This is a genomic window from Synechococcus sp. CS-603 (assembly GCF_977929215.1).
The window spans coordinates 1,491,211-1,546,754 of the sequence record NZ_OZ376778.1; the positions used below are offsets into that span (position 1 = coordinate 1,491,211).

At 66.4% G+C, this 55,544-nt stretch carries 55 protein-coding genes (2 of these 55 only partly in view); 33 read left to right on the plus strand and 22 right to left on the minus strand.

Features of this window, described 5'->3' with window-relative positions:
* The 3 genes in view from ACXMDM_RS07825 to mnmH are tightly spaced (at most 24 nt apart) and all read right to left on the minus strand, a layout consistent with a single transcriptional unit that may run on beyond the window.
* Positions 1-320: the 5' end (the start) of an AI-2E family transporter gene (locus ACXMDM_RS07825; protein WP_071801277.1), read on the minus strand. Its footprint begins 760 nt before the window's first position; the window shows 320 of its 1,080 coding nt (coding positions 1-320); it begins with the start codon at positions 318-320; the stop codon falls past the left edge of the window.
* Positions 317-715 carry a photosystem II reaction center protein Psb28 gene (psb28, locus tag ACXMDM_RS07830; RefSeq protein ID WP_071801278.1) on the minus strand — a complete coding sequence of 133 codons (399 nt, stop codon included), beginning with the start codon at positions 713-715 and terminating at the stop codon, positions 317-319. Before psb28 ends, ACXMDM_RS07825 begins: the two co-directional genes overlap by 4 nt.
* Positions 716-739: 24 nt before the next feature.
* Entirely contained in the window at positions 740-1,792 is a 1,053-nt protein-coding gene (mnmH, locus tag ACXMDM_RS07835) for a tRNA 2-selenouridine(34) synthase MnmH (protein ID WP_071802232.1), read from the minus strand.
* A gap of 71 nt (positions 1,793-1,863) precedes the next feature.
* Here mnmH and ACXMDM_RS07840 point away from each other — a divergent pair, with 71 nt between their 5' ends.
* Together ACXMDM_RS07840 and ACXMDM_RS07845 are read left to right on the plus strand one after the other, a co-directional pair.
* Positions 1,864-2,586, plus strand: coding sequence for a GUN4 domain-containing protein (locus ACXMDM_RS07840; protein ID WP_071802233.1), 723 nt, complete (start codon positions 1,864-1,866; stop codon positions 2,584-2,586).
* 42 nt (positions 2,587-2,628) lie between these two features.
* Positions 2,629-3,045 carry an ATP-binding protein gene (locus tag ACXMDM_RS07845; protein WP_071801279.1) on the plus strand — a complete coding sequence of 139 codons (417 nt, stop codon included), beginning with the start codon at positions 2,629-2,631 and terminating at the stop codon, positions 3,043-3,045.
* 25 nt (positions 3,046-3,070) lie between these two features.
* Here the strand turns inward: ACXMDM_RS07845 and ACXMDM_RS07850 are convergent, their stop codons facing one another.
* Positions 3,071-3,391: a DUF6439 family protein gene (locus ACXMDM_RS07850; protein ID WP_233830681.1), complete on the minus strand. Its 321-nt coding sequence runs from the start codon at positions 3,389-3,391 to the stop codon at positions 3,071-3,073.
* A gap of 36 nt (positions 3,392-3,427) precedes the next feature.
* On the opposite strand from ACXMDM_RS07850, the gene ACXMDM_RS07855 reads away from it, so the two are divergent.
* Entirely contained in the window at positions 3,428-3,712 is a 285-nt protein-coding gene (locus ACXMDM_RS07855; protein WP_120352785.1) for a hypothetical protein, read from the plus strand.
* A gap of 20 nt (positions 3,713-3,732) precedes the next feature.
* Here ACXMDM_RS07855 and ACXMDM_RS07860 read toward each other — a convergent pair whose 3' ends face one another.
* Entirely contained in the window at positions 3,733-4,794 is a 1,062-nt protein-coding gene (locus ACXMDM_RS07860; RefSeq protein ID WP_145536689.1) for a class I SAM-dependent methyltransferase, read from the minus strand.
* A gap of 105 nt (positions 4,795-4,899) precedes the next feature.
* Complete coding sequence (glnA, locus tag ACXMDM_RS07865) at positions 4,900-6,321, minus strand: type I glutamate--ammonia ligase (RefSeq protein ID WP_071801282.1); 1,422 nt, start codon at positions 6,319-6,321, stop codon at positions 4,900-4,902.
* Positions 6,322-6,518: 197 nt separating this feature from the next.
* On the opposite strand from glnA, the gene ACXMDM_RS07870 reads away from it, so the two are divergent.
* Positions 6,519-7,037 (plus strand): bilin-binding protein, encoded by a 519-nt coding sequence (locus ACXMDM_RS07870; RefSeq protein WP_071801283.1) that lies wholly within the window; start codon positions 6,519-6,521, stop codon positions 7,035-7,037.
* A gap of 82 nt (positions 7,038-7,119) precedes the next feature.
* Entirely contained in the window at positions 7,120-8,328 is a 1,209-nt protein-coding gene (locus tag ACXMDM_RS07875; protein WP_071801284.1) for a pyridoxal-phosphate-dependent aminotransferase family protein, read from the plus strand.
* Here ACXMDM_RS07875 and ACXMDM_RS07880 read toward each other — a convergent pair.
* Positions 8,246-8,743, minus strand: a complete 498-nt coding sequence (locus ACXMDM_RS07880) for a nucleoside deaminase (RefSeq protein ID WP_071802235.1) — start codon at positions 8,741-8,743, stop codon at positions 8,246-8,248. The genes ACXMDM_RS07875 and ACXMDM_RS07880 overlap by 83 nt on opposite strands.
* Positions 8,744-8,885: 142 nt before the next feature.
* Between ACXMDM_RS07880 and ACXMDM_RS07885 the strand changes: the two genes are divergently transcribed.
* Complete coding sequence (locus ACXMDM_RS07885; protein WP_071801285.1) at positions 8,886-10,421, plus strand: pyridoxal phosphate-dependent decarboxylase family protein; 1,536 nt, start codon at positions 8,886-8,888, stop codon at positions 10,419-10,421.
* Between the two features lie 80 nt (positions 10,422-10,501).
* Here the strand turns inward: ACXMDM_RS07885 and ACXMDM_RS07890 are convergent, their stop codons facing one another.
* Genes ACXMDM_RS07890 through ACXMDM_RS07905 form a run of 4 tightly spaced genes read right to left on the minus strand, consistent with a single transcriptional unit; the run spans position 10,502 to position 15,370 of the window.
* Positions 10,502-12,094, minus strand: a complete 1,593-nt coding sequence (locus tag ACXMDM_RS07890) for a YcjF family protein (RefSeq protein WP_120352786.1) — start codon at positions 12,092-12,094, stop codon at positions 10,502-10,504.
* Positions 12,094-14,355 (minus strand): transglycosylase domain-containing protein, encoded by a 2,262-nt coding sequence (locus tag ACXMDM_RS07895; protein ID WP_083544520.1) that lies wholly within the window; start codon positions 14,353-14,355, stop codon positions 12,094-12,096. The genes ACXMDM_RS07890 and ACXMDM_RS07895 overlap by 1 nt, the downstream gene beginning before the upstream one ends.
* A complete protein-coding gene (lspA, locus tag ACXMDM_RS07900; RefSeq protein WP_259723072.1) occupies positions 14,282-14,761 on the minus strand; it encodes a signal peptidase II in 480 nt (159 codons plus the stop codon). Before lspA ends, ACXMDM_RS07895 begins: the two co-directional genes overlap by 74 nt.
* Before the next feature lie 33 nt (positions 14,762-14,794).
* Entirely contained in the window at positions 14,795-15,370 is a 576-nt protein-coding gene (locus ACXMDM_RS07905; protein WP_259723073.1) for a biotin transporter BioY, read from the minus strand.
* 58 nt (positions 15,371-15,428) lie between these two features.
* Between ACXMDM_RS07905 and ACXMDM_RS07910 the strand changes: the two genes are divergently transcribed.
* Entirely contained in the window at positions 15,429-15,689 is a 261-nt protein-coding gene (locus tag ACXMDM_RS07910; RefSeq protein ID WP_499569334.1) for an NAD(P)H dehydrogenase assembly family protein, read from the plus strand.
* On the opposite strand, the gene ACXMDM_RS07915 is transcribed toward ACXMDM_RS07910, so the two are convergent.
* Both ACXMDM_RS07915 and ACXMDM_RS07920 read right to left on the minus strand, forming a co-directional pair.
* Positions 15,650-16,963, minus strand: a complete 1,314-nt coding sequence (locus tag ACXMDM_RS07915) for a M16 family metallopeptidase (RefSeq protein WP_259723070.1) — start codon at positions 16,961-16,963, stop codon at positions 15,650-15,652. The two genes, ACXMDM_RS07910 and ACXMDM_RS07915, sit on opposite strands and share 40 nt — an antisense overlap.
* Positions 16,960-18,273: a M16 family metallopeptidase gene (locus ACXMDM_RS07920; RefSeq protein ID WP_083544667.1), complete on the minus strand. Its 1,314-nt coding sequence runs from the start codon at positions 18,271-18,273 to the stop codon at positions 16,960-16,962. The genes ACXMDM_RS07915 and ACXMDM_RS07920 overlap by 4 nt, the downstream gene beginning before the upstream one ends.
* 36 nt (positions 18,274-18,309) lie before the next feature.
* On the opposite strand from ACXMDM_RS07920, the gene ACXMDM_RS07925 reads away from it, so the two are divergent.
* From ACXMDM_RS07925 to ACXMDM_RS07975, 11 genes are all read left to right on the plus strand, one after another.
* The gene (locus ACXMDM_RS07925; protein WP_233830689.1) at positions 18,310-19,080 is read left to right on the plus strand and encodes a phycocyanobilin:ferredoxin oxidoreductase; all 771 of its coding nucleotides are present in this window, start codon (positions 18,310-18,312) and stop codon (positions 19,078-19,080) included.
* 20 nt (positions 19,081-19,100) lie between these two features.
* On the plus strand, positions 19,101-19,964 hold the full coding sequence (locus ACXMDM_RS07930; RefSeq protein WP_259723069.1) for an HlyD family efflux transporter periplasmic adaptor subunit: 864 nt from the start codon (positions 19,101-19,103) through the stop codon (positions 19,962-19,964).
* A gap of 13 nt (positions 19,965-19,977) precedes the next feature.
* Positions 19,978-21,147 carry an ABC transporter permease DevC gene (gene devC, locus ACXMDM_RS07935; protein WP_499569338.1) on the plus strand — a complete coding sequence of 390 codons (1,170 nt, stop codon included), beginning with the start codon at positions 19,978-19,980 and terminating at the stop codon, positions 21,145-21,147.
* A gap of 164 nt (positions 21,148-21,311) precedes the next feature.
* Positions 21,312-21,965: an ATP-binding cassette domain-containing protein gene (locus ACXMDM_RS07940; RefSeq protein WP_233831342.1), complete on the plus strand. Its 654-nt coding sequence runs from the start codon at positions 21,312-21,314 to the stop codon at positions 21,963-21,965.
* A gap of 48 nt (positions 21,966-22,013) precedes the next feature.
* A complete protein-coding gene (locus ACXMDM_RS07945; protein WP_120352787.1) occupies positions 22,014-22,169 on the plus strand; it encodes an Asl3888 family RNA-binding protein in 156 nt (51 codons plus the stop codon).
* Between the two features lie 11 nt (positions 22,170-22,180).
* Positions 22,181-23,113 (plus strand): glycosyltransferase family 2 protein, encoded by a 933-nt coding sequence (locus tag ACXMDM_RS07950; RefSeq protein ID WP_259723068.1) that lies wholly within the window; start codon positions 22,181-22,183, stop codon positions 23,111-23,113.
* 184 nt (positions 23,114-23,297) lie between these two features.
* The gene (gene rpsB, locus ACXMDM_RS07955; protein WP_071801294.1) at positions 23,298-24,020 is read left to right on the plus strand and encodes a 30S ribosomal protein S2; all 723 of its coding nucleotides are present in this window, start codon (positions 23,298-23,300) and stop codon (positions 24,018-24,020) included.
* 87 nt (positions 24,021-24,107) lie between these two features.
* The gene (gene tsf / locus ACXMDM_RS07960) at positions 24,108-24,770 is read left to right on the plus strand and encodes a translation elongation factor Ts (protein WP_071801295.1); all 663 of its coding nucleotides are present in this window, start codon (positions 24,108-24,110) and stop codon (positions 24,768-24,770) included.
* Positions 24,771-24,867: 97 nt separating this feature from the next.
* Complete coding sequence (locus ACXMDM_RS07965; RefSeq protein ID WP_259734987.1) at positions 24,868-26,112, plus strand: hypothetical protein; 1,245 nt, start codon at positions 24,868-24,870, stop codon at positions 26,110-26,112.
* 44 nt (positions 26,113-26,156) lie between these two features.
* Positions 26,157-28,607 (plus strand): ATP-dependent DNA helicase RecG, encoded by a 2,451-nt coding sequence (gene recG / locus ACXMDM_RS07970; protein ID WP_071802240.1) that lies wholly within the window; start codon positions 26,157-26,159, stop codon positions 28,605-28,607.
* 36 nt (positions 28,608-28,643) lie between these two features.
* Entirely contained in the window at positions 28,644-29,351 is a 708-nt protein-coding gene (locus ACXMDM_RS07975; protein WP_071801297.1) for a M15 family metallopeptidase, read from the plus strand.
* Here ACXMDM_RS07975 and ACXMDM_RS07980 read toward each other — a convergent pair.
* Both ACXMDM_RS07980 and sir read right to left on the minus strand, forming a co-directional pair.
* Entirely contained in the window at positions 29,324-29,731 is a 408-nt protein-coding gene (locus tag ACXMDM_RS07980; protein ID WP_071801298.1) for a hypothetical protein, read from the minus strand. The genes ACXMDM_RS07975 and ACXMDM_RS07980 overlap by 28 nt on opposite strands.
* Positions 29,731-31,467 (minus strand): sulfite reductase, ferredoxin dependent, encoded by a 1,737-nt coding sequence (gene sir, locus ACXMDM_RS07985; RefSeq protein WP_233830693.1) that lies wholly within the window; start codon positions 31,465-31,467, stop codon positions 29,731-29,733. Before sir ends, ACXMDM_RS07980 begins: the two co-directional genes overlap by 1 nt.
* An 88-nt stretch (positions 31,468-31,555) precedes the next feature.
* On the opposite strand from sir, the gene glyS reads away from it, so the two are divergent.
* Positions 31,556-33,724 (plus strand): glycine--tRNA ligase subunit beta, encoded by a 2,169-nt coding sequence (glyS, locus tag ACXMDM_RS07990; RefSeq protein ID WP_071801300.1) that lies wholly within the window; start codon positions 31,556-31,558, stop codon positions 33,722-33,724.
* A gap of 23 nt (positions 33,725-33,747) precedes the next feature.
* Here the strand turns inward: glyS and chlP are convergent, their stop codons facing one another.
* The gene (chlP, locus tag ACXMDM_RS07995; RefSeq protein WP_071801301.1) at positions 33,748-35,184 is read right to left on the minus strand and encodes a geranylgeranyl reductase; all 1,437 of its coding nucleotides are present in this window, start codon (positions 35,182-35,184) and stop codon (positions 33,748-33,750) included.
* A 473-nt stretch (positions 35,185-35,657) separates the two neighbouring features.
* Here chlP and ACXMDM_RS08000 point away from each other — a divergent pair, with 473 nt between their 5' ends.
* From ACXMDM_RS08000 to ccsB, 7 genes are all read left to right on the plus strand, one after another.
* The gene (locus ACXMDM_RS08000; protein ID WP_399249281.1) at positions 35,658-36,065 is read left to right on the plus strand and encodes a M15 family metallopeptidase; all 408 of its coding nucleotides are present in this window, start codon (positions 35,658-35,660) and stop codon (positions 36,063-36,065) included.
* A gap of 20 nt (positions 36,066-36,085) precedes the next feature.
* A complete protein-coding gene (typA, locus tag ACXMDM_RS08005; RefSeq protein WP_071801303.1) occupies positions 36,086-37,894 on the plus strand; it encodes a translational GTPase TypA in 1,809 nt (602 codons plus the stop codon).
* Positions 37,891-38,268 (plus strand): DUF309 domain-containing protein, encoded by a 378-nt coding sequence (locus ACXMDM_RS08010; RefSeq protein WP_071801304.1) that lies wholly within the window; start codon positions 37,891-37,893, stop codon positions 38,266-38,268. The genes typA and ACXMDM_RS08010 overlap by 4 nt, the downstream gene beginning before the upstream one ends.
* A 133-nt stretch (positions 38,269-38,401) precedes the next feature.
* Positions 38,402-38,872, plus strand: coding sequence for an LptA/OstA family protein (locus ACXMDM_RS08015; RefSeq protein ID WP_071801305.1), 471 nt, complete (start codon positions 38,402-38,404; stop codon positions 38,870-38,872).
* A complete protein-coding gene (gene lptB / locus ACXMDM_RS08020) occupies positions 38,869-39,597 on the plus strand; it encodes an LPS export ABC transporter ATP-binding protein (protein ID WP_071801306.1) in 729 nt (242 codons plus the stop codon). Before ACXMDM_RS08015 ends, lptB begins: the two co-directional genes overlap by 4 nt.
* Positions 39,594-40,784 (plus strand): LptF/LptG family permease, encoded by a 1,191-nt coding sequence (locus ACXMDM_RS08025; protein ID WP_071801307.1) that lies wholly within the window; start codon positions 39,594-39,596, stop codon positions 40,782-40,784. The genes lptB and ACXMDM_RS08025 overlap by 4 nt, the downstream gene beginning before the upstream one ends.
* Before the next feature lie 59 nt (positions 40,785-40,843).
* A complete protein-coding gene (gene ccsB, locus ACXMDM_RS08030; protein WP_259723066.1) occupies positions 40,844-41,758 on the plus strand; it encodes a c-type cytochrome biogenesis protein CcsB in 915 nt (304 codons plus the stop codon).
* Between the two features lie 117 nt (positions 41,759-41,875).
* Here ccsB and rpe read toward each other — a convergent pair whose 3' ends face one another.
* Positions 41,876-42,556 carry a ribulose-phosphate 3-epimerase gene (rpe, locus tag ACXMDM_RS08035; RefSeq protein ID WP_071801308.1) on the minus strand — a complete coding sequence of 227 codons (681 nt, stop codon included), beginning with the start codon at positions 42,554-42,556 and terminating at the stop codon, positions 41,876-41,878.
* Positions 42,557-42,743: 187 nt separating this feature from the next.
* Between rpe and glpX the strand changes: the two genes are divergently transcribed.
* The 7 genes from glpX to ACXMDM_RS08070 all read left to right on the plus strand — a co-directional run bounded on the left by glpX (position 42,744) and on the right by ACXMDM_RS08070 (position 49,702).
* Positions 42,744-43,748 carry a class II fructose-bisphosphatase gene (glpX, locus tag ACXMDM_RS08040; RefSeq protein ID WP_259723065.1) on the plus strand — a complete coding sequence of 335 codons (1,005 nt, stop codon included), beginning with the start codon at positions 42,744-42,746 and terminating at the stop codon, positions 43,746-43,748.
* A gap of 11 nt (positions 43,749-43,759) precedes the next feature.
* Positions 43,760-45,070 (plus strand): glutamyl-tRNA reductase, encoded by a 1,311-nt coding sequence (locus ACXMDM_RS08045; protein WP_259723064.1) that lies wholly within the window; start codon positions 43,760-43,762, stop codon positions 45,068-45,070.
* 124 nt (positions 45,071-45,194) lie between these two features.
* Positions 45,195-46,490 (plus strand): glucose-1-phosphate adenylyltransferase, encoded by a 1,296-nt coding sequence (locus ACXMDM_RS08050; RefSeq protein WP_259723063.1) that lies wholly within the window; start codon positions 45,195-45,197, stop codon positions 46,488-46,490.
* Between the two features lie 99 nt (positions 46,491-46,589).
* Complete coding sequence (gene gnd, locus ACXMDM_RS08055) at positions 46,590-48,011, plus strand: NADP-dependent phosphogluconate dehydrogenase (protein ID WP_259723062.1); 1,422 nt, start codon at positions 46,590-46,592, stop codon at positions 48,009-48,011.
* Positions 48,008-48,754, plus strand: coding sequence for a 6-phosphogluconolactonase (pgl, locus tag ACXMDM_RS08060; RefSeq protein WP_259723061.1), 747 nt, complete (start codon positions 48,008-48,010; stop codon positions 48,752-48,754). The genes gnd and pgl overlap by 4 nt, the downstream gene beginning before the upstream one ends.
* Positions 48,754-49,305, plus strand: a complete 552-nt coding sequence (locus ACXMDM_RS08065) for a CIA30 family protein (RefSeq protein ID WP_071801314.1) — start codon at positions 48,754-48,756, stop codon at positions 49,303-49,305. The genes pgl and ACXMDM_RS08065 overlap by 1 nt, the downstream gene beginning before the upstream one ends.
* Positions 49,306-49,315: 10 nt before the next feature.
* On the plus strand, positions 49,316-49,702 hold the full coding sequence (locus ACXMDM_RS08070; protein ID WP_071801315.1) for a DUF8659 family protein: 387 nt from the start codon (positions 49,316-49,318) through the stop codon (positions 49,700-49,702).
* A gap of 18 nt (positions 49,703-49,720) precedes the next feature.
* Here ACXMDM_RS08070 and ilvD read toward each other — a convergent pair whose 3' ends face one another.
* The 5 genes from ilvD to ctaD form a co-directional block, all read right to left on the minus strand.
* Complete coding sequence (gene ilvD / locus ACXMDM_RS08075) at positions 49,721-51,391, minus strand: dihydroxy-acid dehydratase (RefSeq protein ID WP_071802242.1); 1,671 nt, start codon at positions 51,389-51,391, stop codon at positions 49,721-49,723.
* A 63-nt stretch (positions 51,392-51,454) separates the two neighbouring features.
* Positions 51,455-51,754 (minus strand): hypothetical protein, encoded by a 300-nt coding sequence (locus tag ACXMDM_RS08080; protein WP_071801316.1) that lies wholly within the window; start codon positions 51,752-51,754, stop codon positions 51,455-51,457.
* 75 nt (positions 51,755-51,829) lie between these two features.
* On the minus strand, positions 51,830-53,335 hold the full coding sequence (locus ACXMDM_RS08085) for a GMC oxidoreductase (RefSeq protein ID WP_259723060.1): 1,506 nt from the start codon (positions 53,333-53,335) through the stop codon (positions 51,830-51,832).
* Positions 53,332-53,967, minus strand: a complete 636-nt coding sequence (locus ACXMDM_RS08090) for a cytochrome c oxidase subunit 3 (protein WP_071801318.1) — start codon at positions 53,965-53,967, stop codon at positions 53,332-53,334. Before ACXMDM_RS08090 ends, ACXMDM_RS08085 begins: the two co-directional genes overlap by 4 nt.
* A 4-nt stretch (positions 53,968-53,971) precedes the next feature.
* A protein-coding gene (gene ctaD / locus ACXMDM_RS08095; protein WP_071801319.1) for a cytochrome c oxidase subunit I crosses the window boundary here: on the minus strand, positions 53,972-55,544 show its 3' portion. It continues 131 nt past the right edge of the window; 1,573 of the gene's 1,704 nt are visible here — the last part of the coding sequence; the start codon falls outside the window, past its right edge; it ends in the stop codon at positions 53,972-53,974.

Here is a 55,544-nt window from a genome sequence, read left to right on the forward strand (position 1 = left end):
CTGAGCGCCCCGCGGCCCATCTCAAGCAACAGCGCCGCCGCTGCCGGCACCTTGGTGATCAACTCACCGAACTGGGCGGCGAAGGGGGGGATCAATACGGTGACAGCCAGCACCAGCAGCACCAGCAGGCCACTCAGGCTGAGCAGCAGGGCGATCTGGCGGCTGCAGCGCAACTGCTGGCCCACGAAGCCCACCAGGGTGCAGATCGCCATCGCCAGGATGATGGCGGCGAACACCTGGACCACCACATCGCGCAGGCTCCAGAGCAAGGCGATGGCGGCAATCGTGCCGGCCAGTCCCAACCAGTTGCCGAATTTCAAGCCCCTTCTTGCTCCGCCTCCTCTGCGGGCGCCTCGGTGGCTGATTCGCCGGCTGATTCCTCTTGCCCGGCGAAGCCGAGGCCGTGGCCGGCCGCGTAGCGATCGGCGAAGCGCATGAACCGAGCGAAATCGTCTTCGGTTTTCCAGGTGAAGGTGGCTTCGATGGCGCTGGCTTTGCCGTTCACGAACCGTGCATTGACCTCGCGGGTCACCAGTTCGCCTTCCTCATCGAGCAGGAACATGCCGGTGATGTCACCCATCGCCTCCGGTGCCAGGGCCTCGGGTTCCTCGAAGACAAACAGGGCCTGGCCGGTCCGTCCATCGCGGGAGCGGGTCAGGCGGATATCGGGAACAACGGGCTCATCCACGCCACGAAAGAACTGAATCGCAGTCATCGGAGGTGGCAGCAAAGGCTGATCCTAAGCAGCGCCACTGATCTGGCCCTTCTGCAGCAACAGCTCGGCGGCCTCAGGTTCGCAAAGCGTCATCAGATCCAGCGACTCGCCAGCCATAGCCTGTTGTTTGGCGGCTTCGTGATCGTAACAACGGTCGTAATAGTCCAGCATCTGGCGGCAGGCGGCGGCCCAGTCCTCCGCCGCAATCGCCTCCAGGGCCAACCGGGTCCGCTCCGGTCCCAGCCGCCGGGCGATCCGGGTCGTGGCCTCGGCCAGGGCGGCGCCGTTCTGGCTGCCGTACACCGCCACGAGCCGCCGCACGCGCTCGTCGAGGGGGCGGCGCAGCTCCAGCCGCGGTGCTGCCTGCATCTGCCGCCAGAGGCCGGCGGGGATCCGGCAGCGACCCACCTGAACACTCTCGGCCTCAAGCCAGATTGGGCCGGCAGCCACGAGGCCAACGAGCCTGGCGGCCAGGCGATTTTCGAAGTGTTCGGTGCTCGGCTGGGGCGGCAGGCCGAGGCCGCCGAAGCTGCTGCCACGGTGATGGGCCAGGCCCTCGAGATCCACCACGCCGACGCCGCGGCGCTCCAACTCCAGCAGCAGGTCGGTCTTGCCGGTGCCGGTGCGTCCGCCCAGCAGCCGCAAGGGCCAGGCTTGCTCGAATTGGGCCAGCACCCAGTGGCGATACACCTTGTAGCCCCCTTCCAGGAGCAGAACCGGCAGGTCGATGGTCTCGGCCAGCCAGGCGAGGCTCGCTGAACGCAGGCCACCGCGCCAGCAATGGAGGCGCAACGCAGCGCCCGTTCCGGCCTCGCCCGCGGCACCGGCCTGGAGGGCCCTTAGGCTTTCGCCCAGGTCGGCCAGGCGCGGACCCACCCGGGCCAGTCCCAGCATCACGGCCTGCTGACGACCCCGTTGCTTGTAGAGCGTGCCGATCTCGGCCCGCTCATCGTCGCTGAACAGGGGCAGGTTGTGGGCGCCGGGGATGTGGCCACGGGCGTACTCGGCGGGGCTGCGGGCATCAACGATGGGGCCGGCCGCGGCCAGGAAGGGCTCGATCGCCAGCCGCTCCGCCACCACCCGACCCCGGACCGTCCTGCCCTGACATAGTGGGCCAGCGCCAGCCCCGATCCAGCCGGCTGAACGTCATGATCTCAGGACCCTCCGCCACCAGCACTGTCAGTGCCGAACAGTTGTTGGAGCGGTTTTTGGCCGGCTCCAACAGGCAGCGCCGCAGCCTTCTGCCCCAGCTCGAAGGGCGAGCTGGGGAGGTGCGACCGCTGCTGCTTGATGGCCTTGGTGGTCTCGATGCCACCGGCGACGACTGGGCCGCTGGCGCCCTGATCCAGCTGTTGCTGCGCGATAACGACAGCCTGGCAGCGGCATTCCTCTCCCGCTATCCCCAGGGCTGGCTGGAGGTGCCGAGTGCCGAGGGCATCGATTACGAGCCCCTGCAAAGCGCCCTGATCCAGCAACGCTTCGAGGAAGCCGATCGACTCACCAGTGCCCTGCTCCGCCGCCTCGCCGGCCCAGCTGCGGAGCAGCGGGGCTATGTCTATTTCAGCGAAGTGCCGGCGATCAGTGCGGTCGATCTGGTCAGCCTCGACCGGCTCTGGGTCTGTTATTCGCTGGGACGCTTCGGTTTTTCGGTGCAGGCACGCCTGTTGCGCAGCGTCGGCGGGCGCTGGCCCCTGCTCTGGCCGAAGCTGGGCTGGAAAACCGGCGGCACCTGGACCCGCTATCCCTCCGGGTTCACCTGGTCGCTGCAGGCCCCTGAAGGCCACATGCCGCTGATCAACCAGCTGCGCGGGGTGCGCCTGATCGATGCGTTGCTCTGCCATCCAGGTTTGCAACAGCGCCAACCCAGTTGAAGCCTGAGTTGTTAGGTTCAACTTCAGTGATCAAAGCAGTGAATGCCCCGGCGTTTGATCACCCCCCCACCAGTTCGCTGGACCGATTTCATCATTCCCTCCACCCTCCAGCTCGGCCCCCTGCTGGAGTTGCTGCTGGAGCCCATGGCCAAGTCAGCGAATCTGGCGGATCTGCATCTGGGCCTGCAGGAGGCCCTGGTGAATGCCGTGCGCCATGGCAATGGCAACGACCCCAACAAATGCCTGCGCATTCGCCGGATCCTCTCGCCCCGTTGGATCATCTGGCAGATCCAGGATGAAGGCCTCGGCGTTCCGCTTGATCGCCGCTGCGCCGACCTTCCAGCCAGCCCGGAAGCCTGTTGCGGCCGGGGTTTTTTCCTGATTCACCACTGTTTTGATGATGTGCGCTGGAGCGGCCGTGGCAACCGCTTGCAGCTCGCCTGCCAGCGCCGCCGTTAACAACAGCGGGTTTTAACGGCTGGTCTCAACGGCCGTGGCTGGGGCAGCCCGGGTCCTTGAGATCCCCCTTCAGCCAGGCCAGACCATGTTCAAGCAGGGCGATGCTCCGCGCCTGCCCGTCACCGGCCAGTCGGTTAGGGGAGCTGTCGGCGCTGAGCAGTTGCACCAAGGCCGCCGCGATCTGCTCGGCGCCACGGCGCGGTTTCTGAGCTTTGAGCGCATGCCAATCGCGCTCCTCGATCGCCAGCAGCCTGTGCAGCTCCTCGGCCAGCTCCCGGCTGCCCTCGGGCCAGGGCCGGTTGGCTGGGGCGACGGCTGGAGGGGAGGTTTCAGGGAGGAGCGTCACTGGACGCGGGGGGGCAAGGGGATCCATCCTGGCGCCATGCCCCATGGTTTGCGCACCCGAACCCGGCTCAACCGTCCCGATGGCTGGTTGCACAGCCTCGCGTCCCTGCTGGCGGTGGTGGCCCGTGGCGAAAGGCTCGGGCCTCGCGACACCAGCAGTGCGGCCCGCCGACTGCGTCAACGTCTGGAGCTGGGCCAGCGGTTGCTGGATCCCCTGCCTCAGCCGCTTCGCAGCGGTTTGCGCGAGGGGCAGGCCTTCTGGAAAGCCCTGCGTTGGGGCGGCGGCGGCATGCTGCTGGCCTGGTGGCTGCTCGGTCGCTGAAATCCTGGGCCGCTGGCCGATCAGGCGGCGGCTTTGCTCGCTCTCCAGACCCGGGTCATGAAGTGGGTTTCGGCGCGAATGGCCCCGAAGCCGGCCTGCTCGAGCCGCCCCTCGATCCGATCACCGATGTAATCGCGGTAGTAGGGCTCGTGGAACATCCGCCGGAAGTTCTCCATCGCCGGCATGAAGTCAGGGGAGTCGGCCATCTGCACCGAATCGGCCAGCACCAGGGTGCCGCCGGGTTCGAGCACGCGGAAACATTCGTCTATCACGTTCTGGCGGGCCTCGCCGGGCAGCTCGTGCAGCAGGAAAATGCAGCTCACCGCCTGGAAGCTGCCGTCGGCGAAGGGCATGGTCTCGGCATTGCCCTGCACCAGTTGGGGCAGTTCATCGGGCAGCTGGGACAGGCAGCGGTTCGCCTCGCGCAGGTAGGCGGTGGAGAGATCCAGGCCCACCAGCTGAACACCAGGCAGGGCGGCGCGCAGCTGGCGCAGGGTACGGCCGGTGCCGGTGGCCACATCCAGCACCCGCAACTGGCCGGGGCTGCGGCCGCTGAAGGCGCGCAGACCCCGCTGCAACGGCGCCAGCAGACGGCGGCGCATCGGATCGGCCGTGCCGTTGAACAGGATTTCCACCTGCAGGTCGTAGAGGGCGGCGGAGCGATCGCTCAGGTAGCCGTCGGTCTGATGGTGGAAGTTCTGGAGGTAGTAACTGGGGAAGTCAGCAGGATCGATCGTCTCGGGCAGGTCGCGCACATCGCGCTGGCTGCGGCGGTTCCAGATGTTGGGCAGATCCAGCCAGACCAGCGGGTAGCGGGTCGCCCAGTCAAGCCAGGGGGCATCAAAGAGCAGGGAGGAGGGGTAGATGCCGCGCTCGGCGTCCTGCCAGTCGACCTCCAGCAGCCGCTCCATCGAGCTGCGGAACTGGTCGAGCAGGCCCGGTGGCAGTGGAATTGTCTGGGGAACGCTCTGGGGCGCCATCAACTGCAGCAGCTGGCTGCTGGCTTCCTTATGGGCCAGGCCCACCAGGCTTTTGCCCTGCTGCAGCGCCTGGTAGGCGAATTTGCTGACCGGATCGGACATCGGCTGGATCGGAGGCCTGAACCTGAATGGGCGTCATCCATTCCAACGGATCGCAACCGGTGCCGCGAGGGTCAGACTTTCTAGAAGGCGAGACGTTGTAGGGGGCTAGGCGTCGTAGTAGAGCCTGAATTCGTGGGGGTGGGGCCGCTGGCGCAGCTCCTGGACCTCTTCTGATTTAAGTGCGATCCAGTGCTCCAGGAAGGAGGCCTCGAACACACCGCCATCGAGCAAGTAGGCGTTATCGGCCGAGAGAGCCTCCAGGGCCGCTTCAAGTGAAACCGGCACGGTGGGAATCCCGGCCCGCTGCTCGGCTGTGAGCTCAAACAGATCCTGGTCGATGGCCTCGCCCGGGTCGATCTGCTGGCGAATGCCGTCGAGGCCGGCCAGCAGCAGGGCGCTGAAGGCCAGGTAGGGATTGGCCAGGGCATCACCGCTGCGGAATTCGAGGCGTTTTGCCGCCGGTTGGCTGCCGCTCAGCGGGATGCGCACGGCGGCGGAGCGGTTGCCCTGGGAATACACCAGGTTCACCGGCGCTTCGAAGCCCGGCACCAGGCGCTTGTAGCTGTTGGTGGCGGGGTTGGTGAAGGCCAGAAAGGAGGGGGCATGCTTCAGCAGCCCGCCGATGTACCAGCGGGCTGTCTGGGAGAGGTTGGCGTAGGTCCCTTCGCCGAAGAACAGCGGTTGGCCGCCCTTCCAGAGGCTTTGGTGCACGTGCATGCCGCTGCCGTTGTCGCCGAACACCGGCTTGGGCATGAAGGTGGCGGTGCGGCCATATTTTCTGGCCACGTTGCGCACCACGTATTTGTAGGTCTGGACGTTGTCGGCCGCTGTGATCAGCTCGGCGAAGCGAAAACCCAGTTCCTGCTGGCCGGCGGCGCCCACCTCATGGTGGTGCTTTTCGATCGGCAGCCCCAGCTGGGCCATGGTCAGCAGCATTTCACTGCGGATGTCCTGGAAGGTGTCGTTGGGAGCGACCGGGAAATAACCCTCCTTGCTGAGGATTTTGTTGGCCAGGTTGCCGCCTTCCTCGAGTCGGCCTGAGTTCCAGCCCGCTTCGATTGAATCCACGCTGTAGAAGCAGCCACTGGCGCTGGAGTCGTAACGGACGTCGTCGAACAAAAAGAATTCCGGCTCCGGGCCGAAGAAGGCCGTATCAGCCAGGCCGGTTGCATCCAGGCAGGCCAGGGCCTTGCGGGCGATCGAACGGGGGCAGCGCCCATAGGGCTCGCCGGTGCGCGGGTCCTGGATGGAGCAGATCAGGCTGAGGGTGCGGTGCCGGCAGAAGGGATCGATCCAGGCCGTCGCTGGATCCGGCACCATCGCCATATCAGATTCGTGGATCGACTTCCAGCCCCGGATCGAAGAGCCATCGAAGGCGATGCCGGCCGTGAAGCTGGCGGCATCCAGCAGGTCAGGGGCAATGGTGAGGTGCTGCCACTTGCCGTGCAGATCGCTGAATTTGAGATCGATCAGCTCGATCCCTCCCTCCCGCACCTGGGCAAGAACGTCGCTGCTGGAGCTGGGCATGGCAGGGGAAGGGGCGAGCGGGGGTGTTGGCCTGCGGTCATTGTGAAGACCACCGGACGGGGGGCGTCAATCCGGGGAAATCAGGCCGAAGGGGCTGCGTAACCCTTTCTGTCAGGTTCTTGAAATCCCATGGCTGGACAGGGTTCTGGGCAATCCCAGATGCTAGTTTCCGTGCAAGGTCTATCGATCTCCCTGTCATGCGCGACGCCATTACCGGCCTGATTGGTCGGTATGACCAGCTGGGGCGCTACTTCGATCGCGATGCGATCGAGCGGATCTCCGGCTATTTCTCCGAGGCTCAGGCGCGCCTGGCGGCCGCCGAGATGATCAACCGTGAGGCCGCCGAAATCGTCCGCGAAGCCAGCCAGCGGCTGTTCGCCCAGGATCCCGAGCTGTTGCTGCCCGGCGGCAACGCCTACACCACCCGCCGGCTGTCCGCTTGCCTGCGCGACATGGACTACTTCCTGCGCTACGCCAGCTACGCGCTGGTGGCCGGGGACCCCACCATCCTCGATGAACGGGTGCTCAACGGCCTAGACGACACCTACAAGAGCCTGGGTGTGCCCACCGGCCCCACCGTGCGCAGCATCTCCCTGCTCGCCGATGTGGTCAGCGAGCGGCTGGCCGAGGAGGGCCTCGGCGATGCCGATCTCGCGCGCATCCCCTTCAACCACATGGCCCGCGGTCTTGCCGTGGTCAACGTTCGGGCTCGCTAGGGCCTGCAACGGCTGAATGCCGCCCATCCGCCCTTGCCTGGCTGGGTAGTCTTCAACTTCTCTTCCATTCGCGCCGCTGGCCTTGGTCTCCCAGTCCCCCTCCGCCCCCGTCAGCGACCGTCATCGCCTCTCGGTCGGACCGATCGCCACCCCGGAACGGCTGCTGCTGGGTCCAGGCCCTTCCAATGCCCATCCCACCGTGCTGGCCGCCCTGGCGCGCAGCCCGATCGGTCACCTCGATCCGCTCTACATCGAGCTGATGGGCGAGGTGCAGGAGCTGCTGCGCTACGCCTGGCAGACCGACAACCGCCTCACCATTCCGATGAGTGGCACCGGCAGTGCGGCGATGGAGGCCACCCTGGCCAACACCGTTGAACCTGGCGACAGCGTTCTTGTTGCCGTCAAGGGCTACTTCGGTCTGCGCCTGGTGGACATGGCCCAGCGCTACCGGGCCGAGGTTCACACCATCGAGCGGCCCTGGGGGGAGGCCTTCACCCTGGCGGAAATCGAAGCGGCGCTGCTGCGCCACCAGCCGAAGATCCTGGCCATCGTCCATGCCGAAACCTCCACGGGCGTCTGCCAGCCGATGGAGGGCATCGGCGAGCTCTGCCGTCGCCACAACTGCCTGCTGCTGCTCGACACCGTCACCTCGCTCGGCGCTGTGCCGGTGTATCTCGATGCCTGGGGCGTCGACCTGGCCTACAGCTGCAGCCAGAAAGGCCTCAGTTGCCCCCCCGGCCTCGGACCCTTCAGCATGGGGCCCCGCGCCGAGGCCAAGCTGGCGGAGCGCCAGGGCAAGGTGCCCAACTGGTACCTCGATGTCTCCCTGCTCAACCAATACTGGGGCAGTAACCGGGTCTATCACCACACGGCGCCGGTCAACATGAACTTCGGCATGCGCGAAGCCCTGCGTCTGCTGGCGGAAGAGGGCCTGGAGAACGCCTGGGCCCGCCATCGTCAGAATGCCGAGCGGCTCTGGGCAGGGCTTGAGCGGCTGGGGCTGGAGTTGCATGTTCCCGAGCCCCTGCGCCTGCCCACGCTCACCACGGTGCGCATCCCTGAAGGCATCGACGGCAAGGCCTTCAGCCTTCACCTGCTCAACCGCCACGGCATCGAGGTGGGTGGCGGCCTGGGCACCCTGGCCGGCAAGGTCTGGCGCATCGGCCTGATGGGTTACAACAGCCGCGCCGAGAACGTGGATCTGCTGCTCAATCTGCTGGAAACGGAGTTGCCCGGTTTTCGCTCCTCCCAGCCGAGCGATCAAGGCGCTGTTGCCGTCGCCGCCGCCTGAACCAGCCTTCCAGCAGCGTGGCGGCTTCAGCGCCGAGCAGCCCGCCCTGCACCGCCATGGTGTGGTGGGCGCTGGGGTCTGTCGCCAGGTTGAGGCAGCCGCCGAGCCCCCCACGTTTGGGGTCGGCCGCGGCAAACAGCACGGTTCCCATGCGGGCCTGGATCAGGGCGCCGGCGCACATCGGGCAAGGCTCCAGGGTCACCAGCAGGGTGCAGCCGTTGAAGCGCCAGTCGCCGCGCAGCAGGGCCGCCTGGCGCAGGGCCACCAGTTCGGCGTGCCCGAGCGGGTCCTGGCGGGTCTGGCGTTGGTTGGTTCCCCAGCCCAGGCAACGGCTGCTGCCATCGAGCACCGCCGCCGCCACCGGGATCTCGCCCCGTTCACCGGCCAGCGCCGCCAGCCGCAGCAGTCGCTCCATCCAGAGCTGCCGCCATCCCGTGCCGAATTGAGTGGGAGTGAGCACGGTCTGGAGCACGCCGGTGCACGGGCCCGTTCAGGCTGGCATTTCGCCAGAGTGCGCTCTCGCTTCGGCCAGGATTCCTGCCGCGCCGACCAGCAGAATGAAATCCCAATCCGCCCTGCCCTTGGCTGTGACGCCTGATTTAGGTCGGGTGCTGGACCCCCTTCCCTTCGCCTCGCCCGGTGCGTTCGATCCCGGCCTGGAAGCCTTCCTGCAGGAGGCCGCCCACCACCTCTGCCGCTGGTTGGGAACGGCGGCTGATCGTCCGCCCCTACCGGGGCTCAGCCTGCTGCCGGAGGTGGAGCCGCAGCTGCTTGGCGTTAGTGGCGAGCGGCTGCTGGCAGATCTGCAGCTGCTGATGGAGGGCTCCTACAACCCCGGCCATCCCGGTGCCCTGGCCCACCTCGATCCGCCGCCGCTGACCTCCTCGCTGGTGGCGGATCTGGTCTGCGCCGGCCTCAACAACAACCTGCTGGCGGAGGAGCTGTCGCCAACCCTGAGCCGGCTGGAGCGCAGCCTCTGCGGCTGGCTGGCCCGCCGGGTCGGCCTGGGCGATGGCGCTAGCGGTGTCCCGGCCAGCGGCGGCAGCCTCAGCAACCTGATGGCCCTGGTCACCGCCCGCCACAGCCGCGGCCTGCAGACCTGCGGTGAGGCCGTGGTGATCGGCAGTGCCGATCTCCACGTGTCGATCGACAAGGCGCTGGTGGTGATGGGCCTGGCTCCCGAGGCCTTGCGCCGCCTGCCTGTGGACGCGGCGGGCCGGCTCGATCCCGGCCAGCTTGAGCGCGAACTGATCGAACTGGAGCGGCGGGGCAGGCCGGTGATCGCCGTGGTGGCCAGCGCCGGTACCACCGTGCGCGGGGCGGTCGATCCCCTGACTGCCATCGCTGCGGTCTGCCGCCGGCACGGGGTCTGGCTGCACGTGGATGGGGCGATCGGTGGGGTGCTGGCGCTGAGCGAGCGGCACCGCGAGCGGGTGGAGGGAATCGGCCTGGCCGATTCGATCACTTTGAACCCCCAGAAGCTGCTGGGAATCACCAAGACCTCGTCGCTGCTGTTGCTCGCCGATCCCGGCCTGCTGCCGGCCACCTTCGCCACCGGGCTGCCCTACATGGAGCCGAGCTGGGGCCCCTGCCATGGAGGCGAATCAGGGCTGCAGGGCAGCCGCAGCGCCGAGATTCTCAAGCTCTGGCTTGGGCTGCGCCAGCTGGGTCTTGAAGGCATCGACCGGCTGATCGAAGCGGCGATCGGCCGGCGCCGGCGGCTGCGCAGCGCGCTGGAAACCGCCCTTCCCCAGGGGGCCCTCAGCCTGCTGAGCGGGCCTCTCCACCTGCTGGCCTTCCGGCCCGCTGGCTTGGACGCCAGTGCCAGCGCTAGCTGGTCGGCCCAGTGCCGCGCCGATCTGATGGCGGAGCAGCTGATGCTCTCGCGCCCGCTGTATCACGGCCATCACCACCTCAAGGCCGTGCTGGGCAATCCCCACACTGGAGAGGCTGAACTGGAGATGCTGGTGGCCGTGGTGAAGCGATCCCTGCCGACGATCGCCGCTCCGAACGCCGCTCCGAACGCCGGCATCGGGGCTGCCAGCCTGGGTGCGGTTGGAAACGACAACGGCGCGAGGGTTTCCCATGGTTGAACCGAATGTCAGGGGCCGCTGGGTGGCGATCCTGACCGGAGCGATCTCGATCCTGATCGGGGTGCTCTACCTCGGGCTGATCACCGTGCTCGACGCCCGCGGCCCGCTCCTGCCCCCCCCTCCCGAGGCCCTGGGCGTGGTGGCAGCTGCGGATCCTTCCGCCGTTGCAACGGCTCCACCACCCGCTGATAAGCCGCTTCCAGAAAGCTCTTCAGGGCTCCCTCCCGCCGGTTGAGGTCGTACTGGCGGCGCACCACCTCCTGCAGACCGCCGTCTCCCCAGTCCTGGTCCTGCTCGAAATAGGTCAGCACGCTCTGGCCGGCGATACGGGTCAGCCAGGCGGCACTCACCCCCTGGACCACCTTGCTGAGGGCCAACGCCGGCAGGTTCAGCGTCAACGCTGAGCCGATCAGGCCCAGCCCTCCCTTGATCACGCCGAGGCCGGCCAGGCTGCGGCCCACCGAAAGGGCCAGCTCCTGGCCACTGGCGCGGGAGATCTCAACGCCGTAGACCCGGCCGATTTCCATCACCATCTGGGCGTTCACCGCCGCGGTGCCAAGCAGGTCGACGACCGGCAGGGGCGTGACCACCAGCACCCCGGCGCCGATCCACATGTAGCGCTCGATCAGCGTTTCGCTATCCCGCCGCCGTTGGCGCGACAGCATCTCTCGGCTCGCATCACCGAGGCGCCTGCTCTGCAGCAGGATGTTGTCGGCGATCAGCTCCTCGCCGTCCTGTTTGAGCACCGTGGCCAGACGCTGCAGCAGAGCTTCGATCTCCGGAGCGGGCTGGAGCGGTTGACCGCCGGGCCTCGGCACCGATTGGGGCGCGGCACTGGCGGGGATCACGTCCCCCGCCTCGATCCGGCCGGCGGTTCGTTGGCGCAGCAGCTGCAGCAGGCGGCGCTCTTCCTCGTCGCCGCGCAGATCACATTTGTTGAGCACGAGGATCAGCCGCTTGCCCAGGCCGGCGAGGGCCTCGAACACCTCCAGTTCCGTGGCCCGCAGATCCCCGTCCACCACCAGGATCAGCAGGTCGGCCCGGGCGGCCCGCTGGCGGGCATTGGTTTCGCGTTGGCGGCCATCTGCGCCTGCTTCGAGAATGCCCGGCGTGTCCACCAGTTGCAGCCCGCGGCGCAGACCCTTCAGCCGCAGCTGGTAGCTGTGGCAATCGGCCGTTGAGCCCATCGGCGCCCCCACCTCCCCCACCACTTCGTTGAGCAGGGCGCGGATCAAGGAGGTCTTGCCGGATGAGCCTGCGCCGAACAGCACCAGCACCAGGTCGCCGCGGGCCAGGTCGGCTTCCACCTGCTCCCGTTCCTGGCGCAGGACTTCCTTGGCGACGTCGTCGCGGACGCGCTCCAGCATCTGGTCGATGGCCTGCAGGTTGCGCTCCGCCGCCTCCTGGCGGCTGGCGAGCGGTTCACGTAGCGCTTGGGATGACACGTTCCGGCGGCGCGGCCCGCGCCAGGCCAGCAGCCACGGCCAGGCCAGCCGCAGGGCCAGCAGGCCGCCAGCTCCGATGATCAGCAGCAGCACCGGACCCACCAGCCAGGCGGGCAGCAGGACGTTGAGCTGCCAGAGCAAGGTGTTGACGGCCTGCAGCAGCAGGGAGAGAGCCACCACCGCCAGCAGGGCGGCTCCGAACCACAGCCAGGGACGCAAGCGCCGCATCAGGGTCCGGCCGCCTTGGCCTTCAACGCGCTAGCCGGCACCGGGCCGGAGGCGCGGATGATGTCGCTCCATAGCGCGGCAGCCACGGCGCTGGAGCCAGCGGTGGGCTTGTTCTGATCATTGCCCAGCCAGATGCCCATCACCCAGTGGCGCCTGGGCTCATAACCCACATAGACCAGATCGCGCCCTTCGTTGGTGGTGCCGGTCTTGCCGCCCTCCTCCCCGCCGAGGGAGGCGCCGCCGCCGGTGCCCGCGCGCACGACGCTGCGCAGCAACCCCTGCATCTGCTTGGCATGCTCGGGTTTGAGCACGGGCCTGGCCGGGCTGATCACCCGATCAGGGGCCTCCTGGCGCTCAAGGCAGCGGGCACTCTCGAGGCCGCCGCAGGTTTCGGCGTCGGTGAGGCGGCGGATTGTGCTGGGGGCATGCCAGATTCCGCCATTGGCGACGGCCCCGTAGGCGGCGGTGAGCTCGATCAAGCGCACCTCGCTCTGACCGAGGGCCAGGCCGGGAACCGCCTCAAGCGGCGTGCGGATGCCCAGGTCTTCGGCCATCTGCTTCACCTTTTCGAGCCCCACCTGCTGGGCCAGGCGTAAGGCCGCGGTGTTGCTGCTGACCGCGAAGGCCTGGCGCAGGCTGAGGTTGCCCCGGCAGGAACTGGTGAATGTCTGACCTGCCCAGGTGAGGGCATCGCAGCGAATGCCGCTGCCGGGCGCCTGGCCTTTCTGCAGTGCGGCCAGGTAGGTGAACAGTTTGAAGGTGCTACCCGGCTGGCGCAGAGCCATGCTGGCCCGGTTGAACTGGCTGCGGCGGTAGTCGCGGCCGCCGGCGATCGCCAGCACCCCGCCGCTGCGCGAATCGAGCACCACCACCGCCCCCTCGTCGACGCCGGCCGGGGCGCCGGAGTCGAGCCTGCGCCGCAACCGTTGTTCCACCACCTGCTGCAGCGCGGGGTCGAGATGGGTTTCGACCAGGAAGTTGCCTTCGGCGGCCACATCGGCTCCCAGCAGATCCTCCAGGTCGGCGCGCACCTGATCGGTATAGAAGGGCGCCGGTCGGCTGCGGCCGGCCCGGCAGGCGTTGGCCCCGAGCTGAACCGGCTGGCGCCGGGCCTGGCGGGCACGGTCGGCGCTGATGCGCCCGGTATCAGCCATTTTCAGCAACACCCCATTACGGGCTTTGAGCGCGGCCTGGGGGTTGCTGCAGGGATCGTTGCCGTTGGGAGAAGGCAGCAGGCCCACCAGCAGGGCGGCCTCCTCCAAACTGAGCTTGGCGGCAGGCTTTTCAAAAAACGAGCGGGCGGCATCTTCGAAGCCCCAGCCCACCCCCAGATAGACCCGGTTGAGATAACTCAGCAGCAGGTCTGCCTTGCTGAAACGCGCCTCCAGCTGCAGGGCCACGAGCAATTCCCGCCATTTGCGCACCAGGGTTTCCCCCTGGCCCACCTGTTCGGGATAAAGGCTGCGGGCCAGCTGCTGGGTAAGCGTGCTGCCCCCCTCCAGCACCCTGCCGCCCAGCACGTTGGTGACCAGGGCCCGGGCCGTCCCGATCGGGTCGACGCCGGGATGCCACCAGAAGCGACTGTCCTCACTGGCCAGCAAGGCCTCCACCAGCACGCTCGGATAGCCGCTCAGGGTCTTGTTTTCGCGGTGTTCGCTGGATTCAGGGGAATTGAGCGGGCGGTTCTGCCGGTCGTAGAGGGCCAGCGGGCCGCGCACGGGCGCCAGGCTGCCGCGCACCGGCACCCGCAGCAGGGAGAGCCCCAGCAGGCCGACCCCGGCGATGGCGGCGGCAGCGGCCGCCAGGCTGGCGCTCGCCGCGAGTCGCAGCAGGCGCGGCCTTGATCGGCTCTGGAAAACCAGCTCCGGCAGGCCCGGCTCGGAGGGGGGGCCAAAACGCAGCGCATCACCGTCGCGCAGCAGCAGTTGCCGGATGGGCCGGCCCTGCCAGTAGAGGCCATTGGTGGAGCTGTCGTCACGGATCAGCCAGTCCTGGCCGACCTGCTCAAGCAGGGCGTGGCGCTTGCTCACCGCCGGGTGATCGATGCGGATCTCCAGCTGGCTGTCGCGGCCGATGCGGTAGAGGCCGCCGTGAAGGCTGATCCGGCGGCTGGCCCGGCCCGGCTGGAACACGTCGAGCAAGGCCTCGCTCGGCGGGGCCGCCGCTGGCAGGCCCTTGTTCAACCTCTCAACGCCCAGCACGGCGCTGGCCCTCCCAGAAATCGAGGGCCAGGAAGAGCACCGCCAGGTTGATGGCCACATCGGCCAGGTTGAACACCGGGAACCGGATCGGCACCAGATCGAGAAAATCCACCACCCCGCCCAGCCGCCAGCGATCGAGGCCATTGCCCAGGGCGCCGCCCAGCAGGCAGCCCACTCCCAGCGCCTGCCAGCGCCGCAGGGCACTCTGGCGTTGGATCCAGATCACCAGGCCGACCGCCACCACAAAGCTCACCAGCCCCAGCACGGCGGTGGCCTGGCTGAACAGGCTGAAGGCGGCGCCGGTGTTGAACAACAACCGCAGGCGCAACACCCCGGGGATGAAGGCTCTGGGGACCGCCTCACTGAGCGCGTCCACGGCCCAGAGCTTGCTGAGCTGATCGAGCAGCACAACGACCACGGCCGCCAGCCAGGCGATGCGTCGGCCTCGGTTGGGGCTGGCTGTCATTAGGGGATGGCTGTCATCAGGGAATAGCTGGCTTCATGATTCGACCAGAAGGAGTTTGCGCAATGGCACCGCCAGCACGGCCACGGCACAGCAGAGAAGTGCCTGGGGCAGGAGTGGTCCGAGGCTGTAGCCGATCAGCAGATCGCCCAGGCTGTCACCCCAGCGGCCGGCCAGCCCACCGATCAGCAGGTTGGCGATGCCAGAGAGCTGAATCACCAGCAGGCCCAGCAGTGCCGCCCCCAGCAGGCGCAACAGATCGCCCATTCCCTCCTGGCGGGCGAGGCGGCCGGTCAGCCAGCCCGCTGGAACGAAGCCAGCCAGATAGCCGAAGCCTGGATCCAGCAGATAGGCCAGGCCGCCACCGCTTTGAAAGACCGGCATCAACAGCAGCCCCAGGCTGAGGTAGGCCACCGCTGCCAGCAGGGCGGGCCGTGGGCCGCAGACCAGGGCAGTGAGCAGCAGGGCTGGCACCTGGGCGGTGACGGGCAATTCCTGAAAGATGACGCCACCCCCTGAGGCCGGCAGCGGAATGAAGGTCTGAATCAGACCTCCACTGATGATCAGCAGCAATCCGACAACGGCGCCGCTCCAGTTGGCTAAGGCCCGCACACGCAGAGACAATGGTTCTCTCCATCCTGCTGTAGTGGAGAGTCACGGAGCGTTTTTGATGATGGCTTCTGCGGATCTTGAGCACCCCACCCCCCTGAGCATCGGCGCCAGGGTGCGTTTGAAGCTGCCTCCCGACTACCTCAAAACCGCCGATTCCAGGCCGATGCTGCGGCCTCCCGACCTGGTGGATGTCGGTGAGATGGGCCAGGTGACGGCCCTCAAGTCGGGCAACGAGCTGGCCGTTCGCTTCCGCCGCGGCACCTTCCTGTTGCGGGCCGATCAGCTCAGCGTCGCCGAGAGCGAAGAGCTCAGCGGATGAGCAGACCAGACCCGCTCGGCGGCTGAGAGGGCCTCGGCTGGACCACAGAGACTGAGGCTGGGCCCAGCCAGCAGGCTGCGGGCGCAGGTCCAGAGATCGCCTGGGGTCAGCTTCTCGGCGCGGCGACTGGCCTCATCCGGGTACGTCCACTCCAGACCGTGACCCAGCACCAGAACTTGGCGATCGGCAATCTGACCGCAGGTCTGACGGCCCGCGGCGACCAGACCCCGGTATTTGGCCAGAGCCAGCTGCCATTCCGTGTCGCTCAGCGGTTGATCCAGCAGCCGTTGCCATTCCTGCAGCAACTGACTGGTGGCTTCAGCGGCTCGCTCCGCCGAGCTGGAGAGATGGAAGACAAAGGGGGCCCCGCCGCGTCGCGCCGGCAGGTGAACGCCGACGTCGTAGGCCAGGCCCTGCTCTTCGCGCAGGGACACGAACAGGCGACTCGACATGCCGATGCCCAGATGGCACTGGAGCAAGCGCAGGGCCAGTGAGCGGGGATCGCCGAGCGGAACCGTGACGGCTCCCAGCATCAGCACCAACTGTTCGGTGTCCTGGGCCTCACAGGCCAGGGAGGCGACGCTGCGCCCGGCAGGCCCGGGTGCCATCGCCGGAGCAGTGGTGGGCCAGCCATCTCCGCTGGGCTCGAGAAGGGCCCGCAGCTGGGTTGGCGGCTGACCGGCGATCACCAGCACCGCTCCCTGGCGGCCGAGTTGGTCGGCGGCCTCCAGCAACTGGGGTCGCCCCAGGGCGGCCAATTCCTGGTCCACCCCGAGGGGGTCATGGCCATAGGGACCGTCGCCATAGAGCTGGTGGCGCAGCAGATCATGGGCCTGCTGGAAGGGGTCCTCCCGCTGGCGATTGAGGGCCTGGAGGTTGAGCTGGCGCTCCAGGCTGATCTGGTCGTTGGCCAGCCAGGGGTTGCGCACCATCGTCTGCAGCAGGGGCAGCAGGGCCGGGCTGTCGGCACTGGCGCACTTGAGGCTGATCAGCAGGCCGTCTTCCGACGCCTCGCAGCGCAGCTCATCGCCCAGACCTTCAACCAGATCGGCCAGGGCCTCACCACTGAGGTCACCGCAGCCCCGGCTGAGCAGTCCGGCCAGCAACTGGGCGCGCCCCCGTTGTCCGGCGGGGTCTCCAGAGCTGCCGCCCCGGATCAGGAGCTTGACGGACACGATCGCCGGGCCGGGCCTTTGAATCACCCAGACCGGGCAGCCGCCTTTCAGCGTGAAGCTCTCCGGCTCCGGCAAGCGGGGGGTGGGGGCATGGCTCATGCCGGCAAGACAAGCAGACGGCAGGCCAGGTCGGGATCCAGTCGCGGCAGCATCTGCTCCTTGAGCCGCTCCACGCTCCAGCCGGCGAGTAGCTCAAGTGGATGGTTCAGCGGAGTCAGCCGCCCCCAGAGGCCCTGGTGGCCGGTCAGGCCAGCCACCGAGGAGGCCGATTCCAGGCCGAAGCGATAACCGTTGGAAACCAGGCGCCGCGCGCGCTCCAGTTCCTGCTCGGTGGGGAGCTGATCGGCGAGCTCACGCAGCACCTTGGCGATCTCGGCTTCAACCTGGTCGGCCTGCTCCGCCTCAAAGACGGCTTCGAGCATGGCCAGGCTGCCGGCCTCCAGCACGTTGAGATCCAGGTCGATGCTCTCGACGATCCTGAGGTCTTCCCGCAGCCGTTGCACCAGCCGACTGCGCTTGCCCTCAGCCAGCAGGGTGGTGAGCAGGTCGGCGCCGGCAATGGCGTCGAGATCGGCTGCAGCCGGAAACTCCCAGACCATCAACAGGCGGGCAGCCTCAAGCCGTGGTAGACGCAGGTCGTGGCGGCCGCTTTGCAGGTGCAGGCTTGGAAAGGGTGCACCGCCCGGATCCTCGATCAGATCGTTGGCGGCGGGCAGAGTGACCAAGGCACTGGCGGCCACATGGCGCTCCAGCTCCAGCGCCCCGACCGCACCGGCCATCGCCAGGCTGCAGTTCTCGGCCCGGTAGCGCCGCCGATGGAACTGGGCCATCCGTTGCGGGTCATGGTCGAGCAGGGCCTGGCGGTCGCCGAGGATCGGACGGCCATAGGGATGGCCGGGACAGGCCAGGGCCAGCAGCCGCTGAAACGCCACCTCTTCAGGCTGGTCTTCGCTCTGGGCCAATTCCTCCAGCACCACCTGCTTCTCCATGCCGAAGTCGTCGGCATGGAGGCGGGGATCAAGCACCAGATCCAGCAGCAGGTCGAGGGCTTCGTGGGCCGCTTCCGGTGGAATCAGCACGTGATAGTGCACATCGTCGAAGCCGGTGGCGGCGTTGCTGCTGCCACCGAGGGCCTCGATGCGCCGATCGAATTCACCGGCGGCGAGCTGGCCGCTTCCCTTGAACACCATGTGCTCAAGGAAGTGGGCGATCCCCGACTCCTCAGCTGTTTCGGTGCGGCTTCCTGCCGCACACCAGAAATCCAGGCAGACCACCGGCGCCTGCTCCTGGTCGACGCTCACCACACGCACCCCGTTGGCAAGGTTGGAGCTGTGGGGCGCCGGGAAGATCTCGGGCGATTCGGCTGGAAGCGGCAAGTGGGGAACTGTGCAGGCAGAACCTGCAGGCATGGGAGGATCTGCATTCTGCTGGCTGAAGCAGCGTTCGTGACCAGAACCGCTCCCCACGCCGGAAGCATCCACCCCTTGGTGGATGCCCTGGCTGACCAAATCCGCGAGAGCTGGAGCAGCCTGCCGGGGTTAGCTCCCCTGCCGATCGCTCCAGACCTCGAAGCGATCAGCGGCAGCCTCGATGGCGAGAAGTTGTTCATCCGCAACGAGTTGAAGCAGTGCCGGGGCCTGCGCAAACTTCACCTCGAAACAGCCCGGCTCGGTGCCGGTCTGCAAATCCTTCACTGCGTGTTTTTCCCGGATCCCCGCTTCGATCTACCGGTGTTCGGTGCCGACATCGTCGCGGGCCCGGCCGGTGTCTCCGCCGCCATCGCCGATCTTTCGCCCACCGGTGCCACCCTGCCTGCCGGCATCGTCACTGGCCTGGAGGCGTTGCCGGTCCACCCGTTCAGCCAGCCGCGCGAGCTGCCGGCCTGGGGCACGATCTTTTCCCCTTTCGTGCGCTTCGTGCGGCCGGTGACCCCCGCCGAAGAGGGCTGGTTCATCGAGGAGGTCAAGGGGCTCCTGGCCGTGCTCGGCAAGGCCGTGATTGAAGGCAGCGAGCAGCCCCCAGACCACGCCGCTAGCCTGAATCGCTATCACGGGCAGCTGTCGTATTGCCAGCAACAGAAACGCAACGACAAGACACGACGGGTTCTGGAGAAGGCGTTCAACCCAACCTGGGCGAACCGTTACATCGAGGAACTCCTGTTCGACGACCCGAGCCCGCCGCCGTCCCTGGGGCCTGGTGGCAGCGTCGCTGGCTGATCGCTCTTGTTGGGCTACTCGTGCTCGGCGGCGCTGGGGCCCTGGTCTGGAAGCAGGGCCAGCCATCGGCCCCGCCTGCGCAGGCGGCCCTGCCCAAACCAGTGGTTCCAGCCGAAGCCGTTTCGGCCCTCGGCCGGCTTGAGCCAGCCGGAGATGTGCGCAAGCTCGCCGCCCCGATCACCGGCATCGGCGGCAGTCCCCGGATCACCGCGTTGCTGGTGCAGGAAGGCGATCGGGTTGTGCCCGGCCAGCTGCTGGCCCGCTTTGATAACGGCCCTCCGTTGCAGGCGGAACAACAGTTGCTGCGCAGCCGCATTGAGAACCTCAGCCGCCAGTTGGTGGTGATCGAGCGTGACATCAACCGCTATCGCCAGTTGGCCAAGGCAGGCGCTACGGCCGCGGCGGATCTGGAGAACCGCGAGCTGCGCTTGATCGAAGTGCAGGGAAGCCTGCGGGAAGCCCGCGACGAGCTCGTCAAGGTGGAGGCCGATCTGGTCAACACCGTGCTGACGGCCCCGATCGCCGGCACCGTGCTGCGGCTGCAGGCCAGGGTCGGCGAACGGCCCGGCGATGCCGGCATCCTTGAGCTCGGCGCCGGCGACCGGATGGAAGCGGTGGCTGAGGTTTATGAAAGTGACATCAACCGGATCCAGGTGGGTCAACCGGCCACAATCACCAGTGAGAACGGCGGTTTCAGCGGCACCCTCAACGCCAAGGTGATCCGCATCAGCCCCCAGGTGCGGCAACGGGACGTGCTCTCCACCGACCCCACCGGCGACGCCGACGCCCGGGTGGTGGAAGTGCGGCTGAGCCTCGATCCAGAGGATTCCAACCGGGTGCGCAACCTGGTGGGAATGAAAACGATCACCCGTTTTCTGCCGTGAGCGGGCGGGGCTGTTGGGGCCGGCTCTGGGGGCGCGGGCGATTCCGCTGGCCTGGCTGCTGCTCACCCGCCAACCGGTGCGGCTGGCGGTGGCGCTGGCGGGCATCAGCTTCGCCGGCATCTTGATGTTCATGCAGCTGGGCTTCCGCGACGGGCTGTTCGATGCCAGCGTCACGATCCACAAGGAGTTCGACGCCGATCTGGTGCTGATCAGCCCGCGCACGATCAGCTCGGTCAGCATGTCCGGCTTTCCGAGGCGGCGGCTGGTGCAGAGCCTCGCCGATTCCGAGGTGGCAGGGATCACGCCGGTGAACTGGAACCTGATGATCTGGCGCAACCCAGAAAACCGCAGCACCCGCTCGATTCTGGCGATCGGCTTTGAGCCCAACGATCCGCTGTTTCTCGACCCGGAGCTGAAGATCAAGGCCCAGGCGCTCACCCAGCAGGGCCGGGTTCTCTTCGATGAGCAGTCAAGGGAGGAATTCGGTCCGGTGGGCGAGTGGTTCCGCGAAGGCCGCACCGTTGAAACCGAGGTGGACGGCAAACGGGTGCGCGTGGCCGGGCTGGTGGGCCTGGGCCCCTCGTTTGGTGCCGACGGCAACCTGATCACCAGCCGCGAAACCTTTCTGCGCCTGAGGCCCGGCACGCCGCCCGGGAGCATCGAGGTGGGCCTGATCCGGGTGACCCCCGGGGCTGATCCGGTCGCCGTGCAGGCGCGCTTGCAGGCCCTGCTGCCCCAGGACGTGTCGGTGCTGACCAAGAGCGAATTCGAAGAAGCCGAGAAGGACTACTGGCGCAGCAGCACGGCGATCGGTTTCATCTTCACCCTTGGCGCTGGCATGGGCTTTGTGGTCGGCTGCGTGATCGTCTATCAGATCCTCTACAGCGACGTCAGCGACCACCTGCCGGAGTACGCCACCTTGATGGCGATGGGTTATCCGCTCCGTTCCCTGCTGGGGGTGGTGGCCCGGGAAGGCCTGCTGCTGGCGATGCTCGGCTATCTGCCGGCCTATGGCGTGGGCCAGGGGCTCTATGCCCTGGTGCGTGCCGCCACCAAATTGCCGGTCGAGATGAACACCACCCGAGCGGTGGTGGTGTTCAGCCTGATTCTGGTGATGTGCATGGGCTCAGCCACGATGGCGATGCGCCGCCTGGCCGACGCCGATCCAGCCGAGATCTTCTGATCGGCCCAGAGCTTCAGAACCCATCGCGGCCCCCAACCCTTCAGCCCATGGCCTCCTCCACTCACCGCAATGGATCCCAGGCCAATGGATCAAATTCCGACGGATCCCAGCCCCCGGCGACGGTGGAGGTTCGTGGCCTTTGTCATTGGTATGGCGAAGGGGAGATGCGCCGCCAGGTTCTCGCGGACGTCGATCTCTCCATCCACCCGGGCGAGGTGGTGCTGCTCACGGGCCCATCGGGATGCGGCAAGACCACCCTGCTCACCCTGGTGGGGGGATTGCGTCAGGTTCAGCAGGGCCAAGTGCGGGTGCTGGGGCAGGCCCTGAAGGGATCGAGCCGGGGCCAGCGCCAGCGCCTGCGCCGCCAGATCGGCATGATTTTCCAGGGCCACAACCTGCTGCGTTGTCTCAGCGCCGAGCAGAACGTGCAGATGGGCTCCGACCTGCTGCCGGGTCTGAGCTACCGGGCCCGGCGTGATCAGGCGCGCGAATGGCTGCGGGCGGTTGGGCTGGGCGACCACCTGGCCAAGGCCCCCCACGACCTCTCCGGTGGCCAGAAGCAGCGGGTGGCGATCGCCCGGGCGCTGGCCGCCCACCCGAGGCTGCTGCTGGCCGATGAACCCACCGCCGCCCTTGACAGCCGCAGTGGCCGGGATGTGGTGGATCTGCTCAAAGGTCTGGCCCGCGAGCAGGGCTGCGCCGTGCTGCTGGTGACCCACGACCCGCGCATCCTCGATGTGGCTGATCGGTTGGTGGAAATGGAGGATGGCCGCCTCCGGCTCTCTCCCTCGTCTGCTCCACTGGTGGCCCTGGCCTGATGGCCAGGAGTAGGATGGTTTTTCTATCCCCAAGAACAACGGTTCTCGATGTCGAAACGCAGGAATCTGAAGAAGGAAAAGCAGGAACGCAACCGCTCCTACGCCCGTAAGTTCAAGAAGCGCAAGTTGCGCAACGACGGTCGCGGTGAAGGCGCTGGCAACGGCGTCACCGGCACGGCCAACAACGGCGGCGCCGCCGACTGACCCGCAGACGCATGTTTCCAAGCGTCGTCATCCCCACCTACAACCGGCGACCGATCCTCGAGAAGTGTCTGCGCGCCCTGGAGAACCAGGACCCGGCCGCTTCGGTGGATCGTTATGAGGTCGTCGTCGTTGACGACGGCTCCACCGATGGCACCGCCGAGTGGCTGCGCCAGGAGGCAGCCAGTTTTCCCCATGTGCGCCTGATCGAGCAGGACCATGGCGGTGCCGCTGCCGGGCGCAATCGCGGTGTGGATGAAGCCCGCGGAGACGTGATCGTTTTCATCGACAGCGATCTGGTGGTGACGGCCGGCTTCCTTGCCGCCCATGCCACAGCCCTGGAGCGCCACTGGCGCCAGAGCGGTAACAAACTGTGCTTCACCTACGGCGCGGTGATCAACACCAGTAACTTCGCCGATCCCAGCAGCGAGCCCCACAAGCTCAGCGATCACTCCTGGGCCTATTTCGCCACCGGCAATGTGGCCATCGACCGCGACCTGCTGGAGCGCTCCGGCCTGTTTGACACGGGCTTCCGGCTCTATGGCTGGGAAGACCTGGAACTGGGTGAACGGCTGCGGCGGATGGGCGTGGTGCTGGTGCGTTGCCCGGAGGCCCCCGGCTATCACTGGCACCCGGCCCTGAGCCTGGAGCAGGTTCCCGATCTGGTGCGCCTGGAGCAGGAACGGGCCCGGATGGGTCTGGTTTTTTACCGGAAACACCCCACCCGTCGGGTGCGCTTCATCATCCAGTTCACCTGGCTGCATCGGCTGCTCTGGGAACTGCTCACCGCCGGTGGCCTGCTCAATGAGCGCAGCCTCAGGCCCTTGCTGGCCTGGCTGCTGCGCCGTGGCCATTCCGACCTGGCGATGGAACTGCTGCGCCTGCCGCTCAACCGCATCGGTGTGCGCGCCCTCTTCCGCGAAGCCCGCGCCGCTGGGCTCAGCTGAAAATCAGCCCAGCAAGCGCTTTGGTAGCTTGGGTAGTCCCTAAAAACACCGCACACCTGTCCGTTTCGGGTGCTCAGGCGAATCCCGGCCGCTCCTATCCCCACTCCCACTGGAGCTGGCGATAGAGCTGCTCCGCTCTGATCCCTGGCAGGTGGAGGCGAACCCGAAACCCCACCCCTTAACCATGGCTGTCGTAACCCTCTCCGAAATGATGGAGGCGGGTGCCCACTTTGGGCACCAAACCCGTCGTTGGAACCCCAAGATGTCGCGCTACATCTATTGCGCGCGCAACGGAGTTCACATCATCGATCTCGTGCAGACCGCCATCTGCATGAACAACGCCTACAAATGGACCCGCAGTGCCTCCCGCGCTGGCAAGCGTTTTTTGTTCGTCGGCACCAAGAAGCAGGCCTCCGAGGTGATCGCCCTTGAAGCGGCCCGCTGCGGTGCCTCCTACGTGAACCAGCGCTGGCTGGGCGGCATGCTCACCAACTGGAGCACGATGCGCGCCCGCATCGATCGGCTCAAGGATCTTGAGCGGATGGAATCGTCTGGCGCCATCGCCATGCGCCCCAAGAAAGAAGCCGCTGTGCTGCGGCGCGAACTGGACCGTCTGCAGAAGTATCTGGGCGGTCTCAAGAACATGCGCCGCCTGCCCGATGTGGTGATCCTCGTCGACCAGCGCCGCGAATCCAACGCGGTTCTGGAATGCCGCAAGCTCGATATCCCCCTGGTGTCGATGCTGGACACCAACTGCGATCCCGATCTCACCGACGTGCCGATTCCCTGCAACGACGACGCGGTGCGCTCCGTTCAGCTCGTGCTCGGTCGCCTCGCCGACGCGATCAATGAGGGCCGCCACGGCGACTCCACCGATCAACGGGCCAGCGAAGACGAGGAGGGCTGAGGCCCCGGGGCCGTCCGCCTGGCCGGCCCTCCCTCACCCATCCCATTCCAGCTCTCCTCCCCCTTTCTCTCTTCTCCTTTTCTCCCCATGGCTGAGATTTCAGCAAAGCTCGTCAAGGAACTGCGCGACAAGACCGGCGCAGGAATGATGAACTGCAAGAAGGCGCTCCAGGAAGCCAATGGCGACATGACCAAGGCGACCGAGTGGTTGCGTCAGAAGGGGATCGCCACCGCCGAGAAGAAGGCGGGTCGCACCGCTGCTGAAGGCTCGATCGGCAGCTACATCCACACCGGTGCCCGGGTGGGCGTGCTTTTGGAGCTGAACTGCGAAACCGATTTCGTCGCCCGCGGTGATGTCTTCCAGGATCTGCTGCGCAACGTGGCGATGCAGATCGCCGCCTGCCCCAGCATCGAATACGTCAGCACCGATCAGATTCCAGCGGAGATCGTTGAGCGCGAGAAGGTGATCGAAATGGGCCGCGACGACCTCGCCGGTAAGCCCGACAAGATGAAGGAAAAGATTGTCGACGGGCGCATCGGCAAGCGACTCAAGGAGCTGGCCCTGCTGGATCAACCCTTCATCAAGGACAGCTCGATCACGGTGGCCGAACTCGTCAAGCAGGTGGCCGGCCAACTCGGTGAAAACATCCAGGTTCGGCGTTACACCCGCTACACCCTCGGCGAAGGCATTGAGGTCGAGCAGAGCGACTTTGCTGCCGAAGTGGCTTCAATGGGCGTCGGCACCGCCTGAGCACCTCCTGAGCTCCATCGCGCCTGAGCACCTTCGCCTGAGCCCTGCCCAGCCCTCTCCTCCTCCCCCCATGGCCTTGGATTCCAGAGCCACTGCATTGACGGAGGCCACCGACCAGCTTGAGCGGCTTTCCCAGCGGCTGCTGGAAGGCAACGGGGCTTTGTACAGGGATCTGGCCCTCTACCTGCAGGTGCTCAGGGAAGGCCTGCCGATGGCGGTGCAGCAGGCCACCTTCCATGTGGCCACCCAGCTGGTTCCAGAGCGTTATAGTGCCCTGGCTGAAGGCCGGCGTCAGGAGCTGCAGCAGCGCTTGGCTGAGCTGGTGAAGCGCTGCGGTTGCTTGCTCACCCTGGAGCAACTGGTGGTGCTCGGCCAGCAAGTGCGACGGGAGCGGAGGCGCCAGCAGCGGCGGGAGCAACAGCGGCTGATGGCGTCGATGCTGGACGGGGGCGATTCAGAGACGGCTTCCTCGCCTGCGGCCCAGGCTCCCTTGCCACCGGGTTCGGTGCGGCTCGGCCTTGATCTGCCCCTCTCCGCTGAGTTGTTCGCCTCGGGCCTGCCGGGGCTGGCGGGTCTCACCGACCTGGCCACCCTGGTGGGACCGATAGGTGCCTCAGAGGCCAGTCGCTCCAGGGCGGACGTTGCCGTTGACGACAGCGACGACGAGGGCCTAGGCGACGAAGACAATGACGACTCAGGCGATGACGATGAAGACGGTTCTGACGACGACGACTCTGAAGATGACGACTCAGACGTGGTTGAAGTCCTAACCGCCGAACTGCTGGGAGAAACGGAGGCTGAGCTCGAAGGACAAGCGGAGAGGAAGGCTGACGATCAGGAAGGAACGCCAGGGAATGGGGAGACCACCGAAGCGATCGAGCCCTCGCTTGTGCCCCGGCAACCGCTTGAGCTGCTCAAGTGGTGGGACTCCCTCGATCGGGCCCTGGAGCGGCGGCTGCGCAACCTCTCCCATGCGATCAATCTCGACCTGCTTCGCCTCGGTCTGACCCGCAGCTTGCTGCCGATCAATCTTCTCGACGCCGTGCTGGCCGGTCAGGTTGAGGCGATGCCTGCCCCAGCCAACCTGTTGCGGCTGTCGTTGCCCTTTGGCCCTGACGGCATGGCCGGCCAACTGGAGGCGATCGGTTTGCTGTTGCGCAGTGCTGATCTGGAGTTCGATCAGGCCCGTCTGCGCACCTGCCGCCGCCGGTTGGAGCGCAGACGGCAAGATGTGAGCAAAATGGCCCGGCAGTATCGCCACTGGCAGCGGCGGGCCCGGTCGCTTGAGGCGGAGCAGCAGTGGTTGGAAGACAGCCAAACCAACCTGCCGACTCCTCCCTGAGCCGCTCCCCCCAGCCTGGGGCCGACCAGCCTCTGGCAGGCAGGATCGCGACCTTGCAGAAGGCCCTGGAGCTGGAAGCCGCGCGCGGTTTCGCAGATCTCGAAGGCCGGCGGGAGCGCTTCAGCAGCTTCCTGTCGCGCAGCTGCCACGAGCTGGCCGCAAGGCCTGCTTCACCCAGCCTTGATGCTGCCCTGGCCGCCCTGGCGGCGGAATTCAGCGCCTACGCCAAGCTGAGCCTCAGCGCCCGGCAGAACCTGGTGCGGCGCTGCCGCGAGCGGCTGCATGGCCTGCGCCGCAGCCTGGAGCCGGCAACCCCCTTCGCCCCGCCGCGCCTGCGCCTGGCTGCGAGCCAGACCGTGAGCCAGACCAGAGCCACCCCGCTGGCCGCGCCGATCGGGCCGGACACCCCCTTGGCCGCAATTGCCGGCATCGGCCCCAAGACCGCCACACGGCTGGCTGGCCTTGGCCTGTTGCTGGCCCGCGACCTGCTGCGCCATTACCCCCGTGACTACCTCGACTACGCCCATTTGCTGCGCATCGATGCCCTGGTGCCGGGTGAGACCGCCACGATCGTGGCCACGGTGCGGCGCTGCCATGCCTTTGCCAGTCCGCGCAATCCCAACCTCTCGATCTTGGAACTGCAGCTCCAGGACATCACCGGACGGCTGCGGATCAGCAAATTTTTCGCCGGCAAGCGTTTCACCTCCACGGGCTGGCTGAGGTCCCAGGGACGCCTGTACCCGCTGGGCTGCACCCTGGCGGCCAGTGGGTTGGTCAAGGAAACGCCTTACGGTCCCAGCCTGCAGGACCCCTTGATCGAAGTGCTCGAAGCCCCCAATGCGCCGGTGCGCTCCAGCCAGATCGGTCGTCTGCTGCCTGTGTATGGGCTCACCGAGGGCCTCACCGCCGATCGCCTACGCCAGGCGGTGGCAGCGGTGCTGCCGGCCGCCGGCCCCTGGGGCGATCCCCTGCCCGCTGCCCTGCGCCAGCGGCTCGAGTTGATCGATCGCCCGCAGGCCTTGCAGGGAATCCATGCGCCCACAGACCGGCAGCAGCTCAGGGCCAGCCGGCACCGCCTGGTGTTCGATGAGCTGCTGTTGCTGCAGCTGAACCTGCTGCAACGGCGCCAGCAACAGATCAGCCGTCCCACCCAGCCCCTGGTGCTGCCAGCGAGCCAGGGAAGCCTGGTGGCGGCCTTCCTGGACCTGCTTCCCTTTCCGCTCACATCGGCCCAGCAGCGGGTGCTCGCTGAGATCCGCGCCGACCTCCGTCAGGAGCAGGCCATGGCCCGTTTGCTGCAAGGCGACGTCGGCAGCGGCAAGACCGTGGTGGCGATCGCGGCCCTGCTCACCGCCATCGAGGCGGGTTGCCAGGGTGCCCTGATGGCTCCCACCGAGGTGCTGGCCCAGCAGCACGCCCGCAAGCTGGGCGAATGGCTGCCCCAGATGCACATCAGCACCGCCCTGCTCACCGGCTCCACACCGCGGCCGCGCCGCCAGGAACTGCTGCAGGATCTGGCCAACGGTCAGTTGAAGCTGCTGGTCGGCACCCACGCCTTGCTCGAAGACCCGGTGCAGTTCGCCCGGCTTGGCCTGGTGGTGGTCGATGAACAGCACCGCTTCGGCGTGCGCCAGCGCAACCGCCTGCTTGGCAAGGGACTCCAGCCCCATCTGCTCACGATGACGGCCACCCCGATTCCGCGCACCCTGGCCCTCTCCGTGCATGGCGATCTGGAGGTGAGTCAGATCGACGAACTGCCCCCCGGTCGCACGCCGGTGTGTACCCAACTGCTGCGGGGAAGTCAACGGCAGCAGGCCTACCAGCTGATTCGCCAGCAGGTGGCCCTGGGTCTGCGGGCTTATGTGGTCTTGCCCCTGGTGGAGGAATCGGAAACCCTGGACCTGCGCTCAGCGGTGGAGGTTCACAACCAGCTCAGCGGCGAGGTGCTCGCCGACCTGCGTGTCGGCCTGCTGCATGGCCGCATGGACAGCCACGACAAGCAGGCGGCGATCACCGCCTTCGCTGGCGGCGCCACCGATGTGCTCGTGTCCACCACGGTGGTGGAAGTGGGCGTGGATGTGCCCGAGGCCAGCGTGATGGTGATTGAGCATGCCGATCGCTTCGGCCTGGCCCAGCTGCACCAGCTGCGCGGCCGGGTGGGCCGGGGTGCGGCGGTCTCCCACTGCCTGTTGATCAATGACAGCCGAAATCCTCTGGCCCGCCAGCGCCTGGAGCTGTTGGTGCGCTCCGCCGACGGCTTTGAGATCGCCGAGATGGACCTGCGTCTGCGCGGTCCTGGTCAGGTGCTTGGCACACGCCAGTCCGGCCTGCCGGATCTGGCCCTGGCCAGCCTCAGCGATGACGGCGAGGTGCTCGAGCAGGCCCGCCAGGTGGCCAAGGAGATCCTGGCGGGCGACCCTGAGCTGGCGGTCCATCCGGGCCTGCGCCAGGCCTTGAGCGAACAGCGCCAGGCCGACGCCGCCCGCTTGAATTGAGCGTTCATCGTCTGCGGCGACCCGCCAGCTGATCCCTTGCCACGTCCCTGGAGCACGGTCGCGATCGACGACAACGGCGAAACGCTGATCCCCCTGCCGGCCAGCCTGCATCGCCTTGAGCCCCATCCGTATCAGAGCCTCGGAGCCCCCTATGGCAACGGCGGTTGTCCCTTCCGGCTGCGCCAGGGCGTGGTGGAGCGCCTGTTGATCGCCCAGGCCCAGCTGCAGCGCCAGGATCCAGCCCTGCGGCTGGCGATCTTCGATGCCTGGCGGCCGGTGGCGGTCCAGGCCTTCATGGTGGAGCACGCCCTGGCCAGTGAATGGGCCCTCCGGGGCGTGGCGGCTGAGACGGCCAGTGCCGAGCGGGAGGCCATCCGCGAGCGGGTGAGCCGCTTCTGGGCGCCACCCAGTGAGGATCCAGCCACGCCGCCGCCGCACAGCACCGGCGCGGCCGTTGACCTCACCCTGGCTGAGGCCAGCGGTTCCCCCCTGGCGATGGGCGGCGAGATCGATGCGATCGCTGCGGTTTCAGAGCCGGATCACTACGCCGAAGCGGCGCGCGATCCCAGCAGCCAAGCCGCCCTCTGGCACCATCGCCGCTGCCTGCTGGCCGAGGCGATGGCCGTGGCGGGATTCAGCCAGCATCCCTACGAGTGGTGGCATTTCAGCTATGGCGACCAGCTCTGGGCCTGGCGTTCCCGGCAGCCAACCGCCTGTTACGGCCGCTGGCTAGCCGAGGGTTGAGGCAAGGGCATCGCCTGGAGCTCACGCCAGATCCGGTCGGCCTCATCGCGGCTGAGCAGGTTCTGGCTGGCACAGTCCTTCAGGCTCGCCTCAGCCATTTCAAGCTGCACCTGGCGCAGCCGGAGCAGAACCTTGGTGGATTGGCCAGCGAACTGCTGCAGCTGGCGCCGGTAGGCGCCGAGCATGTTGTCGCTCTGGCAGGTGGCTTGATCGGGACGGTAGGTCGTGACCGGGGCCGCTGGCGGCGGCGGCATCGAACGGCCCTGGGCCAGGGCGGCGCCGGCGGCAAAGGCGGCGATCGGGCCGATCAAACCGAACAGTAACTTTCTCAACGGCAGTCCTTTGAACGGCAGCCTTTTCAACAGCAGGCGACCGATCATCAGTTGGTGGGCAACAGGGCCCGCACCGCTTCAGGACCGAGCTTGCCGACGAAGTCACCAAAGCTGCGCGGCCGGCCCCCGTTTTGGGTCGATTTCCATTCGCACAGCAGGGGCTCCAGGGTGCACTCCAGATCGCTCAGCGGCATCCGCTCCAGGTAGGGGGTGGCCAGGCAGGTGAGGTTCGGTGTGCCGCCCAGCCAGAGCTGGTATTGCTCCACCCCACTGCCCACCAGACCGACTTCGGCCATGTAGGGGCGTGAGCAGCCATTGGGGCAGCCGGTCATGCGCACCAGCAGCGGTTGCTCGATCTCCAGCCGCTGCAGCAGTACTTCGAGGCGATCGAGCACGGCCGGCAGGATCCGCTCCGCTTCGGTGATGGCCAGCCCGCAGGTGGGCAGCGCTGGGCAGGCCAGGGCATGGCGCGCGAGAAGACCCGGTGCTTCCGGTGCGGCAAAGCCCAGGGCAATCAGGGCCGCCCGCAGGCTGGAGCGCTGGGAGGTGCCGATGTTGCAGAGCAACAGGTCTTGATTCGGGGTGAGGCGCACATCGAGCTGGTAGGTCTCAACGAGGCGCCGCAAGCCCTGTTTGACCGTTCCCTCCAGGCGCCCGCAGAGCAGGGGCAGGCCGACGAACCAGAGGCCGCTGCTCTGGCGATGCCAACCGAGATAGTCGGTGAGCTTGGCCTTGGGTTCCGGCCGCAGGCTTTTGAGCGGATGGGGGAAGTAGCGGAGCAGCTCGCCTTTGAACCAGGCGATGCCCCGGTCATGGATCAGGTATTTCATCCGGGCGTGGCGGCGCAGCTCGCGGTCGCCGTGGTCGCGCTGCAGGGCGGCGACCGCCTGGACGAGATCGAGAATGTGCTCGGCGGCCACGTAGCCGAGCGGATCGGCCGTGCGGGCGAAGGTGTCCTCCTTGTTGTGGGTCCGCCCCATGCCGCCGCCCACATACACGTTGCAGCCGCGCAGCCGTCCGCCCGGATCGGTGAACACCACCAGGCCGATGTCCTGGGTGAGCAGATCAACGGAGTTGTCGCCTGGCACCGTGACGGCCACCTTGAACTTGCGCGGCAGGTAGGTGCCCCCGTAGAGGGGCTCGCTGGCATCGCCGCTGAACAGGGCCCCCTGCTGCTGCCGGGCCCGTGCCTTGTTCACCTCAGGGGCAGGGCGGAAGCGATAACTGTGGTCGCCATCCACCCAGAGATCGAGGTAGGAGCCTTCGGCGGCCTGGGGAGCGAGCAGATCGGCGATCTGCTCGGCGAGGGCGCGCGCGGCGGGATAGCCCCCCTTCTCGAAGGGCGCTGCCGGCGCCATCACATTGCGGTTGATGTCACCACAGGCGGCCAGGGTGGAGCCCATGGCGCGCACGATGGTGCCGATCACCTCCTGCAGGTCGGCCTTGGCGATGCCATGCATCTGGAACGCCTGGCGGGTCGTTACCCGCAGGGTGCCGTTGCCGAGTCGGTCGGCCAGATCATCCATGGCCAGGTAGAGCGGCACGGGAATCAGGCCGGCGGGGCTGCGCAGGCGCAGCATCATCTGCCAGTCCTTCTCCTGGCCTTTCTGGCGATGGTCGCGGTTGTCCTGCTGGTAGCTGCCGTGGAACTTCAGGATCTGGACCGCCCCATCGGTGAAGAACGGCTTCTCGTTCTTCAGCTCGGTGGCCAGGGGTTCCTTGAGGTGGTCACTGCTCGCCTTGAGCTGCTCGAACTTGCTCGGAGGCGTCGGGGAAAGGGTCACAACAACGGCGCCGTCATCCACAGAAGGTAGCGAAGCAAGGGGCGCTCCAAAGGCGTTCAATACAGTCAGGGGCTCCCGAGAGGCAACCGTGGCCACATTCCTGCTGGAGATCGGCACCGAGGATTTGCCAGCGGATTTTGTCCGCCTTGCGATCCCCCAGCTGGAGCGGCAGGTGCGCGAGGCGCTGGCTGGCTTGCGCCTCGACCATGGGCTCGTCCATGGCACCGGTACCCCGCGGCGCCTGGCGATCAGCGTTGCAGGGCTGGCGGAGCGCCAGAGCGATCTCGAAGAGGAGCGCAAGGGACCGCCTGCTGCCCAGGCTTTCAGCGAGGGCGTGGCCACCGCGGCGGCCATCGGTTTTGCGCGCCGCTGTGGCGTGGCGCCCGAAGCCCTCGAGGTGCGCGAGACGGCCAAGGGACCGTTCGTGTTTGCCCGCAGCCTTCAGCTCGGCCAGCCCACCCTCTCGGTGCTGGCCGAGCAGATCCCGGGCTGGGTGAGCGCCCTGCAGGGCCGGCGGTTCATGCGCTGGGGCACGGGCGAGCGCCGCTTCAGCCGGCCGGTGCGCTGGCTGGTGGCCCTGCTCGATGACCAACTGATTCCAGTGGCCCTGAGCGGCTGTGATCCGGCTGTCGAGAGCGGGCGCCTCAGCCGCGGCCATCGCCTCAGCGCCGAAGCGGTGACGATCCCAAGCGCATCAACCTATGCGGCCACCCTGGCGGCGGCCGGCGTGCAGGTGGAACGGCAGCAGCGAGCTGACTGGATCCACAGCCAGCTGCAACGGGCTGCCGGGGAGTTGTCGGCCAGCCCCGACCTTCCAGACGAGCTGTTTGATGAGCTCGTTGACCTGGTCGAGTCGCCCACGTTGATCCAAGGACGGCTCGACGAACGCTTTCTTGCCCTGCCGCCGGAAGTGCTCAGCACGGTGATGCGCTCCCACCAGCGCTATGTGCCCCTGGTGCGCGCCGAGGCCGAGTCCGACCCGCTGGCCTTGAGCGCCACGGCCACACTGCTGCCCGCCTTCCTCTGCATCGGCAACGGCCGGCCGGAGGCCCAAGCCACGGTGCAGCGCGGCAACGAACGGGTGCTCAGGGCCCGCTTGGCCGATGCGGAGTTCTTCCTGGCGGCAGATCGGGCCATCCCCAGCGCGCAACGCCGCTTGCAGCTGGCCAGCGTCACCTTCGCCGAAGGGTTGGGCAGCCTGCTGGAGCGGGCCGAGCGACTGGAGTGGCTGGCTGGGTTGCTGCTCGAGCATCTCGCCCTGGCGGAGCCCGAAACGGCAGCGGCACGGCGGGCCGCCCACCTCTGCAAGCACGACCTCGTCAGCCAGATGGTGGGCGAATTCCCCGAACTCCAGGGCGTGATGGGGGCCAAATACCTGCTGGCTGAAGGCGAATCCCGGCCGGTGGCCCTGGCCGTGCTGGAGCATTACCTGCCGCGGGGAGCCGGTGATGCCTTACCCAGCTCCGAGGCCGGCGCCGTCGTCGCGCTTGCCGAGCGGCTTGAGTTGTTGCTCAGTGTCTATGCCAAGGGTGATCGGCCCAGTGGCTCCTCCGATCCCTACGCCCTGCGGCGGGCAGGAAACGGGCTGGTGCAGATTCTCTGGGAGCGGGGCTGGGCCCTGGATCTGATCGCGGTGTTGCGTCAGGCCACCGTGCAATGGCAGCAGCTGTTGCCGGCGCTGGGGATCGAGCCGGCGGCCCTGGCCACGGAGCTGGCTGAATTTCTGCGGTTGCGGCTGATCAGCTTGCTCGAGGAGCGCGGTTTTGACGCCGACTTGGTCCAGGCCGTGGCCGGCAGCAGCGTGGCGGCCGAGCGCCTGCTGGCTGACCCTGCCGATGCCCGCCAGCGGGTGGAACTGCTGGCCGAGCTCCGGGCCAGCGGGGCCCTGGCGCCAGTGCAGGCCGTGGTGCAGCGGGCCACTCGCCTGGCCGAGCAGGCAGATCTGGCTGCAGGAATCCTCAGCCCTGCGGGTGTGGTCGACCCCAGCCTGTTCAGCGCCAGCAGTGAGCAGGCCATGCTGACGGTCCTCCAGACCCTGGAGCCCCTGGCCAATAGCTCCAGCTACGAAGCCCTGGCTTCCAGCCTGGCGGCAAGCTCAGGAGCCCTGGCGGCCTTCTTCGATGGCGACAGCAGCGTGATGGTGATGGCCGATGACCCGGCCATCCGCAGCAATCGTCTCAACCTGCTGGCCCTGCTGCGCAACCAGGCCCTGGTGCTCGCCGATTTCAGCCAACTGGCCAGCAAAGCCGGCAATTGAGCCGGCTTTGCTGGCCAGTTGGCTCAGGGCTTGCTCGCCAGGGCCGGTTCGCGCACCTGTTTGGTCATGTCCACGGCTGATCCGGCTTTTGAATGGCCGGCAGCGGAGTTGCCGTTGGCAGTGGAGTGCACCTCGGGAGCATCAGCTGTGCCGGTGGCTGTGCCCGCGGCATTGGAGAGATGGAGCCGCTGGGCAGCCATCTCCTCCTCGGTTCTGACCGCGCTGGGCACGGGTTTATAGCCCTGGGGAGCGAGGGCGTGGCCACGCAGTACGGAAGCGAAGGTGAGCAGCGTCAGCTTGATCTGCTGCCAGGGATTCATCATCACCACCCGCTTGTAGAGGTAGCTGTCGAAGGTGAGGCGTTGAACATCCTTGTCATCGCACATCTCGACGAAGGCTTCTCTGGCGGCGTCGTTGCGATAAAAAATGTTCTGGAGAATTTCCAACACCTTGTAGGTGGCGCCGTACTGGCGATCCCACTTCTTGATATAAACCTTGAGATCTTTCTCCGTAGGGATTGTGTTGCCGTTGGCGCTGGCCGCAACGATCTGCTCGGCGCACATCCGCCCACTCTTAGCGGCGAAATAAATGCCTTCCCCGGAGCTCTTGGTGACGTAGCCGGCGGCATCGCCCACCAACGCCATCCGGCCCACCACCCGCCGCGGACGGGGATGCTCGGGAATCGGGTGCGCTTCCACCTTGATCACCTCGCCACCGAGCAAACGGTCGCTGGCCCTGGCGCGAACGCCCTTCTGCAGGCCCTTGATCAGGGACTGGTTCTTCTGCATCGTGCCGGTACCCACGGCCACGTGGTCGTACTTGGGGAACACCCAGCCGTAGAAATCAGGGGACACATCGGTGCCCACATACATTTCGGCGAGGTCCTCGTAGTAGCTCATCTCCTCCTTGGGAAGCCGAATGCGCTCCTGGAAGGCGATCGCCATGTTGTAGTCACCTGCGTCCATGGCCTTGGCCACCCGGCTGTTGGCCCCGTCGGCGCCGACGATCAGATCCACCTCCAGGGTTTTGATCTCGCCGGTGGGGCCACCAGCGGAATAATCGGCGTATTGGAGGGTGTAAGGACCCTGGCGATTCTTGCCGGTGTCGATGCTCTGCACCAAACCGTTGACCAGCTTGGTTCCCAGGCTGGCGGCGCGGTCGCGCAGGAAGCCATCCATGACTTCGCGCCGGCACATGCCGATGTATTCGTCTTGATTGCCGAGATGAATATCAACCTCGCGATTGGAGGGAGAGATCATTCGCATGTTGCGAACCTTCCGGTCAATGATCGACTCGGGAAGATCGAACTCATCGACCATGCAAAGCGGAATGGCCCCACCGCAAGGCTTGGCATTGTCGAGCTTGCGCTCAAACAGCCAGGTCTGAATGCCGGCCTTGGCCAGCACCTCAGCAGCACAGGATCCGCTCGGGCCGCCACCCACTACCGCGACTCGCAACATCTTGAAACCTGCTCCGCTGGAACGATCTTGAGCCCGAAGCTAACACCGTTAGAGGCCTCTGCGTTGATCCTTCGCCAGGGCGCCTCTACGATTGTTTCGAAGCTTGTTGGAGAGGGTGCGTGCCACCGCGAGTGCCGCCCCGTTCACTGTTCCGGGACTCGACAAAGGAGATCCCCGATGACATCCCGCTCGCCCGGCGCAGCGCCCGGCCAGCCCTGGTGTCCTCGCGGCGCTGGCCGTTCCTGCTCGCTGCTGCCCTTGGCCTGGCCACGCTGACGGCGGTGCTGGCCCTCTCCTTTCCCCAGGTCCTTGGTCAGCGCAGCACGGACCCCATGGCCGGCATCGAGGCGCGCCCCAGCCCCGATGGCCGGCTGCTGGGGCATTACCCCTATCTCGAAGCGACGCCGGAGAGATTGGTCAGCGTCGCGCCCGGACTGCGGTTGCATGTCGATGCGGCCGAATCCCTGCTGGCGATGAAGCGCGATGCCGCCGCCGCCGGCGTTGATCTGCGGCTGCTGAGTGCCTTCCGTGACGTTGAGTTGCAGAAAGCCATCTTCTTTGAGGTGAAATCAGAGCGCAATCAGAGCGCTTCAGAGCGGGCCAAGGTGAGCGCTCCACCTGGATTTTCGGAGCACAGCACGGGCTTTGCGGTGGATCTGGGTGATGGCAGCCGGCCGGAAACGAACCTGAAGGACGTCTTCGATCGCACACCGGCCTTTCTCTGGCTGGAGCGCAACGCCAACCGTTATCACTTCAAACTCTCCTTCCCGCAAGGCAACGACCAAGGGGTCAGCTATGAGCCGTGGCACTGGCGCTTCGAGGGATCAGCCGAAGCTCTCAAGCTGTTTGAAACGACCCGGCAAGCAGCTGAGATAAGGTGATCAATTGACCCGGCCGCTGTATGAGCGCCCCAGCTAAGCGCGCACCGATTCGCAATATCGCGATCATTGCCCACGTTGACCACGGCAAAACAACTCTGGTCGATGCCCTGTTGCAGCAGTCGGGCATCTTCCGTGACGGTGAGGCCGTTCCCACCTGCGTGATGGACTCCAACGACCTGGAGCGGGAGCGGGGGATCACCATCCTCTCCAAGAACACGGCCGTCACCTACGGCGATACGCGCATCAATATCGTTGACACCCCTGGTCACTCTGACTTCGGCGGAGAAGTGGAGCGGGTCCTCGGCATGGTCGATGGGGCCCTGTTGATCGTCGATGCCAACGAGGGGCCGATGCCCCAGACCCGCTTCGTGCTGCGCAAGGCCCTGGAGCAAGGCCTGCGGCCGATTGTGTTCATCAACAAGATCGATCGGGCGCGGGTCGACCCCGAGCAGGCGGTCGACAAGGTTCTCGATCTCTTTCTGGAGCTCGGCGCCGACGACGACCAGTGCGACTTCCCCTATCTGTTCGGCAGCGGCATGGGCGGATTCGCCAAGCCGGACATGGCGACTGAAAGCGACAACATGAAGCCGCTGTTCGACGCGATCCTGCGCCATGTGCCGCCCCCGGTTGGGGATGTGGACAAGCCACTGCAGCTGCAGGTCACCACGCTCGACTACTCCGATTTTCTCGGTCGCATCGTCATCGGCCGCGTCCATAACGGTGTGATCCGCTCTGGCCAGACCGCCTCACTGATTCGTGAAGACGGCAGCATCAAGCGCTGCCGGATCAGCAAGCTGCTGGGCTTCGAAGGCCTGCAACGGGTCGAGATCGCCGAAGCCAGCGCCGGTGATCTGGTGGCTGTGGCCGGCTTTGACGAGGTCAACATCGGCGAAACGGTCGCCTGCCCCGACCATCCCGAGGCCCTGCCGTTGATCCGGGTGGACGAACCCACCCTGCAGATGACCTTTGTCATCAACGATTCACCGTTTGCCGGTAAAGAAGGCAAATTCGTGACCAGCCGTCAGTTGCGCGACAGGCTCCAGCGGGAGCTGCTCACCAACGTGGCCCTGCGGGTGGAAGACACCGACTCCCCGGATCGCTTCGCCGTCAGTGGCCGCGGTGAACTTCACCTGGGCATCCTGATCGAAACGATGCGGCGCGAAGGCTTCGAGTTCCAGGTGTCCCAGCCCAAGGTGATCTTCCGCACCATCGATGGCACCCCCTGCGAACCGGTCGAAACCCTGGTGATGGATGTGCCTGAGGCCGCTGTCGGCAACTGCATCGAGAAGCTCGGCATGCGCAAGGGCGAGATGCAGAACATGGAAACAGGCGCCGACGGCCGAACCCAGCTGGAATTTGTCGTGCCGGCCCGTGGTCTGATCGGCTTCCGTGGTGAGTTCGTGCGGGCCACCCGCGGTGACGGGATCATGAGCCACTCCTTCTTTGAATACCGTCCGATGCAGGGCGAGTTCGAAACCCGCCGCAATGGCGTGCTGATCGCCTACGAGGAAGGAACCGCCACGTTCTATGCCCTCAAGGGCGCCGAAGACCGGGGACAGTTCTTCATCACCCCTGGCACCAAGGTGTACAAGGGAATGATCGTGGGCGAGCACAGCCGCCCGCCCGACCTCGAACTCAATGTCTGCAAGGCCAAGCAGGTCACCAACATCCGCTCGGCTGGCGCTGAAGTGCTCGACACGCTGCAATCTCCAATCCAGATGACCCTGGAGCGCGCCCTGGAGTACATCGGCCCCGACGAATTGCTCGAGGTCACCCCCGAGTCGATCCGGCTGCGCAAGCTGGCCATGAAGAAGCCAGCCAAGCGATGAGCCAGGAACTGGGAGCTGATCCCCGTTTCCTGGCCGCTGTGGCCCTCTTCAACTCCGGCGATTGGTATCCCTGCCATGACGGGTTCGAGGAGCTCTGGCACCAGACCCTCGGCCCCGATCGGGATGTCCTGCAGAGCTTTCTGCAGATCGCCGTCGCCCACCTACACCTCGAGCGTGGCAATCGCCGCGGGGCCACCTTGTTACTGGGAGAGGGGCTCGGTCGCCTGGCCCCTTTCCCCGCTGTTTGCCTCGGTCTCAACCTCGCCCCGCTGCGGGATCAGGTTCGTGACCGCTTGCAGTGCCTGCAGGGCAACGGAAACCCCCAAGACCTGCCCCTGCCCCAGTTGCAGCCAATCACATCCCTGGGTGGGTGAGGTCCGGCTGTGATCTGTAGATTGGTCCTGATCTGGGGCGAGCGCTGGGCCTGGCCGCGATCACCACGCACACCCCTGCTTCCCAGTTTTGCTCCCCTTCATGCGGAACCCTGAGCGGACCATTCCGGCTCAGATGACCCGCTGGCCAGCGCCGCGCAGCTTGCGCTTTGCACTGCCACTGGGCCTGTTGCTGCTCGCCGCCTTCTCGCCTCCCGTCCCGGCCAGGGGCCAGAACCCTGGCGTGGCGACCGCGCCGCCAGCGGCTGCCCCCACCGGCCTGCTCACGATTGAATCCGACAGCCAGAAGGCCGACAACGTCACAGGGGTGATCACGGCGATCGGCAATGTGCGGATTCTTTATCCCGATCGGCGCCTGGTGGCCACCTCCCGCCAGGCCCAATACTTCACCAACGAAGGTCGCATCGTGCTGAGCGGCGATGTGGATGTGGTGCAGGAAGGCGGAAATCTGCTGCGGGCTGAACGGGTGATCTACATGGTCGACAGCGAGCAGGTGCTGGCCCAGCCCAGCAATGGTCAACAGGTGTTCAGCCAACTGCGCCTCCAGGAGACCCTGCCGGCGGCTGCCCCCTCCCTGCCGCGATGAGCCTCACGCTCGAAGACGTGGCCCTCAGCCTGGGCGGGCGCCCCCTGGTCAAAGGTGTGAGCCTGGAGCTCAATCCCGGCGAAGTGGTGGGGCTGCTTGGGCCCAATGGCGCCGGTAAGACCACCACCTTTAATTTGGTGACAGGCCAGCTGAAACCCGATCGCGGCAGGGTCGTGCTCGATGGCAAGAATGTGGAAGGACTGGCCATGCCGCAGCGGGCGCGCCTGGGCATCGGCTACCTGCCCCAGGAACCCAGCGTCTTTCGCCAGCTCACGGTCCGTCAGAACCTGCAGCTGGCCCTCCAGGAAAGCGGGGCACCGATGGCCCAGCGCCGGGAGCGCCTGGACCAGCTGATCGATGAGTTCCACCTCGGCCCCTTCCAGCAACGGCAGGGTTTTCAGCTCTCCGGCGGCGAGCGTCGCCGCTGTGAGGTGGCCAGAGCCCTGGCGGTGGGTCCCAAGGGGCCCCGCTACCTGCTGCTGGATGAACCGTTTGCGGGCGTTGATCCTCTCGCTGTTGCCGATCTGCAGGCGTTGATCAGCAAGCTGAAGGAACGATCGATGGGATTGCTGATCACCGATCACAACGTGCGCGAAACCCTGGCGATCACCGATCGGGCCTACATCCTTACCGAAGGCAGCATTCTTGCCGCCGGTCGCTCCAACGAAGTGGCGGACAATCCCCTGGTCCGCCGCCACTACCTCGGTGACGCCTTTCAGCTATGAACATCAGCTTGGCCATCGGCCGGCCGGCCCGTCAATTGGGGATCCAGCTGCAGCGACTGCCGCTGATGGATCGCTGGCTGGTCGGCGAACTCGTCGGTCCGCTGCTCTTTGGTATTGCCGCCTTCACGGCCGTCTCGTTGTCGGTGGGGGTGGTCTTCGAGCTGGTGCGCCGGGTGGCGGAATCCGGGTTGCCAGTGGCAGCCGCCATGCAGGTGTTAGGGCTGCGCATGCCCGGATTCCTGGTGCTGTCGTTTCCGATGGCAACCTTGATGGCCACCTTGCTGGCCTACAGCAGCCTGTCGAGCAACGGCGAACTCAAAGCCTTGCGCAGCCTGGGTGTGAGCACCTGGCGGATGGTGGTTCCAGCCCTGCTGGTGGCGGTGCTGATGAGCCTGATCACCTTCCTGTTCAACGACCTGATCGTGCCGAATGCCAACCTCCAGGCGACCGACACGCTCCGTCAGGCGCTGGGCAAGTCAGTGGCGGCGGAGACGGGAAGCAACATCATCTATTCCCGCTTCAGCCGCAGGCAAAAGGCCGATGAGGAAGGGGAGAGCGAACGCTACCTCTCGCAACTCTTTTATTCCCGCCAGTTCAGGGATGGTGAGATGAAAGATGTCACCGTGCTCGATTTCAGCCGCGACAGCGGAACCCAGATCCTCAGTGCCGATCGTGCCGTCTGGAGTGAGGCCGAAGGGATGTGGGAATTTCTTGACGGCAAGATCGTGCTGGTGGGGCAGGGTGACCAGGCCACCACTTCGGCCCGCTTCAACAACTACCTCTATCCCCTCGATCAGGGGCCGATGAAGCTGGCCGAACTACCAAAAGATGCCGCCAGCATGACGGTAGCCCAGGCGATCAGTGCGGAGAAACTGCTGAGCGAAGCGGGTGATCGCAAAGAAGCCAGGCGCCTGCGGGTGCGGATCCAGGAGAAATTCGCCTTCCCGGCCATCTGTGTTGTGTTCGGGCTGATCGGCAGCAGCCTCGGGGTCAGGCCGGCTGGTCGAACCAGTCGCAGTCAGGGGTTTGGCATCAGCGTCCTGCTGATCTTCTCCTACTACCTGATGTCCTTCATCTTCAGTTCGCTTGGGGTCAAGGGAACGGTGGGACCGTTCCTGGCGGCCTGGGCCCCGGTGCTGATCGGCCTGGCGATTGGCCTGGTGATGTTGCGCCAGGCCAGTCGCTGAGGCGGGGTCAGCGGGCAGACTGGTTGAAACCTGTTGGCTTCTTCGACGTGCTGGCTGCCGTGAATGACCCGGTCCTCGCCCTTGGCCTCCTGGCCTTTGGGCTGTTGCTGGTTGCCCTGCCGCTGGCCTTCTGGAGTGTGAGTGGGCAGGCCACCCGCAGTGTCACTGTCGTGCGCCTGTTGGTGGCGGCCGCGAATCTGAGCCTTACGGCCCAGCTCACCCTGCGCTGGTGGGAATCGGGCCATTTCCCGATCAGCAATCTCTACGAGTCGCTCTGCTTCCTGGCCTGGGCCTGCACGCTCACCCAGCTGCTGGTGGAGCGCTCCTGGCCCTCACCGCTGGTGCCAGCTGCCGCCACGCCGATGGGACTGGGCTGCCTCGCCTTCGCCAGCTTCGCTCTGCCGGATCGGCTGCAGCAAGCGGCACCTCTGGTGCCGGCGTTGCGCTCCAGCTGGCTGGTGATGCACGTCAGCGTGATCATGGTGAGCTATGCGGCCTTGCTGGTGGGCTCGCTGCTCTCCCTGGCGGTGCTGTTCACCGATCGCGACCAGGCCCTGCAACTGCGCAGCAGCTCGATCGGCAGCGGTGGTTTCCGCCAGGCCAAGCTGGCCACCAGCGGTGGCGATCTCCAGCTGAGCAGCGTGGCGATCGGCATCAACGAGCAACTCGACAGCCTCAGCTATCGCACGATCACCGTTGGCTTTCTGCTGCTGTCCGTGGGGCTGGTGAGCGGCGCGGTCTGGGCCAACGAGGCCTGGGGCAGCTGGTGGAGCTGGGACCCGAAAGAAACCTGGGCCCTGATCTGCTGGCTCGTCTATGCGGCCTATCTGCACACGCGCCTGAGCCGTGGCTGGCAGGGCCGGCGCCCGGCGCTGGTGGCGGTGGCAGGACTGGTGGTGATCGTGGTCTGCTACATCGGCGTCAACCTTCTCGGCATCGGCCTGCACAGCTATGGCTGGTTTCTCGGAGCTTGAGCCCAGGCCGGCGAATGATGACAATCGGTGACCATCCATCCTGGCCGGTTTCCATAAAAAAACTGCCGATCAACCCATCGGGGGCTGATCGGCAGAGCGGGTGGTCAGGGGCGCAGCTCAGACAAGCAGGGCTTCGCGGCGGCTGTTGCGGATGCCGCTGATCGCTTCGCGGTAGTCGGGCTGGTTGAACACCCCAGAGCCCGAAACGATCGCATTGGCGCCCACTTCGATCACCTGCCAGGCGTTGCCAGCCTTGAGGCCGCCATCCACTTCGATCCAGGGATCAAGGCCGCGCTCATCGCACATCCGCCTGAGACGGCGCACCTTCTCAACCGCTGAGGGGATAAAGCTCTGGCCGCCAAAGCCGGGGTTCACGCTCATGATCAGGACGAGATCGCAGAGCTCCAGGCAGTACTCCAGGGTGTCGAGCGAGGTGCCGGGGTTGAGCACGGCTCCGGCCTTTTTGCCGAGATCCTTGATCTGGCCCAGGTTGCGGTGCAGGTGCGGGCAGGCTTCAACCTGCACATAGATGTGATCGGCTCCCGCCTTGGCGAAATCCGCCACATACTTCTCGGGCTCGACGATCATCAGGTGCACATCGAGCGGCTTGGCGGTCACAGGCCGCAGCGCTTCGACGATCAGTGGGCCGATCGTGATGTTGGGAACGAATCGGCCGTCCATCACGTCCACGTGGATCCAGTCGGCTCCCGCCTCATCGACGGCGCGCACCTCATCTCCGAGGCGGGCGAAATCAGCGGAAAGGATCGAAGGGGCGATCACCAGAGGCTTCGTGCTCATGGTTGGGGCCACCGGGGCGGAGGGTGCTCAGCGATTGTAGGAATCGGTCGGAACGCCCCGCCCCTGACGCCGGGAGCAGGCCAATCGGCGCTGATAGAGTATCGATTGCTTCAACCCTGAAAGGCCTTGCGGCAGCTGACCTGCCGGTCTTTCCCTTGTTGCGCTCTCTCCCCCCTGCCAGACCCACGTGGATCGCACCCTCATTCAGGAACTGCTCGAAGTCGTCGAGCAGGCCGCCATCGCCTCGGCCCATCTCACCGGTCTGGGCCAGAAGGATGAGGCCGATGCAGCTGCCGTCGAAGCGATGCGCACGCGGATGGGGGCGATCGCCATGCAGGGCCGCATCGTGATCGGTGAGGGCGAGCGCGATGAGGCGCCGATGCTTTACATCGGCGAGGAAGTAGGCAGCGGCACGGGTCCGGGCGTGGATTTCGCCGTGGATCCCTGCGAGGGCACCAATCTCTGCGCCAACGCCCAGGACGGCTCGATGGCCGTGCTGGCCGCTTCTGACCGCGGGGGCCTGTTCAATGCACCTGATTTCTACATGAAGAAGCTGGCGGCGCCCCCGGCCGCCAAGGGCAAGGTGGACATCCGCAAGAGCGCCACGGAGAACATCGCCATCCTCAGCGCCTGCCTGGGCATGCCCGCCAGCGATCTGGTGATCGTGGTGATGGAGCGGGCCCGCCACAAGGATCTGATCGCCGAGATCCGCGCCACCGGCGCCCGGGTCAAGCCGATCAGTGATGGCGACGTTCAAGCGGCGATCGCCTGCGGCTTCGCCGGCACCGGCACCCACTGCCTGATGGGCATCGGCGCTGCTCCTGAAGGGGTGATCTCAGCGGCGGCCTTGCGCTGCCTGGGCGGCCACTTTCAGGGCCAGCTGGTCTATGACCCGGCAATCGCCCAGACCTCCGAATGGGCCGACTACACCAAGGAGGGCAACATCGAGCGCCTCAACTCCATGGGCATCACCGACATCGACAAGGTGTACGAGGCCGAGGAACTGGCCTCGGGCGAGAACGTGGTGTTCGCTGGCAGCGGCATCACCCCTGGCCTGCTGTTCAAGGGCGTGGTGTTCGAGGCCGACTGCACCCGCACCAGCAGTTTGATCATCAGCTCGCTCGACACCAGCGCCCGCTTCACCGACACGATCCACATCAAGCCCGGCGCCCAGAGCGTCGCGCTGCGCTGAGCGCCCACCCCATGCACATCGCCGTCGTCGGCCTCAGCCATCGCACGGCTCCGGTCGAGATCCGTGAGCGGCTGAGCATTCCCGAGCAGACCATGGAGGATTCCCTCCAACAGCTGCGCGGTGACGCCCAGGTGCTGGAGGCCTCGATCCTCAGCACCTGCAACCGGCTGGAGATCTACACCCTGCTGCGCAGTCCAGAGCAGGGGATCACGGCGGTGGGGTCCTTCCTCAGCCGCCATTCCGGCCTCGATTTCGGCGAACTCACCCCCCACCTGTTCACGTATCACCACGCCGAGGCGGTGTCCCACCTGATGCGGGTGGCTTCCGGGCTCGACAGCCTGGTGCTGGGGGAGGGGCAGATCCTCTCCCAGGTCAAAAAGATGGTGCGGCTCGGCCAGGAGCATGGCTCGATTGGCCCGATCCTCAACCGCCTGCTCACCCAGGCCGTCAGCACCGGCAAGCGGGTGCGCACCGAAACTAACCTGGGCACCGGCGCCGTCTCGATCAGCTCGGCGGCCGTGGAACTGGCCCAGCTCAAGGTGGGCCAGGCCCGGGGCCTCGACGAACTCGTCAGCCTTGACCAGGAACAGGTGGCGGTGGTGGGAGCGGGTCGGATGGCCCGCCTGCTGCTTCAGCATCTGCAGTCGAAAGGCTGCAAGGCCCTGGTTTTGCTCAACCGCACGGTTGAGCGGGCCGAAGCCCTGGCGGCCGATTTTCCGGAACTGCCGGTGCAATGCCGCCCGCTCAGCGATCTCGACCACTGCCTGAGCACCTGCTCGCTGGTGTTCACCAGCACGGCAGCCGAGCAGCCGATCATCGATCAGGCCCGGCTGCAGTCGCTCAACCGGCGCTCCTCGCTGATGCTGGTGGATATCGGCGTTCCCCGCAACATCAGCTCAGGGGTCAGCGTCCTGCCTGGCGTGGAGTCTTTTGATGTCGACGACCTGCAGGAGGTGGTGAACCGCAACCAGGAGTCGCGGCGGGAGATCGCCGCCGAGGCCGAGGGCCTGCTGCAGGAGGAGGCCCAGCAGTTCCTGGAATGGTGGGATGGGCTGGAGGCAGTGCCCACCTTGAACAAACTGCGCCAGACCCTGGAGGTGATCCGCGAACAGGAGTTGCAGAAGGCGCTCAGCCGCATGGGGCCCGATCTCTCGGCGCGGGAGCGCAAGGTTGTCGAAGCGCTCAGCAAGGGGATCATCAACAAGGTGCTGCACAGCCCTGTCACCAACCTGCGGGCCCCCCAGCCGCGGCAACAACGGCACCTGGCCATGCAGGCTCTCCATGACCTCTTCGCCCTTGACGAAGGCAGCGGCGAGGGCTGAAACCGGCTGGCAACGGCTCCCCTTAACCAGAGATTGATGGGTTCTTGGTGGGGGCTTGGCTGTCTGGGTCAGCCGGTCCAGTACGGTTCAGGTGTGCTGCATGCAGCCCTACAAGGAGTGAGTGATGAAGCGGGTTTTGGCGATCATCCTCGGCGGTGGAGCAGGCACTCGCCTCTACCCGCTCACCAAGATGCGGGCCAAGCCAGCGGTGCCCCTGGCCGGCAAATACCGGCTGATCGATATCCCGATCAGCAACTGCATCAATTCTGGTGTCAACAAGATCTATGTGCTGACCCAGTTCAACAGCGCCTCCCTCAACCGGCACCTCACCCAGACCTACAACCTCTCGGCCGGCTTCGGCCAGGGTTTTGTCGAGGTGCTCGCCGCCCAGCAGACGCCCGATAGCCCCAGCTGGTTCGAGGGAACCGCCGATGCGGTTCGTAAATATCAGTGGCTGTTCCAGGAATGGGACGTGGACCACTACTTGATCCTCTCCGGTGACCAGCTCTACCGGATGGACTACAGCCAATTCGTGGACCACCACATCAACAGCGGCGCTGATCTGAGCGTGGGCGCCCTGCCGGTGGATCAGGCCCAGGCCGAAAGCTTTGGCCTGATGCGCGCCGAGCGCGACGGCCGCATCCGTGAATTCAGCGAAAAGCCAAAAGGTGCGGCGCTGGAGTCGATGAAGGTGGACACCGCCAGCCTGGGCCTGAGCGAAGCCGAAGCGGCCCGGCGCCCCTATCTGGCTTCGATGGGGATCTACGTGTTCAACCGGCACACCCTCTTCGACCTGCTGGCCCGCAATCCCACCGCCACCGATTTCGGCAAGGAAATCATCCCCCTGGCCCTGGAGCGTGGCGACAACCTCCAGAGTTATCTCTTCGACGACTACTGGGAAGACATCGGCACCATCGGTGCGTTTTATGAGGCCAACCTGGCGCTCACCGATCAACCCAGGCCGGCCTTCTCCTTCTACGACGAAAAATTTCCGATCTACACCAGGCCGCGTTATTTGCCTCCCAGCAAGTTGCTGGACACCCAGGTCACCCAGTCGATCATCGGCGAGGGCTCCTTGCTCCAGGCCTGCAGCATTCATCACTGCGTGCTCGGTGTGCGCTCCCGGGTCGAAGGCGAGGTGGTGTTGCAAGACACCCTGGTAATGGGTGCGGATTACTACGAATCCTCGGAGGAACGGGCCGTGCTGCGCGAGCGCGGCGGCATCCCCCTTGGCGTCGGCCATGGCACCACCGTCAAGGGCGCGATCCTCGATAAAAACGTCCGCATCGGCCGCAACGTCACGATCGTCAACAAGGACCGCATCGAGGAAGCTGACCGGCCAGAGCTGGGCTTCTACATCCGCAACGGCATCGTCGTGGTGGAGAAGAACGCCACGATCGCCGATGGCACGGTGATCTAGGGGCTTCTGAGCGCTTGCTGACACACCCTGCAGCGACACCCATGGGCGTCGCTGCGAAGGGCACACTGGCTAGGACCGGTTCATCCAACCCAACCACACATGAGCAAAGCGCACTTCGGCCTGATCGGCCTGGGGGTGATGGGCGAGAACCTGGTGCTCAATGCCGAGCGCAATGGCTTCTCCAGCGTCGTCTACAACCGCACCTACGCCAAGACCGAAGACTTTCTGAGCGGCCGGGGCGCTGGGCTCAACATCGTCGGGGCCCACACCCTGGAGGAATTCGTGGGTGCCCTGGAGCGCCCACGCCGCATCCTGATGATGATCAAGGCGGGTGAGCCGATCGACGCCATGATCGCCACGCTCTCGCCGTTGCTCGAAGACGGCGACCTGCTGATCGATGGCGGCAACTCCCTCTACACCGACACCGAGCGGCGGGTGAAGGAGCTGGAGAGTAAGAGCTTCGGCTTCATCGGCATGGGCGTCTCCGGCGGTGCCAAGGGCGCCCTGGAGGGGCCAAGCATGATGCCCGGCGGCACCAAGAGCGCCTACGACGCGATCGAAGGCCTGGTGCGCAAGATGGCTGCCCAGGTGGAAGATGGCCCCTGCGTCACCTACATCGGCCCCGGTGGCGCTGGGCACTTCGTCAAGACGGTGCACAACGGCATCGAATACGGCATCGAGCAGATCCTCTGCGAGGCCTATGACCTGATGAAGCGTTCGGCCGGCCTCAGCGGCCTGGAGATGGCCGATGTCTTTGATGGCTGGAACCAACTGGAGGAGCTCTCCTCCTATCTGGTGGAGATCACCGAGGTGTGCCTGCGCACCCGCGACCCCGAGGACGGCGGCGACCTGGTCGAGAAGATCCTCGATGTGGCGGGCCAGAAAGGCACCGGCCTCTGGACCGTGGTCAGCGCCCTGGAGATGGGCATTGCCGTGCCGACGATCTATGCGGCGCTCAATGGCCGGGTGATGAGCTCCCTGCACGGCGAGCGCCAGAGCGCATCCAGCGTGATCGAAGCTCCACCGGCCCCGCCAACGGCCGATCTCGGTGCCCTCGCCGATGGGCTGCCGGCCCTGCGCGATGCCGTCATCCTGGCCTGCATCGCCAGCTATGCCCAGGGCATGGCCTTGATGGTGGAAGCCTCGGCGCTGCACGATTACAACCTGCAGCTCTCCTCGATCGCCCAGATCTGGAAGGGGGGCTGCATCATCCGCGCTCGCCTGCTGCAACGGATTCAGAACGCCTACGACACCAATCCGCAGCTGACCAACTTGATGGTGGATCCCTGGTTCGCCGCCCAGATCAACAGCCGTCTGCCCGGCTTGCGCCAGGTGGTGGCCGCTGCCGCCCTGGCCGGCATTCCCGTGCCCTGCCTGAGCAGCACCCTCGACTACATCGACAGCTACCGCAGCGGCCGCCTGCCCCAGAACCTGCTGCAGGCGATGCGTGATTGCTTCGGCGCCCACACCTATCAGCGGGTGGATCGGCCAGGCAGCTTCCACACCGAGTGGTTGTTGTGAGCGCCCATCCCCCGGCCTCCTACCGGCTGGAAACAGTGGCCGATCGGGGGGCGCTCTCGCGCCTGGCCGCCGAAACGATCGCGGCCAGCATCGATCTGGCCCTGGCTGAACGGGAGCGGGCCCAGATCGCCCTGGCCGGCGGCACCACCCCGGAGCAGGCGTACCACCTGCTGGCGGCCAACCACCTGCCCTGGCAGCGGGTGGATGTGCTGCTCGGCGATGAGCGCTGGGTGCCGGCCGATGACCCGTCCAGCAATGCCCTGATGCTGCGCCGTTCCCTGCTGGCTGAGGGCCCCGGGGCCCAGGCCTGCTTCCATCCGGTCCCAACCACTCTGGAGAGCCCCGAACTGGGCGCCGCCGCCTACGACGCGCTGCTGGCCCAGCTCTGCCCCGGCCAACCGCCGATCTTCGATCTGATTCTGCTGGGGCTGGGCGACGACGGTCACACCGCTTCGCTCTTCCCCGGCACCGCCGCCACCGGCGTGGTCGATTGCAATGTCACGGTCAGCGAGGGCAAGGGGCTGCCCCGGGTCACCTTTACGGCGCCGGTGCTGAGCGCGGCCCGGCAGGTGGTGATCCTGGTGAGTGGTTCTGGCAAACAGCAGGCCCTGCAACGGCTGCTCGATCCCAACGAGCCCGCGGCCCGCACGCCGGCCCGGCTGGTGCGCCCCCGCACCCCCGTGCTGATCCTGGCCGATGCCGCCGCTGCGGCAGGCTTGGAGGATCCAACGAAGCAGCCCTGATGGCGACCCCCTTGCTTGTGGTGAGCGGTGATGGTTTCAGCGGCTGGCTGGCCCTCAACGACACCGTCATGGGGGGCAACAGCACGGGCGTCTGCCGGGTGGGGCCCGAGGGGCTGGTGCTGGAGGCCGAGGTGGTGGAGCAGGGCGGCGGCTTTGTGAGCTGTCGCTCGCCGCTTTTCTCCCCTCCCCTGGATCTGGGTGCCTACCGGGCCCTTGAGTTTGAGCTGCGCGGCGATGGCCGCCGCTACAAGCTGGCTGTGGCCTGTGCCGACGGGCTGGCCGGCCTGACCGAGCTGATCCCCGGAGGCTTGCGCTGGGTGACGGAATTCGACACCAGCGCCGATGGAGTCAGCCGGGTGGAGATCCCCCTGGATCAGTTGCGGCCCTCGGTGCGGGCCCGGCCGCTCAACCTGCCGCTGCGCTTCGATGCCTGCCGGATCACCCGCCTGCAGGTGCTGCACTCGAAATTCGGCGACGACGGCCAGCTCAATGCCGGCTTCCGGGCCGGACCGCTGCGCCTCGGGCTGGTGGCGATCCGGGCTCTACCTTGAGGGCCGTGCGTTGAGCGAGCCCGGTGCCCTCTGCAGGCGGGTGGCGGCGGCGGCAGACCTCTGCCTCAAGCCCCATCTCCATGCCGTGGTGGCTGGCGATGGCTTCGGCGAAGAGCAGCTCGATTGCACCTTGCGAATCCAGCCGCGCAGCAGCGACGGCACCCGCCTGCCGCTCGATGACATCGAACTGGAGATCTACCGCAGCGGCGAAGACCTGCACCTGATGCTGAGCTGGCCGGCCCAGCCGCAGCAACCCATGCTCTGGCAAGGCAACCACCCGGTCTGGATGGATGGGGAGAGTGGCCTGCGCTGCGAGCGCCCCGACTGCGGCGCCCCGCTCGAAGCCCTGGCCCGGCGGCTGCGGGCCCTGCTGGGACCCTCGCTTCAGCCGTCCTGATGGTTCAGGGCTGTTAGTTCAGGGCTGATCCGTGACCGCTCCCAGGCTGCTGCTGCTCACCTGGCGGGCGTACTTGCCCAGCACGCCGGTGCGGTAGCGGGGCTCGGGGGCGCACCAGATGGCGTGGCGGCGCTCCAGCTCGGCGGGGGTCACGTTGAGCTGGAGCAGGCGCAGGCTGGTGTCGACGGTGATCGTGTCGCCGTCCTGGATCAGGGCGATGGCGCCACCGACGGCGGCCTCGGGGGCCACGTGGCCGACCACCAGCCCATAGGTGCCGCCACTGAAGCGCCCATCGGTGATCAGGGCCACCGAATCCCCCAGTCCCTGGCCGATGATCGCGGCGGTGGGTGAGAGCATCTCGCGCATGCCGGGGCCACCGACGGGGCCCTCGTTGCGGATCACCACCACATCGCCGGCCACCACCTCGCCGGCGAGGATGGCCTCAAGGCCGCTCTCCTCACTCTCAAACACCCGGGCTGGCCCGGTGATGGTGGTGGTCTTGATGCCGCTGATCTTGGCAACGGCGCCTTCGGTGGCCAGGTTGCCCTTCAGGATCGAGAGGTGCCCCTGGTCATACAGCGGATCAGACAGGGGCCTGATTACCTCCTGGCCCGCGGGGGGGGCACTGGGCACAGCAGCGAGCAGTTCGGCCAGGGTTTTGCCTTCGATCGTCGGGCAGTCGCCGTGCAGCAGGCCGGCATCGAGCAGCAGCTTCATCACCTGGGGGATACCGCCGGCGTTGTGGAGATCCACCGTCACGAAGCGGCCGCTGGGCTTGAGATCGCAGATCACCGGCACCCGCTGGCGGATGGTTTCGAAATCGTCGATGCAGAGCGGCACGCCGGCGGTGCGGGCGATCGCCAGCAGGTGCAGCACCGAATTGGTGGAGCCACCCACCGCCATGATCACGCTGATCGCGTTCTCGATCGAGGCGCGGGTGATCAGGTCGCTGGGGCGGATGCTCGCGGCGATGGCGGCCACCAGCACCTCGGCGGAGCGGGCGGCGCTCTCGGCTTTCTCCGGGTCTTCGGCCGCCATGGTGGAGCTGCCCGACAGGCTCAGGCCCATGGCCTCGAAGGCCGAACTCATCGTGTTGGCGGTGAACATGCCGCCGCAGCTGCCGGCACCGGGGCAGGCGTTCTTCTCGATCGCCAGCAGTTCGGCCTCATCGATGCGGCCACCGGAGAACTGGCCCACTGCCTCAAAAGCGCTGACCACGGTGAGGTCGCAGGGACCGAGCTTGCCGGGCTTGATCGTGCCGCCGTAGACAAAGATCGCCGGGATGTCCATGCGGGCCATGGCGAGCATGGCGCCGGGCATGTTCTTGTCGCAGCCGCCGATCGCCAGCAGCCCGTCCATGCTCTGGGCGTTGCAGGCGGTTTCGATCGAATCGGCGATCACCTCGCGCGACACCAGCGAATACTTCATCCCCTCGGTGCCCATCGAGATGCCGTCGCTGACGGTGATGGTGCCAAACGTCTGCGGCATGGCGCCCGCCTCCCGCGCGGCAACAACGGCCCGCTCGGTCAAGGCGTTGAGGCCGATGTTGCAGGGCGTGATCGTGCTGTACCCATTGGCGATGCCAATGATCGGCTTGTCGAAGTCGCCGTCGCCGAAGCCAACGGCCCGCAGCATGGCCCGGTTCGGGGAGCGCTGGACCCCGGCGGTGATCGCGGCGGAACGGAGCATGGGCATCGGCAGGGAGGCGGATAGCAACCTAACGATTCGCCAGACCCGGCTTTGGCACTCCCCTCAGCTCTCGGGGCTGAGGCCTTCGAGCTGGCGGCGCACGTCTTCGATTGCCCGGTTCAGCTCCTTGACCTTGTGCTGCAGTTCGGAGTCCATCAGCGGACGTTGGCCGCCGAGCTCCCCATCCCGTGACCCTTCCTGCAGGCGGGAGAGCCGGACGCTGCGGCGCTGGCGCAGGGCCAACCGTCGCCGTTCCGCTTCCGATAACAGCCACCAAGCCAGTCCTGCCGCGCCGAGCACGGCACCGCCAATGACGCTGGCCAGCAGGCCGCTCTGGGAGCCGTTATCTCTGGCCTCGGCCATGAAGGATCACCTCTGCCAAATCCTGGGCCACCACCCTAAAGGGAACGGCTCAGGCGATCCGATTCCAGACCCCGCTCAGGCGATCGCTTCAGCCAAGCGAAGGGCGTTGGCGATCACCGTCAGGCCGGGCGAGAGGCCTGGGCAGCTGGGAAAAACACTGGCGTCGGCCACGGTCAGGTTGCCCACCTCGTGGCTGCGGCCGTTGAGGCCCACCACGGAGCTGGCGGGATCGCTGCCCATCCGGCAGGTGCCGCAGGCGTAGCCCATCACCGCCAGCGGCGCCTCGCCACGGGGATGGATCCAGGCTTTCTTGACCACCTGGGTCTGGGGGTCGGCCTCAACGGCCTGCAGGGTGTCGAGCCAGCGGTAAACCAGCCGGTCGTGGGCTTCGAGATTGTTGGCCAGGTATTGAATGCGAATCCGCTTGTTGCGCAGGGTGATGCGGTTTTCAGGGTCAGGCAGCACGGCGCTGGTGGCCCACCAGCAGACCGAGCGGGAGGCCAGCTGGGCCAAGGTTGCGTTGGGCAGCAGCTTCGTGACCAGCGACAGCACCGGCGGCGATTCGGCGAAGAGCGGATCCTGAAGAACGCCGCCGCCGTTCTCGATATGGCCGAGCGGAAAACTGACGTTCTGATCGCCCCAGTAGTAGTCGTTGACGCCGAGGCTGCGGGGATAGCGAGCGGAATTGGCTGATGTGGCCAGCTGCAGAATCGCGCTGAGCTGCAACTTCATCAGATTGCGGCCCACCTGGCCTGAGCCGTTGGCCAGCCCTTCGGGATGGCGATCACTGGCCGACGCCAGCAGGATGGCGGGGGTGTTGATCGCCCCGGCGGCGAGCACCACCTGGTCGCCGCGGAACAGCCAGCTCTGGCCGTCGATCACCGCCTCCACCCCCCGCACGTTGCTGCCACTGGGGTTCACGTGCAGGCGGGTGACCTTGGCCCCGGTGCGCAGCTGGGTGGCCGGGTGCTTCAGGGCGGCGGCCACACCGAACAACTCGGCATCGCCGCTGGGATCCTCTGGATCTTCTGACCAGGTGAGTGGCAGGTCGTAGGGACGGCAACCCTGCCGCTCCAGGGCCGAGCGCAGCGGCTCGAGAAAGGGCTCGATCGCCAGGGGCCGGTGGGGAAAGTCGGTGGCCCGTGCTGGCTCGGTGGGATCGATGCCAGCCTGCCCGTGGACCCTGTACAGGGCTTCGGCCCGGTCATACCAGGGGGCCAGCTCGGCGTAGCTGAGGCCCCAGCGCGGGGCCTGACCTTCCTGCATCGCCAGGCCGTCGAACTCGGCCTCGCGCATGCGTTCAAGCACGGCGCCCCAGATCTTGGTGTTGCCGCCCAGGGCATAGATCGCCTGGGGGTTGAAGGGGTCACCGTCGGTGCCGAACCACTGTTCACTGGGGTGATAGCGATCCTTCTGAAAGAGATCGACATCGGAGACGTTCTGGTCTTCCAGGGGCAGGGAGCCGCCCCGCTCCAGGATCAGGACCCTGCGGCCTTTGGCGGCCAGGGAAGCCGCCACGGTGCCTCCAGCGGCGCCGCTGCCGATCACGATCATGTCGTAGTGGGCGTCGTCAATGATCATGCCGGCCAGGCGTAAAGCAGAAGGAACAGCAGCACCCAGATCACATCGACGAAATGCCAGAACAGCGAGGCGGCCACCACCCCCTGCTCGCCGCCTTCATAATTGCCGGCGCGGAAGGAACGAATCAGCATCAGCCCCATCAGCAGGACGCCGCTGGCCACATGCAGGCCGTGGAAGCCCGTGAGCAGGTAGAAGCAGCTGCCGAAGCTGCCGCTGGTGATGCCAAAGGACAGCCCAGCCCACTCCACCGCCTGGCCATAGAGAAAGACCGTGCCCATGGCCATGCTCAGCAACCAGAAGGCACGGAATCCCCAGAGGTTGCCGCGATTCAGGAACCATTCGGCCAGGGCGATCGTGCCGCTGCTGGACACCAGCACCGCCGTGTAAGCCAGGGGCGTGCGCCACTCCAGGCCCTCCACGCCAGGGGGGAGCCAGTTGAGCGAGGAGAGCTTTAACACCGCGTAGCCGGTGAAGAAGGCGAAGAAAATAATGCTCTCGGAGCACAGAAAAATGATGAATCCCGTCAGGCTGTGGTTGGCATGGCTGCTGTGACCGGACGCGTGGCCGTCAGTCGGGCCGGCGTTCTGATCAAGGCCTGAGAGGGGATCTGGGCTGGCGGGGGTGAGGGTCATCGCTTCAGGCCTGCCCAGTGGCGAGGAAATCAGTGGCGCGGGGATAGCGCTCCTGGTGTTCCACCAGGGGAAGGCCGCTGCCGTAGCCGTAGGGGCCGCTGATCACGGTGGGTACGTTCTCCTCGAAGTTCTCGGCCGGAGGTGGCGAGGGCAGCAGCCACTCCAGGCCGATCGCGTTCCAGGGGTTGGCCGGCGCCTGCTTGCCGCGCACCAGTGAGCTGACCAGATTGAGCAGGAAGGGAATGATCGAGACCCCCAGCAGAAAGGCACCGAGGCTGGCAAGCACATTCCAGAAGGCGAATTCCGGGTCGTAGGACGACACCCGGCGGGGCATGCCCATCAGCCCGAGCGGGTGCATCGGGAAGAAATTCAGGTTGGTGCCGATGAAGGTGAGCAGGAAATGGAGCTGCCCCAGGCCCTCGTAATACATCTTGCCGGTGAATTTAGGGAACCAGTGATAGATCGCGGCATACACGCCCATGGTGGCAGCGCCATAAATCACGTAGTGAAAGTGCCCCACCACAAAATAGGTGTTGTTCACATGGATGTCCACCGGCACCGTGGCCAGCATGATGCCGGTGACGCCGGCAAACACGAAGTTGAACAGGCCGCCGAGGGCAAACAGCATCGGCGTATTCAGCCGTAACTTGCCGCCCCAGAGTGTGGCGAGCCAGGCGAACACCTTGATGCCGGTGGGCACGGCGATCAGCATGGTGGTGACCATGAACAGATCACGCATCCACTGGGGCACGCCGCTGGGGAACATGTGGTGCACCCAGACCACCAGGCTCAGCGCCACAATCACCAACGAGGCCATCGCCACAAAGCGATAGCCGAAGAGAGGCTTGCGGGCATAGACCGGAAACAGCTCGGAGAACACCCCGAACACCGGCAGGATGATCACATAGACGGCGGGGTGGGAATAAAACCAGAAGAAGTGTTGATAGAGCACCGGATCACCGCCGCCCTCCGGCCTGTAAAACGAGGTGCCCACCACCAGGTCAAACAACAACATCAGGGCGCCACCGGTGAGGGCCGGCAGGCCGATCAATTGAATGATCTGGGCGGAGAGCGCCGTCCAGCAGAAGATCGGCATCCGGAACAGGGTCATCCCCGGCGCCCGCATGCGCAGGATCGTGGTCACAAAGTTGATCGCCCCCATGATCGAGGACACACCCGAGAGGGCCACGGCCACAATCCAGAGCGCCTCGCCGTTGATCAGGAAGCCCAGCGGGTTCTGCAGGCTCACCGGCGGATAGGACCACCAGCCGGAGGCGGCCGGACCACCCGGCACCAGGAAGCTGGCCATCAGGATCACACCGAAGACGGGCACAAGCCAGAAGGCCGCCGCATTCAGCCGCGGAAAGGCCATGTCCGGGGCGCCGATCATGCAGGGGATCAGGAGGTTGTTGAGCCCATTGAGTACCGGGAACATGAACAGGAACAGCATGATCGTGCCATGCATGGTGTAGAGGCCGTTGTACACCGTTCGATCAACAAGATCAGCCTCAGGGGTGATCAATTCGCCGCGCATGATCATGGCCAGCAGCCCGCCGACCAACAGAAAGATCAGGGCG

Coding starts and splice junctions, on each gene's coding strand:
- psb28 (WP_071801278.1), bottom strand. CDS start 715: ATGACTGCGATTCAGTTCTTTCGTGGCGTGGATGAGCCCGTTGTTCCC.
- ACXMDM_RS07840 (WP_071802233.1), top strand. CDS start 1,864: ATGATCTCAGGACCCTCCGCCACCAGCACTGTCAGTGCCGAACAGTTG.
- ACXMDM_RS07845 (WP_071801279.1), top strand. CDS start 2,629: ATGCCCCGGCGTTTGATCACCCCCCCACCAGTTCGCTGGACCGATTTC.
- ACXMDM_RS07855 (WP_120352785.1), top strand. CDS start 3,428: ATGCCCCATGGTTTGCGCACCCGAACCCGGCTCAACCGTCCCGATGGC.
- ACXMDM_RS07860 (WP_145536689.1), bottom strand. CDS start 4,794: ATGTCCGATCCGGTCAGCAAATTCGCCTACCAGGCGCTGCAGCAGGGC.
- glnA (WP_071801282.1), bottom strand. CDS start 6,321: ATGCCCAGCTCCAGCAGCGACGTTCTTGCCCAGGTGCGGGAGGGAGGG.
- ACXMDM_RS07870 (WP_071801283.1), top strand. CDS start 6,519: ATGCGCGACGCCATTACCGGCCTGATTGGTCGGTATGACCAGCTGGGG.
- ACXMDM_RS07880 (WP_071802235.1), bottom strand. CDS start 8,743: ATGGAGCGACTGCTGCGGCTGGCGGCGCTGGCCGGTGAACGGGGCGAG.
- ACXMDM_RS07885 (WP_071801285.1), top strand. CDS start 8,886: ATGAAATCCCAATCCGCCCTGCCCTTGGCTGTGACGCCTGATTTAGGT.
- ACXMDM_RS07890 (WP_120352786.1), bottom strand. CDS start 12,094: ATGCGGCGCTTGCGTCCCTGGCTGTGGTTCGGAGCCGCCCTGCTGGCG.
- ACXMDM_RS07895 (WP_083544520.1), bottom strand. CDS start 14,355: ATGTGGCCATCAACCTGGCGGTGCTCTTCCTGGCCCTCGATTTCTGGG.
- lspA (WP_259723072.1), bottom strand. CDS start 14,761: ATGACAGCCAGCCCCAACCGAGGCCGACGCATCGCCTGGCTGGCGGCC.
- ACXMDM_RS07910 (WP_499569334.1), top strand. CDS start 15,429: ATGATGGCTTCTGCGGATCTTGAGCACCCCACCCCCCTGAGCATCGGC.
- ACXMDM_RS07915 (WP_259723070.1), bottom strand. CDS start 16,963: ATGAGCCATGCCCCCACCCCCCGCTTGCCGGAGCCGGAGAGCTTCACG.
- ACXMDM_RS07920 (WP_083544667.1), bottom strand. CDS start 18,273: ATGCCTGCAGGTTCTGCCTGCACAGTTCCCCACTTGCCGCTTCCAGCC.
- ACXMDM_RS07940 (WP_233831342.1), top strand. CDS start 21,312: ATGCGCCGCCAGGTTCTCGCGGACGTCGATCTCTCCATCCACCCGGGC.
- ACXMDM_RS07945 (WP_120352787.1), top strand. CDS start 22,014: ATGTCGAAACGCAGGAATCTGAAGAAGGAAAAGCAGGAACGCAACCGC.
- ACXMDM_RS07950 (WP_259723068.1), top strand. CDS start 22,181: ATGTTTCCAAGCGTCGTCATCCCCACCTACAACCGGCGACCGATCCTC.
- rpsB (WP_071801294.1), top strand. CDS start 23,298: ATGGCTGTCGTAACCCTCTCCGAAATGATGGAGGCGGGTGCCCACTTT.
- tsf (WP_071801295.1), top strand. CDS start 24,108: ATGGCTGAGATTTCAGCAAAGCTCGTCAAGGAACTGCGCGACAAGACC.
- ACXMDM_RS07980 (WP_071801298.1), bottom strand. CDS start 29,731: ATGATCGGTCGCCTGCTGTTGAAAAGGCTGCCGTTCAAAGGACTGCCG.
- chlP (WP_071801301.1), bottom strand. CDS start 35,184: ATGTTGCGAGTCGCGGTAGTGGGTGGCGGCCCGAGCGGATCCTGTGCT.
- ACXMDM_RS08000 (WP_399249281.1), top strand. CDS start 35,658: ATGAAGCGCGATGCCGCCGCCGCCGGCGTTGATCTGCGGCTGCTGAGT.
- typA (WP_071801303.1), top strand. CDS start 36,086: ATGAGCGCCCCAGCTAAGCGCGCACCGATTCGCAATATCGCGATCATT.
- ACXMDM_RS08010 (WP_071801304.1), top strand. CDS start 37,891: ATGAGCCAGGAACTGGGAGCTGATCCCCGTTTCCTGGCCGCTGTGGCC.
- ACXMDM_RS08015 (WP_071801305.1), top strand. CDS start 38,402: ATGACCCGCTGGCCAGCGCCGCGCAGCTTGCGCTTTGCACTGCCACTG.
- lptB (WP_071801306.1), top strand. CDS start 38,869: ATGAGCCTCACGCTCGAAGACGTGGCCCTCAGCCTGGGCGGGCGCCCC.
- ACXMDM_RS08025 (WP_071801307.1), top strand. CDS start 39,594: ATGAACATCAGCTTGGCCATCGGCCGGCCGGCCCGTCAATTGGGGATC.
- rpe (WP_071801308.1), bottom strand. CDS start 42,556: ATGAGCACGAAGCCTCTGGTGATCGCCCCTTCGATCCTTTCCGCTGAT.
- ACXMDM_RS08045 (WP_259723064.1), top strand. CDS start 43,760: ATGCACATCGCCGTCGTCGGCCTCAGCCATCGCACGGCTCCGGTCGAG.
- ACXMDM_RS08050 (WP_259723063.1), top strand. CDS start 45,195: ATGAAGCGGGTTTTGGCGATCATCCTCGGCGGTGGAGCAGGCACTCGC.
- gnd (WP_259723062.1), top strand. CDS start 46,590: ATGAGCAAAGCGCACTTCGGCCTGATCGGCCTGGGGGTGATGGGCGAG.
- ACXMDM_RS08065 (WP_071801314.1), top strand. CDS start 48,754: ATGGCGACCCCCTTGCTTGTGGTGAGCGGTGATGGTTTCAGCGGCTGG.
- ilvD (WP_071802242.1), bottom strand. CDS start 51,391: ATGCTCCGTTCCGCCGCGATCACCGCCGGGGTCCAGCGCTCCCCGAAC.
- ACXMDM_RS08080 (WP_071801316.1), bottom strand. CDS start 51,754: ATGGCCGAGGCCAGAGATAACGGCTCCCAGAGCGGCCTGCTGGCCAGC.
- ACXMDM_RS08085 (WP_259723060.1), bottom strand. CDS start 53,335: ATGATCATTGACGACGCCCACTACGACATGATCGTGATCGGCAGCGGC.
- ACXMDM_RS08090 (WP_071801318.1), bottom strand. CDS start 53,967: ATGACCCTCACCCCCGCCAGCCCAGATCCCCTCTCAGGCCTTGATCAG.